The sequence below is a fragment of the Bradyrhizobium acaciae genome, assembly GCF_020889785.1.
Taxonomy (GTDB): Bacteria; Pseudomonadota; Alphaproteobacteria; order Rhizobiales; family Xanthobacteraceae; genus Bradyrhizobium; species Bradyrhizobium acaciae.
Genome location: NZ_JACMYK010000037.1, coordinates 1 through 54,059 on the forward strand (window position 1 = coordinate 1; position 54,059 = coordinate 54,059).

Annotated in this window: 51 protein-coding genes, 1 tRNA gene and 1 pseudogene; 29 read left to right on the forward strand and 24 right to left on the reverse strand. The window is 64.1% G+C overall.

Going from position 1 to position 54,059, the window contains the following annotated elements; genetic code table 11:
• The 5 genes and pseudogenes from H8A92_RS16875 to H8A92_RS16895 form a co-directional block, all read right to left on the reverse strand.
• A pseudogene (locus tag H8A92_RS16875) lies at positions 1-183 on the reverse strand (LPS export ABC transporter ATP-binding protein); the annotation flags it as partial.
• Positions 184-500: 317 nt separating this feature from the next.
• Positions 501-1,172, reverse strand: a complete 672-nt coding sequence (locus tag H8A92_RS16880) for an LptA/OstA family protein (protein ID WP_229196833.1) — start codon at positions 1,170-1,172, stop codon at positions 501-503.
• A 26-nt stretch (positions 1,173-1,198) separates the two neighbouring features.
• On the reverse strand, positions 1,199-1,936 hold the full coding sequence (locus tag H8A92_RS16885) for an LptA/OstA family protein (RefSeq protein WP_420831332.1): 738 nt from the start codon (positions 1,934-1,936) through the stop codon (positions 1,199-1,201).
• On the reverse strand, positions 1,933-2,670 hold the full coding sequence (gene lptC / locus H8A92_RS16890; RefSeq protein WP_229196835.1) for an LPS export ABC transporter periplasmic protein LptC: 738 nt from the start codon (positions 2,668-2,670) through the stop codon (positions 1,933-1,935). The genes H8A92_RS16885 and lptC overlap by 4 nt, the downstream gene beginning before the upstream one ends.
• Positions 2,671-2,852: 182 nt before the next feature.
• On the reverse strand, positions 2,853-3,467 hold the full coding sequence (locus H8A92_RS16895) for a ribonuclease H-like domain-containing protein (protein ID WP_229196836.1): 615 nt from the start codon (positions 3,465-3,467) through the stop codon (positions 2,853-2,855).
• A gap of 367 nt (positions 3,468-3,834) precedes the next feature.
• Here H8A92_RS16895 and H8A92_RS16900 point away from each other — a divergent pair, with 367 nt between their 5' ends.
• Complete coding sequence (locus H8A92_RS16900; protein WP_229196837.1) at positions 3,835-5,103, forward strand: MFS transporter; 1,269 nt, start codon at positions 3,835-3,837, stop codon at positions 5,101-5,103.
• A gap of 624 nt (positions 5,104-5,727) precedes the next feature.
• Here H8A92_RS16900 and H8A92_RS16905 read toward each other — a convergent pair.
• The 3 genes from H8A92_RS16905 to H8A92_RS16915 form a co-directional block, all read right to left on the reverse strand.
• The gene (locus H8A92_RS16905; protein ID WP_229196838.1) at positions 5,728-8,868 is read right to left on the reverse strand and encodes an efflux RND transporter permease subunit; all 3,141 of its coding nucleotides are present in this window, start codon (positions 8,866-8,868) and stop codon (positions 5,728-5,730) included.
• The gene (locus tag H8A92_RS16910) at positions 8,861-9,877 is read right to left on the reverse strand and encodes an efflux RND transporter periplasmic adaptor subunit (RefSeq protein WP_229196839.1); all 1,017 of its coding nucleotides are present in this window, start codon (positions 9,875-9,877) and stop codon (positions 8,861-8,863) included. The genes H8A92_RS16905 and H8A92_RS16910 overlap by 8 nt, the downstream gene beginning before the upstream one ends.
• A 455-nt stretch (positions 9,878-10,332) precedes the next feature.
• A tRNA-Leu gene (locus H8A92_RS16915) sits at positions 10,333-10,419 on the reverse strand.
• Between the two features lie 147 nt (positions 10,420-10,566).
• On the opposite strand from H8A92_RS16915, the gene H8A92_RS16920 reads away from it, so the two are divergent.
• Positions 10,567-11,535: a complex I NDUFA9 subunit family protein gene (locus H8A92_RS16920; protein WP_229196840.1), complete on the forward strand. Its 969-nt coding sequence runs from the start codon at positions 10,567-10,569 to the stop codon at positions 11,533-11,535.
• A gap of 51 nt (positions 11,536-11,586) precedes the next feature.
• On the opposite strand, the gene H8A92_RS16925 is transcribed toward H8A92_RS16920, so the two are convergent.
• Positions 11,587-12,393: an undecaprenyl-diphosphate phosphatase gene (locus H8A92_RS16925; protein WP_229196841.1), complete on the reverse strand. Its 807-nt coding sequence runs from the start codon at positions 12,391-12,393 to the stop codon at positions 11,587-11,589.
• A 263-nt stretch (positions 12,394-12,656) separates the two neighbouring features.
• Between H8A92_RS16925 and H8A92_RS16930 the strand changes: the two genes are divergently transcribed.
• Genes H8A92_RS16930 through H8A92_RS16940 form a run of 3 tightly spaced genes read left to right on the forward strand, consistent with a single transcriptional unit; the run spans position 12,657 to position 15,318 of the window.
• Entirely contained in the window at positions 12,657-13,349 is a 693-nt protein-coding gene (locus tag H8A92_RS16930; RefSeq protein ID WP_229185062.1) for a glutathione S-transferase family protein, read from the forward strand.
• On the forward strand, positions 13,298-14,485 hold the full coding sequence (queG, locus tag H8A92_RS16935; RefSeq protein ID WP_229196842.1) for a tRNA epoxyqueuosine(34) reductase QueG: 1,188 nt from the start codon (positions 13,298-13,300) through the stop codon (positions 14,483-14,485). The genes H8A92_RS16930 and queG overlap by 52 nt, the downstream gene beginning before the upstream one ends.
• Before the next feature lie 35 nt (positions 14,486-14,520).
• The gene (locus H8A92_RS16940; protein WP_229196843.1) at positions 14,521-15,318 is read left to right on the forward strand and encodes an acyl-CoA thioesterase domain-containing protein; all 798 of its coding nucleotides are present in this window, start codon (positions 14,521-14,523) and stop codon (positions 15,316-15,318) included.
• A 105-nt stretch (positions 15,319-15,423) separates the two neighbouring features.
• Here the strand turns inward: H8A92_RS16940 and H8A92_RS16945 are convergent, their stop codons facing one another.
• Both H8A92_RS16945 and H8A92_RS16950 read right to left on the reverse strand, forming a co-directional pair.
• Positions 15,424-15,894, reverse strand: coding sequence for a nuclear transport factor 2 family protein (locus tag H8A92_RS16945; RefSeq protein ID WP_229196844.1), 471 nt, complete (start codon positions 15,892-15,894; stop codon positions 15,424-15,426).
• A gap of 154 nt (positions 15,895-16,048) precedes the next feature.
• Positions 16,049-16,882 (reverse strand): alpha/beta hydrolase, encoded by an 834-nt coding sequence (locus H8A92_RS16950; RefSeq protein ID WP_229196845.1) that lies wholly within the window; start codon positions 16,880-16,882, stop codon positions 16,049-16,051.
• 228 nt (positions 16,883-17,110) lie between these two features.
• Between H8A92_RS16950 and infC the strand changes: the two genes are divergently transcribed.
• The 3 genes from infC (at position 17,111) to rplT (ending at position 18,588) form a co-directional block, all read left to right on the forward strand.
• Positions 17,111-17,650: a translation initiation factor IF-3 gene (infC, locus tag H8A92_RS16955; protein ID WP_175068496.1), complete on the forward strand. Its 540-nt coding sequence runs from the start codon at positions 17,111-17,113 to the stop codon at positions 17,648-17,650.
• A gap of 302 nt (positions 17,651-17,952) precedes the next feature.
• Positions 17,953-18,153: a 50S ribosomal protein L35 gene (gene rpmI, locus H8A92_RS16960; RefSeq protein WP_008539890.1), complete on the forward strand. Its 201-nt coding sequence runs from the start codon at positions 17,953-17,955 to the stop codon at positions 18,151-18,153.
• Between the two features lie 75 nt (positions 18,154-18,228).
• Complete coding sequence (gene rplT, locus H8A92_RS16965) at positions 18,229-18,588, forward strand: 50S ribosomal protein L20 (protein WP_139856954.1); 360 nt, start codon at positions 18,229-18,231, stop codon at positions 18,586-18,588.
• A 15-nt stretch (positions 18,589-18,603) separates the two neighbouring features.
• Here the strand turns inward: rplT and H8A92_RS16970 are convergent, their stop codons facing one another.
• Complete coding sequence (locus tag H8A92_RS16970; RefSeq protein WP_229196846.1) at positions 18,604-19,014, reverse strand: hypothetical protein; 411 nt, start codon at positions 19,012-19,014, stop codon at positions 18,604-18,606.
• Positions 19,015-19,235: 221 nt separating this feature from the next.
• Between H8A92_RS16970 and pheS the strand changes: the two genes are divergently transcribed.
• The 7 genes from pheS (at position 19,236) to holA (ending at position 29,375) form a co-directional block, all read left to right on the forward strand.
• Positions 19,236-20,318, forward strand: a complete 1,083-nt coding sequence (gene pheS, locus H8A92_RS16975) for a phenylalanine--tRNA ligase subunit alpha (RefSeq protein WP_229196847.1) — start codon at positions 19,236-19,238, stop codon at positions 20,316-20,318.
• 124 nt (positions 20,319-20,442) lie between these two features.
• Positions 20,443-22,851, forward strand: a complete 2,409-nt coding sequence (gene pheT / locus H8A92_RS16980) for a phenylalanine--tRNA ligase subunit beta (RefSeq protein WP_229196848.1) — start codon at positions 20,443-20,445, stop codon at positions 22,849-22,851.
• Between the two features lie 228 nt (positions 22,852-23,079).
• On the forward strand, positions 23,080-23,856 hold the full coding sequence (locus H8A92_RS16985; protein WP_229196849.1) for a sulfite exporter TauE/SafE family protein: 777 nt from the start codon (positions 23,080-23,082) through the stop codon (positions 23,854-23,856).
• 30 nt (positions 23,857-23,886) lie between these two features.
• A complete protein-coding gene (locus tag H8A92_RS16990; RefSeq protein WP_229196850.1) occupies positions 23,887-24,831 on the forward strand; it encodes an MBL fold metallo-hydrolase in 945 nt (314 codons plus the stop codon).
• Between the two features lie 329 nt (positions 24,832-25,160).
• Positions 25,161-27,791, forward strand: a complete 2,631-nt coding sequence (gene leuS / locus H8A92_RS16995) for a leucine--tRNA ligase (protein WP_229196851.1) — start codon at positions 25,161-25,163, stop codon at positions 27,789-27,791.
• Positions 27,778-28,335: an LPS assembly lipoprotein LptE gene (lptE, locus tag H8A92_RS17000; RefSeq protein ID WP_229196852.1), complete on the forward strand. Its 558-nt coding sequence runs from the start codon at positions 27,778-27,780 to the stop codon at positions 28,333-28,335. Before leuS ends, lptE begins: the two co-directional genes overlap by 14 nt.
• A gap of 8 nt (positions 28,336-28,343) precedes the next feature.
• Entirely contained in the window at positions 28,344-29,375 is a 1,032-nt protein-coding gene (gene holA, locus H8A92_RS17005; RefSeq protein WP_229196853.1) for a DNA polymerase III subunit delta, read from the forward strand.
• A 138-nt stretch (positions 29,376-29,513) separates the two neighbouring features.
• Here the strand turns inward: holA and H8A92_RS17010 are convergent, their stop codons facing one another.
• The 7 genes from H8A92_RS17010 to hemJ all read right to left on the reverse strand — a co-directional run bounded on the left by H8A92_RS17010 (position 29,514) and on the right by hemJ (position 37,925).
• Complete coding sequence (locus H8A92_RS17010) at positions 29,514-30,404, reverse strand: ParB/RepB/Spo0J family partition protein (protein ID WP_229196854.1); 891 nt, start codon at positions 30,402-30,404, stop codon at positions 29,514-29,516.
• Between the two features lie 141 nt (positions 30,405-30,545).
• Positions 30,546-31,397: a ParA family protein gene (locus H8A92_RS17015; protein WP_212019707.1), complete on the reverse strand. Its 852-nt coding sequence runs from the start codon at positions 31,395-31,397 to the stop codon at positions 30,546-30,548.
• Between the two features lie 12 nt (positions 31,398-31,409).
• Positions 31,410-32,093 carry a 16S rRNA (guanine(527)-N(7))-methyltransferase RsmG gene (gene rsmG / locus H8A92_RS17020; protein WP_229196855.1) on the reverse strand — a complete coding sequence of 228 codons (684 nt, stop codon included), beginning with the start codon at positions 32,091-32,093 and terminating at the stop codon, positions 31,410-31,412.
• A 126-nt stretch (positions 32,094-32,219) separates the two neighbouring features.
• Entirely contained in the window at positions 32,220-34,103 is a 1,884-nt protein-coding gene (gene mnmG / locus H8A92_RS17025) for a tRNA uridine-5-carboxymethylaminomethyl(34) synthesis enzyme MnmG (RefSeq protein WP_229196856.1), read from the reverse strand.
• Positions 34,104-34,353: 250 nt separating this feature from the next.
• On the reverse strand, positions 34,354-35,679 hold the full coding sequence (gene mnmE, locus H8A92_RS17030) for a tRNA uridine-5-carboxymethylaminomethyl(34) synthesis GTPase MnmE (protein WP_229196857.1): 1,326 nt from the start codon (positions 35,677-35,679) through the stop codon (positions 34,354-34,356).
• A gap of 303 nt (positions 35,680-35,982) precedes the next feature.
• Positions 35,983-37,248: a transcription termination factor Rho gene (rho, locus tag H8A92_RS17035; RefSeq protein WP_021078151.1), complete on the reverse strand. Its 1,266-nt coding sequence runs from the start codon at positions 37,246-37,248 to the stop codon at positions 35,983-35,985.
• Between the two features lie 254 nt (positions 37,249-37,502).
• Positions 37,503-37,925, reverse strand: coding sequence for a protoporphyrinogen oxidase HemJ (gene hemJ / locus H8A92_RS17040; RefSeq protein ID WP_229196870.1), 423 nt, complete (start codon positions 37,923-37,925; stop codon positions 37,503-37,505).
• Positions 37,926-38,390: 465 nt separating this feature from the next.
• Here hemJ and H8A92_RS17045 point away from each other — a divergent pair, with 465 nt between their 5' ends.
• The 4 genes from H8A92_RS17045 to dnaQ are packed head-to-tail and all read left to right on the forward strand — an operon-like array spanning position 38,391 to position 41,233.
• Complete coding sequence (locus tag H8A92_RS17045) at positions 38,391-39,227, forward strand: pyruvate, water dikinase regulatory protein (RefSeq protein ID WP_050627995.1); 837 nt, start codon at positions 38,391-38,393, stop codon at positions 39,225-39,227.
• 10 nt (positions 39,228-39,237) lie between these two features.
• Positions 39,238-39,846, forward strand: a complete 609-nt coding sequence (locus tag H8A92_RS17050) for a Maf family protein (RefSeq protein WP_229196858.1) — start codon at positions 39,238-39,240, stop codon at positions 39,844-39,846.
• A gap of 36 nt (positions 39,847-39,882) precedes the next feature.
• Complete coding sequence (gene coaE / locus H8A92_RS17055) at positions 39,883-40,482, forward strand: dephospho-CoA kinase (RefSeq protein ID WP_229196859.1); 600 nt, start codon at positions 39,883-39,885, stop codon at positions 40,480-40,482.
• Positions 40,483-40,510: 28 nt separating this feature from the next.
• Entirely contained in the window at positions 40,511-41,233 is a 723-nt protein-coding gene (gene dnaQ / locus H8A92_RS17060; RefSeq protein ID WP_163157273.1) for a DNA polymerase III subunit epsilon, read from the forward strand.
• 151 nt (positions 41,234-41,384) lie between these two features.
• Here the strand turns inward: dnaQ and secB are convergent, their stop codons facing one another.
• Positions 41,385-41,873: a protein-export chaperone SecB gene (gene secB, locus H8A92_RS17065; RefSeq protein WP_163157275.1), complete on the reverse strand. Its 489-nt coding sequence runs from the start codon at positions 41,871-41,873 to the stop codon at positions 41,385-41,387.
• A 422-nt stretch (positions 41,874-42,295) separates the two neighbouring features.
• Between secB and H8A92_RS17070 the strand changes: the two genes are divergently transcribed.
• From H8A92_RS17070 to H8A92_RS17080, 3 genes are read left to right on the forward strand one after another with little or no spacing between them, the layout of a single operon-like run.
• On the forward strand, positions 42,296-43,000 hold the full coding sequence (locus H8A92_RS17070; RefSeq protein ID WP_229196860.1) for a Tim44/TimA family putative adaptor protein: 705 nt from the start codon (positions 42,296-42,298) through the stop codon (positions 42,998-43,000).
• Positions 42,978-44,609 carry an MltA domain-containing protein gene (gene mltA, locus H8A92_RS17075; protein WP_233285493.1) on the forward strand — a complete coding sequence of 544 codons (1,632 nt, stop codon included), beginning with the start codon at positions 42,978-42,980 and terminating at the stop codon, positions 44,607-44,609. Before H8A92_RS17070 ends, mltA begins: the two co-directional genes overlap by 23 nt.
• Positions 44,606-45,196 carry a Smr/MutS family protein gene (locus H8A92_RS17080; protein WP_229196861.1) on the forward strand — a complete coding sequence of 197 codons (591 nt, stop codon included), beginning with the start codon at positions 44,606-44,608 and terminating at the stop codon, positions 45,194-45,196. The genes mltA and H8A92_RS17080 overlap by 4 nt, the downstream gene beginning before the upstream one ends.
• A gap of 15 nt (positions 45,197-45,211) precedes the next feature.
• On the opposite strand, the gene H8A92_RS17085 is transcribed toward H8A92_RS17080, so the two are convergent.
• From H8A92_RS17085 to hslV, 4 genes are all read right to left on the reverse strand, one after another.
• Complete coding sequence (locus H8A92_RS17085; RefSeq protein WP_229196862.1) at positions 45,212-46,336, reverse strand: hypothetical protein; 1,125 nt, start codon at positions 46,334-46,336, stop codon at positions 45,212-45,214.
• A gap of 156 nt (positions 46,337-46,492) precedes the next feature.
• Positions 46,493-47,797, reverse strand: a complete 1,305-nt coding sequence (gene hslU / locus H8A92_RS17090) for an ATP-dependent protease ATPase subunit HslU (RefSeq protein ID WP_229196863.1) — start codon at positions 47,795-47,797, stop codon at positions 46,493-46,495.
• A gap of 61 nt (positions 47,798-47,858) precedes the next feature.
• Positions 47,859-48,344: a GNAT family N-acetyltransferase gene (locus H8A92_RS17095; RefSeq protein WP_229196864.1), complete on the reverse strand. Its 486-nt coding sequence runs from the start codon at positions 48,342-48,344 to the stop codon at positions 47,859-47,861.
• A 2-nt stretch (positions 48,345-48,346) separates the two neighbouring features.
• On the reverse strand, positions 48,347-48,904 hold the full coding sequence (gene hslV, locus H8A92_RS17100) for an ATP-dependent protease subunit HslV (RefSeq protein ID WP_024583062.1): 558 nt from the start codon (positions 48,902-48,904) through the stop codon (positions 48,347-48,349).
• A gap of 184 nt (positions 48,905-49,088) precedes the next feature.
• Between hslV and hisB the strand changes: the two genes are divergently transcribed.
• From hisB to coaA, 7 genes are all read left to right on the forward strand, one after another.
• A complete protein-coding gene (hisB, locus tag H8A92_RS17105) occupies positions 49,089-49,682 on the forward strand; it encodes an imidazoleglycerol-phosphate dehydratase HisB (RefSeq protein ID WP_229196865.1) in 594 nt (197 codons plus the stop codon).
• 85 nt (positions 49,683-49,767) lie between these two features.
• Complete coding sequence (locus tag H8A92_RS17110; RefSeq protein WP_229196866.1) at positions 49,768-50,298, forward strand: DUF2628 domain-containing protein; 531 nt, start codon at positions 49,768-49,770, stop codon at positions 50,296-50,298.
• On the forward strand, positions 50,295-50,945 hold the full coding sequence (gene hisH / locus H8A92_RS17115) for an imidazole glycerol phosphate synthase subunit HisH (protein WP_050425351.1): 651 nt from the start codon (positions 50,295-50,297) through the stop codon (positions 50,943-50,945). The genes H8A92_RS17110 and hisH overlap by 4 nt, the downstream gene beginning before the upstream one ends.
• Positions 50,942-51,670: a 1-(5-phosphoribosyl)-5-[(5-phosphoribosylamino)methylideneamino]imidazole-4-carboxamide isomerase gene (hisA, locus tag H8A92_RS17120; protein WP_229196867.1), complete on the forward strand. Its 729-nt coding sequence runs from the start codon at positions 50,942-50,944 to the stop codon at positions 51,668-51,670. Before hisH ends, hisA begins: the two co-directional genes overlap by 4 nt.
• A gap of 70 nt (positions 51,671-51,740) precedes the next feature.
• Positions 51,741-52,517, forward strand: coding sequence for an imidazole glycerol phosphate synthase subunit HisF (gene hisF, locus H8A92_RS17125; RefSeq protein ID WP_038382736.1), 777 nt, complete (start codon positions 51,741-51,743; stop codon positions 52,515-52,517).
• Between the two features lie 107 nt (positions 52,518-52,624).
• Positions 52,625-52,948 (forward strand): phosphoribosyl-ATP diphosphatase, encoded by a 324-nt coding sequence (locus H8A92_RS17130; RefSeq protein ID WP_229196868.1) that lies wholly within the window; start codon positions 52,625-52,627, stop codon positions 52,946-52,948.
• 32 nt (positions 52,949-52,980) lie between these two features.
• The gene (gene coaA / locus H8A92_RS17135; RefSeq protein ID WP_229196869.1) at positions 52,981-53,937 is read left to right on the forward strand and encodes a type I pantothenate kinase; all 957 of its coding nucleotides are present in this window, start codon (positions 52,981-52,983) and stop codon (positions 53,935-53,937) included.
• The last annotated feature ends 122 nt before the right edge of the window (positions 53,938-54,059 follow it).

Genomic DNA, 54,059 nt, shown 5'->3' on the forward strand with positions numbered 1-54,059 from the left:
GGACCGCGGCAGCTCGACGCCGGGGACCGGGGCGGCGCGCGCCATCGGCGGCGCGTCACGCACCGGAGACGTCAGCATCTCGCCGAATTGGTCGCCGAGCGCCGTGATGTCGTCATGCGCGCGCGCAAATCCGGAACTGCGCTTCGCAGGACGCCGCCGGAACATGCCGAGAAAATCCACCATCCCCGCTTCGCTTCAGCCTTTCACGGTGATCCCGCGACTTTGCCTGCGGACCAATCGATTCGCATGCGAAGGCGCAAGCATGAGCCGGAAAACTGAACACCGGCCTTCCCTCGCAACAAAAGCGGACGCGTTTGCGCGGAGATCATGCTCAAACAACACGGCAAAGCACGATCCCTCGCGCCTTGAATGAATGGATGCCCCTCCGGCCACCATGACTCCCCTCGAGGCGCATCGTTCGGCCGGACCGCAGCAGTAGATACAGTCTCGTCCCGCGCGCTTCAACCTCGCGGCCGCAAAATATTATCTAATGCATTGATTTATCTTGATTTTGATGGCTTGGCCGAAGCTGACGGGGAGCTTACGGGGTTCGGCACGGCCGGCGCGCCACCACAGCCCTGTCCCTGAACCATCAACACCTGCACCTTTCCGCTGTCGGATTCGACCCGCGAGACGCCGGTCGTCATATCGACACGCAGACGATCGCCGCGCACCACGTTCTGGCATTGGGTCAGCACCACGCCGCCGAGCATGGTGATCAAATTGGTCCTGGTGTCGAAAATCGCGGTCTCGCCGGTGACGATCTGATCCTTCTGGATCACGACGACATTGCCCCTCGCCTCCAGCCGCTTGATCGATGAACTGCCGCCGGGGCCGGGTGTCGCCGATGGCATCGGCGTGCCCTTCGGTCCGTTCTCGGCCGCTGAGCGGGCCGTCGGCTGAGCGGATTTGTCCTCGTAGAATGCGACCAGCGTCTTCGACGTCATCGTGGTGTCGCCCTGCACCACTTTCACGCTGCCCGAAAAAGTCGCCTGCTTCTTCCGGTCACGCATTTCGAGCACGGCGGACTCGATCCGGACCGGCTGGTCGCGATTCTGCGCGAAGCCCTGCATGGCGTTGTTGGGCACTGACGCGCTACCCTGTCCATACGCATGGTCGAGCGTCGTCGCAGCGAGGATGGCGAGAACTGCGGTGCGCGACGGAAGCGTCATCATGGCCTTCCTCGCACGAGGGATCGTTATTTCGACTTGCTACCCGGAAGCAGTTGAAGCGGTGACGGGGCCGCTGGGGCTGCGCCCGGGGCGGCTGGCGTTCCGCAGCCACCCTTGCCGGTCTGTCCGCCCTGCGACTGGATGAACAGGCCCTGCACCTTGCCGTTGTCGGATTCGACCCGCGAGACGCCGGTGGTCATGTCGACCAGCAGGCGGTCGCCGCGCAGCACGTTCTGGCACTGGGTCAGCACCACCTGTCCGCCGCCGCCACCGATCATGGTGATCAAATTGGTCTTGGTGTCGAAGATCGCGGTCTCGCCGGTGACGACCTGGTCCTTCTGGGTCACGACGACGTTGCCCTTCGCCTCGAGCCGCTTGATCGACGACGCGCCGCCGGGGCCGGGCGTCGCCGATTGCATCGGCGCGCCCTTGGCGGCCGCGGCCTTGGTGCCGCTCGGGGCGGGCGCCGGCGTCTGGGTCGACTTGTCCTCGTAGAACACGACCAGTGTTTTCGACGTCATGGTGGTGTCGCCCTGCACGACCTTCACATTGCCGGCGAAGGTCGCCTCCTTCTTCTTGTCGCGCATTTCGAGCGAGGCGGCCTCGATCTGAATCGGCTGGTCGCGGTTCTGCGAAAAGCCCTGCATGGCGTTGGGAACGCCGCTCATCGAGCCCTGCGCGGACGCGGCACTCACCGCGAACAGCGCGAGCAGAAAGACCGCAATTGCCGTGCCGTGCGGAAAACGTCTCATCATCAAAATCATTTCGTGTTGGCGGACTTGCGCGCTTTCGGCGGCGCCGGAGGAGGAGGTGGCGGTGGTGCGGGCTCGGCCGGCGGGTTAGCATCGTTGTCGCCGAGCTTGTCGAGATTCATCACGACATTTCCTTCGAAGCGCACAAGCTCGCCACTGTTGTAGATCCTGAGCCTGTCTGATGTCAGCGTGCCCTGGAGCAGCTTGACGTCGACATGCTCGTCCGACGACACGTTGCCCTTGTTGATGTCGACGAGGGCCTGCGTCAGCTTCGCCTCATAGCCGGTCGACGACTGCAGGAAGATATCCTGGCGTAGATCGAGCAGCTGCTTCTTGTTGTCGAAGAAGCCGGTCCGTGCATCCATCGTCACTGTCGACTGATCCTGCTGCGCTACCTTGGCGCGGATCGTCTTCAGCTCGACATGGTCGGGATCGGTGATGTCCTGGATCGCGGCCTTGGCCCACATTTCATAGGGCCGCCCGTCGGCGGAGAAGCCGGCGATGTGCGGCGATTCCATCGTGATCTTGGTGCCTGACACCACGAGGTTGTCCATCTCGACCGGCAGCTTGGGGATCAATTCGCGGAATGGATTGTAGACCGAGACGAAGATGATCGAGGCCATCGCCAGCCCGACCATCGCGGGCACGGCGACGCGCAGGATCCGCACCATGCGGCTGTGCCGCGCGGCGGCGGCAAAGCGCGCCTCGAGGCCTGTGACATAGGCTGGATTCTGAACCGAATTCACCTGAGCTCCAGAGGCACGAAACTGCCCCTATTCTAGCCGGAGCCGCCCGAATATGCAGCCCGAACCTCCGTCGCGCCGCCCCAAGCCGACTTCAAGCCGGACCACGCGTGAACAGTTTGGCCGAAACGGGGCGAAACCGCCCCCGCCGCGACGAATTCGGCGCCCATCAAGAATGGACGAAATCATGAATGAGCGAAAATGTCCTCGGCCTCCCAGCCGTCGAGATCGAGCCTGGCGCGCGTCGGCAGGAAGTCAAAGCACGCTTGAGCGAGATCGGTCCGCCCTTCGCGCGCGAGCATCACATTCAGCTTGTCGCGCAGCGCATGCAGGTGCAGCACGTCGGACGCGGCGTAGGCGAGCTGGGCCTCGCTGAGGCCTTGCGCGCCCCAGTCGCTCGACTGCTGCTGCTTCGACAGCTCGACGTTCAGCACCTCGCGCACCAGGTCCTTCAGGCCGTGGCGGTCGGTGTAGGTGCGCGACAGGCGCGAGGCGATCTTGGTGCAATAGACCGGCGCCGGCATCACGCCGAAGGTGTTGTAGAGCACCGCGACGTCGAACCGTGCGAAGTGGAAGATCTTGGTGACCTTAGGGTTCGCGAGCAGCGCCTTCAGGTTCGGCGAGTCGGTGTGACCCTTCGGAATCTGGATCACGTCGGCGGTGCCGTCGCCGTTCGACATCTGCACCACGCAGAGCCGGTCACGATGCGGATGCAGACCCATGGTCTCGGTGTCGATCGCCACTGAATCGGTGTAGCGGGAGAGATCGGGCAGGTCGCCGCGATGCAGGCGGATGGTCATGAAATAAGGCCTCAGGTCTTGGATCGATTCGACAGGCGACACTAGCCCCCATCCGCCCGGGATGCGAGCGGATAGACGGGTCTCCGGGCCGCTCAGCCCGGGGTTTCGGCCCGCGCTCCGGCCACATACAGACACGATGGCCCGGCTTCGTACAACCTCTGTTGCATTTGGATCACGCTGCAATTCAACCGATCAGCGGTGGGATGTTCGGCGGCCGCACGGTGCCCATATGGAGAAGTGGACATCTCGGGGCCTTGATCACACTTCCGCGCTTTTTTTGCGCATCCGCGCCGATGAAATCCACGAACGGCGCCCCTATCTGTGCCCAGCCGCTCGCACGTTCTACTCATCGTCAGAAATGAGCCTCATGTCGGAACAGACCATCGCCGCGCCGATCGACGACGCCCAACAGGAACGCGGCTTTTCGCGCTATCAAACGTTCCTGATCGCGCTGCTGGCGTTCACGCAATTCACCCTGATCCTCGACTTCATCATCATGTCGCCGCTCGGCGCGATCCTGATGCCGTCGCTCGACATCACCGCCGGGCAGTTCGGCGTCGCGGTTTCGGCCTATGCGTTCGCGGCGGGCATTTCCGGCATCCTCGCCGCCGGCTTTGCCGATCGCTTCGACCGCAAGCGGATGCTGCTGTTCTTCTATGTCGGCTTCACGTTCGGCACCGTGCTGTGCGCACTGGCGCAGAATTTCCACGTGCTGCTGCTCGGTCGCATCGTCACCGGCCTGTTCGGCGGCGTGATCGGCTCCGTCGTGCTCGCGATCGTCACCGACCTGTTTCCGCTGCAGCTGCGCGGCCGGGTGATGGGCTTCATCCAGACCGCGTTCGCCGCAAGCCAGGTGCTCGGCGTGCCCGCCGGACTTTTCCTGGCCAATCACTGGAACTGGCACATCTGCTTCGTCGCCATCGTCGGCCTGTCGCTCGCGGCGATCGCCACCATCGCGCTCGTCATGGAGCCGGTCGACGGGCACCTCAAACTGCAGCACGACCGCAATCCGTTCCAGCATCTGATCGCAACCGTAGCGCAGCCCCGCTACACGCTCGCCTTCATGGTGACGACGCTGCTCGCGACCGGCGGCTTCATGCTGATGCCGTTCGGCAGCGCCTTCACCGTGCACAATCTCGGCATCGACATCGTCCATCTGCCGACAATCTATCTCGTCTCCGGCCTGTTCAGCATCCTGATGGGGCCGCTGGTCGGCCGCGCCAGCGATGCGTTCGGCAAATATCCGACCTTCATCTTCGGCTGCGTGGTGTCGGCCATCATGGTGCTGATCTACACCCATCTCGGCCACGTCTCGCTGCTGACCGCGATCGTCGTCAATGTGCTGATGTTCGTCGGCATCTTCTCGCGCATGATCCCGTCCCAGGCGCTGATGTCGGCGATCCCCGACGCCAGCCAGCGCGGCTCGTTCAGCGCAATCAGCGCGTCGGTGCAGCAGCTCTCGGGCGGGTTGGGCTCGGTGGTTGCAGCCGCGATCGTCGCGGAGAATCCGGACGGCTCGCTGCTGCATTTCGACCGCATCGGCTACGTCGTCGTGGCGAGCTCAATGATCTCGATGATCGCGATGTACTTCGTGCAGAAGCCGATCGCCCGCCGCGCCGGCCGGCGGGTCGTGTGAGGACGCAAGAAAGGACTAGATCGCCTCTTTGTAGCAAAGTCCCAACCTGGTCGGAGCGCTGATGTGACGGAGCAGAGCGACGCGAACTGCGCAGAAGCGAATAGCCCACGTCGGTTCGATGTCGAGCTGTTCGTTATCCACCCAATGTGGGACCCGACGGACATCAGTAGCGCGCTTGGGTTGGAACCGCACTTCGCGCACCGGGTGGGCGACCTCCGGAAGACTCCGACGGGCACCCCTCTCCCGGGAAACTACCCGGACACGCGTTGGAGACACTGCATCCGGTACGATGTCAGAAACCAATGGTTCGCCGCAGAGGTGACGAACTTTGTCGATTGACTTGAGCCGCATCGGGCTTTCTTGACCAAACTCCGATCGACCGGTGGGCGGGCGTGCCTAGTCATTCAATTTCTCGGAGACGGATACTTTGGAGACGAGCTGCCGGTAGCTACCCTGGCGAAGCTGGTCGATCTTGGGCTTGCTCTTGCGATTGAAAGTTTCGCTGACCCACAGTCATGATTCCGAACCGGAGCACGGTCTATCCTCCTCCGCCCAATGATCGCTGGAGGCCAGCCCGGCCGCCCGGATTTCCAGTCCTCAGCTTGCCCAATGCCGCGACGCTGGTCACAAGGCCGACCTATGTCCGCCATCGAACCGCGCGTATCTCAACGCAAGAGTCGGCAATACCAGCAGGTTCAGGGCCATCGAGGTCAAGAGCCCGCCGAGGATCACGACCGCCATGGGCCCCTCGATCTCCCGTCCGGGCTCGCCCGCGCCGAGCGCAAGCGGCAGCAAGCCGAGGCCGGTGACCAGCGACGTCATCAGGATCGGAACGAGGCGGTCGGCCGCGCCCGTTATCGCGGTTGCGGCGGTCCACGCCCTGCCCTCGGCGACGACGAGATGTTCATAATGCGAGATCATCAGGATGGAATTGCGCAGCGTGATCCCGAACAAGGTGACGAAGCCGACCACCGATCCCAGCGAAAGCAGGCCGCCGGTCAACGCCACGGCGAACACGCCTCCGACGAATGCGAACGGCAGGTTGATCAAGATGAGCAGAAGATTGCGCCAATGACCGGTCACCACTGCAAGCAGGAGGACAATGCCGATCCCCGCCATCGCCGAGTTCACCAGAAGATCACGTCGCGACTGGGCCTGCGCCTCGGCCGCCCCTGCAAACTCGAGGTGTGCACCGGGCGGCAGTTTCACTTCTCGCGCCAACTTCCGCTTCGCGGCGGCGACGAACGATTCGAGATCGCGGCCGCTCACATTCGCGGTGACGGTCTGCGCGCGCTGCGCGTCGCGACGGATCACCTGATACCGACCGGAGGTTTCGTAGACGTCGGCGACCTGCTTGAGGAAAATATAGGCCCCGCTCGGCGTGCGCAGGGGCAGATCACCGATCTGCGTGAGCCGTGCGCGGGCCTGGACGTCGAGGATGACGGTCACATTGAAGACCACGTTACCCTCATAGCCCTGACCGACCACGTCGCCCTGATAGGCGGTACGGATCAGCTCAAGAACCTCGACCGCATCGAGACCCCAGCGCTGCAGATCGGCGGGCCGCAGGGTCACATTGACCTGAGGCATTCCCGGCGGGGATTGTTGCTGCACATCGATCGCTCCGCGGACTTCCCCGAGCTCCCGGGCGACGTCGCGCGCCGCGTTGTCCAGCGAATCGAGATCCGTACCGTAGATGTTCACAGCGACCGCGGCGCTGAACCCGGATACCGTCTCCTCGATGCGCTCCGTCAGATAGGTTTTGCTCGAAAACGCGACGCCGGGAAACGTCTCGAGGGCCGCTCGCATCAGCTTCTCGGTCTTCTCCTGCTCGGAACCCGAGAGCCCGGGGGCCAGATCGACTTCGAACTCGCTGTAGTGCGGCCCGAGCGCGTCGATGCCGGCCTCGGCACGGCCCGCGTGCTGTGCGACGGTGCGCACACCGGGGACCGCTTTGAGCGCCTCGGTCATGAGCTTGCCGATCCGCAGCGACTCGTCGAGCGCCGTGCCGGGAACCATGGTGACGTGCAGAATCAGGTGACCTTCCCTCAACTCGGGCAGGAAAGTTCCGCCGAAGAACGGCACCAATGCAGCTCCAGCAAGCGTCAGAGCCACCGCGGTCGTCATCACCAGCTTCGGATACTGTTCGATGCAGCCGAGCATCGCCTCATAGTGACGGCGAGACCAGCGCACCAGAGGCGGTTCACGCTGCTCCTTGCGACTGGCACGCTCACCCAGCAACAGCATCGCGAGAGCAGGCGTCACGGTGAGCGCGACCACGAGCGATGCGAACACGGCGAAGATATACGCGACGGCCAGGGGCCCGAACAGACGACCGGCGACCCCGGATAATCCGAGGATCGGGAAAAACACCAGCAGCACCGCAAATGTTGCGTACACAACGGCGGTCCGAACTTCCAGAATTGCGTCAAGCACCACGCGGGCTGTGGGCTGCGGATCCCCGAGCCGCGCATTCTCCCGCAATCGACGCACGACATTCTCAACCCCGATCACGGCATCATCGACCACCTCCCCGATCGCGATCGCAAGTCCGCCCAAGGTCATTGTGTTGAGCGACTCGCCTGCCCACTGAAGCGCCAGCACCGCCGCAATCAGCGAAAGCGGAATGGCGGTGCAGCTGATCACCGACGTTCGCCAGTCGAACAGAAAAAGGAACAGGATGACGATCACCAGCGCGCCGCCGATGAACAGCGCGTTCAGGACGCTCGCGGTGGCCGTATCGATGAAGTTGGCGGGCCGAAACAGGTCGTCGTGAAGCGCAACCTGTTCGGCCTCAAGCGCGGGGCGGAGTTCATTCAGCGCGGCTTCGACACGCCGCGTCACCTCGCGGGTGTTCGCACCGTATTGCTGGCTGATCATGAGCATCACGCCCGGGTCGCCGTTGATGAGGGCCGCGCCGATCGGCGGTTCCGGCGCAGTCGCAACGGTCGCCACATCGCCAAGCACGACGCTGGCGCCGCCTTCGTGCAGCAGCACCGTACGCGCCAGCTGTTCGGGTGTGAGAGACTGGCCTTGAGTCTGCAACGTGATGCGCTGGTTGGCCGTGTCGATGAAGCCTGCACCGCGGACGCCGGTGGCCTTTCGCGCGGCGGCCAGGACGTCGTTCATGCCAACCCTGAACCGGATCAGATCGTCGGGACGGACCTGCACTTGCAGCGATCTCACATCCCTGCCGTAGGTCGAGACCTGCGCGACACCGGGTACCGCGAGCAGGCGCCTGCTCAGGGTCCAATCCGCAATGGTGCGCAAGTCCATCAATGAGCGCGCCCTGGACGTCAGGCCGATCACCAGCACCGTACCGGCCGTTGGAGTCAGTGGCGTCATGGACGGCGCCTGCACGCCCTGCGGAAGACGACCAGCGACCACCGCCAACCGCTCCGTGACCAACTGACGCGCACGGTAAATGTCGCTGCCAGGGCGGAACACCACGGTGATGACCGAGAGGCCTTGAATCGAAGTGGATCTCATACTGTCCACGCCGGCCAATCCATTGATCGATGTCTCGACCGGCTGCGTGACCAGAATCTCGACTTGCTCCGGACTGAGGCCGGGCGCTTCGGTCTGAATTGTGACCTGCGGTGACGCGAATTCGGGAAAGACGCCGTACTTGGCGTTGCCCAGCGCCAATACGCCATAGCCAAGCAGCACACAGGCAAGCGCAAGGACAATTCCCCGGAAGCGAATCGCAAAGGAGACCAGAGCGGCCTGCGGCCCGACCGCGCCCGAACGCGACGCGTCAGTCATTGTCACCGCTGCCCTGAAGCACGCTCTTGGCCTCTTCGGACAACAGCACTTGCGCGCCGCGGATCACGACCTCAGACCGGGGAGGCAGCCCACGCACGACATAGTCATCGTCCGAGACCGGCTGGTCCGTATTGATCGGATACCGCTTGAAAGTATCGGGCCCGGTGCGAAGGTAAACCCAGGAGCGGCCTTGCCAGCGCACAATGGCGGTGTCTTCAACGAAGACACCTTCGTATGTCTTCCCGGATGGCACGTAAGCAATCGCGTTCATTCCCGGAAGCAGGCCGCTGTCGCCAGGCGCCGTAAAGAAGTAGCTCAGTCCCTGAATGCGCGGCTCGGTTCGCGTCGCCGGCGACAGATATTGCAGTTCGATATTTGCGTTGCCTGTCGGCGCCTGCGCGAGCGCCGTGCGCGGCAGCTGCGCCAGGATCTCGCCCGGCGGCAACGTGACCTGGACCAGAAAGTTGTCGCGCTCGATCAACTTCACCACTGCCGGCGAGCGCTCGACGATGCCCTTGCCGATCACCGAGCCCCACTCCTGCTGCGCCGTCGCGGCAAGTGTCTTGACCTGCGATTCCGCCGCAGCAATCGAGGCCTGGTCGGTCCGGAACGCACCTTCGGCAGCCTCTGCTTCCTTCTTGGGGAGCGCGGCCGATTGGACCAGATTCTTCGTGCGCTCATAAGCGCTCTTGGCGACGTCGAATTTGGCCTGCGCCGTCTGAAGCTGCGCCTGCGCGTTGGCGTAGCCGTTGGTCAGCTCGGTGATGCGGGCGATATCGAGGACCGCACCATACGCTCTGATCTGCTCGGAATGTAAGGCGGCCTCCAGAACCGCCGTTTCCAGTCCGATCTGCCTTTGCTGGTCGGCCGAGAGCTTGACGACGGCGAGCTGATTTTCATCCGCGTCGGTGGTCGGGCGGGCGCCGGACTGCAGCTGCGGTGATTCCTTGCGCTCCGACTCCCCCATGACCCGTCCGGGCACCAGGACAGGCCCGATCAGGCAGGCCATCACGGCCGCATGTCCGAGCAATCGTATCGCCGAAGTGTTGCCCATCTGGAGTTCAGGTCCCCATCCTTCGCCGCAGCCGCTTGTCGCTTGCCTCAACCCTGGTCAGCGAAGTCCACCGATCGGTTGGAGGCACGATACTCCTCCAGGGAACTCCGACTGTAGCCGGGAAATCTATTCCGATCTCTCGACCAAGTGCACGCGCCGCGCGCGGTCGTACCTGCCCGGCTCTCGAATTGTCGCTGCGATGGTGAATCGCGAGCTAGACGACGGCCGGAAGCTGTCCGAGGACGCGGGTTCATGCCACCGCGCCTGGATTATCGGCCGGTGTCGTCAGTCATCGATGGGAATGAGGAGAATCAGGCTGGGCAGCGGCCTCACCGCATGCTCGGTCTTGCGCACAAGCGAGCCACGCAAGTTCCCCGTAACCTAGCGATTTCAATCGCTTGGAAAGGGGATGGTGCCCAGGAAAGGACTCGAACCTTCACGGCCGTTAAGCCACTGGCACCTGAAGCCAGCGCGTCTACCAATTCCGCCACCTGGGCATGTGGAGCGGCTTAGTAAGGATCGGTTACGCGCTTGTCAAATTCGCGAGTGGAAATTCAAATAGCCTGTACAGGATTGGGCTGATGGCGTATCGCCAAACCACTAACTCCCCCGAATAGTTCTCGAATCCGGCAGGAATGGACCTCATGGCATCGAACCTCGAAACGCTCGTCACGGTATTCGGCGGATCGGGTTTTCTGGGACGGAATGTGGTCCGGGCGCTCTGCAAGCGCGATTACCGTGTGCGAGTCGCGGTGCGGCGGCCTGAACTGGCCGGCCATCTGCAGCCGCTCGGCCGCGTCGGCCAGATTCATGCCGTCCAGGCCAATGTTCGCTACCCGGCCTCGGTCGAGGCGGCGATGCGTGATTCGCATATCGCCATCAATCTGGTCGGCATTCTGGCCGAAGGCGGCGGGCAGACGTTTGATGCGGTGCAGGTGAAGGGTGCCGAGACCATCGCCAGGGCGGCGGCCGCCAACGGCGCCCGCATGGTCCATGTCTCGGCGATCGGCGCCGACGAGAATTCGCTGTCGGGCTATTTCCGCGCCAAGGCCGAAGGTGAGAAGGCAGTACGGGCGGCCTTGCCGTCGGCCACCATCATGCGGCCGTCGCTGCTGTTCGGGCCCGAGGATCAGTTCACCAACCGCTTTGCGGCGCTGGCGCGGATGTCGCCGGTGCTGCCGCTGGTCGGCGGCGGGGTCAACACGGTGCAGCCGGCCTATGTCGCTGACGTCGCCGACGCCGTGGCGGATGCCGTCGACGGCAAGGCGAAGGGCGGCGCAACCTACGAGCTCGGCGGCCCGGAAGTGCTGACCATGCGCGAGATCATGGAGATCATCCTTCGGATCACCCAGCGCGATCGCATGCTGGCGCCGCTGCCGTTCAGCCTCGCCAAGCTCCAGTCGTATGTCCTGCAATTCGCCCCGGGTCCCTTCACACTGACCCCGGACCAGGTCGCGATGCTGCGCACGGACAACGTGGTGTCCGACGCCGCCAAGGCTGCCGGCCTGACCTTCGCGGGCCTCGGCATTGCGCCCGATTCGATGGAAGCAATCGCCCCGCAATATCTCTGGCGCTTCCGCGCGACCGGGCAGTTCCAGAAGAAGAGCGCGTGAGTCGATCCACTCGTCGTCTCTGCGAAGCAGGGACGACAGCGGAGAATGCCTTTACCTTCCCATCGCCAGCGCGATCAGGCCGAGGGTGCCGACGATCACGCGCCACCAGGCAAAGAACGTGAAGCCGTGGCGGGTGACGTAGTTGAGGAAGGTCTTCACCACGATCATCGCGACGATGAAGGAGACCACGAAGCCGACCGCGATGACGCTGAGACCGTCGGACGTGAAGTCGGCGCGGTTCTTGTAGAAATCATAGGCGAACGCGCCGACCATGGTCGGGATCGCAAGGAAGAACGAGAACTCCGCCGCCGAGCGCTTGTCGGCGCCGAGCAGCATCGCCGCCACGATGCTGGCGCCGGAGCGCGACACGCCGGGGATCATCGCCAGGCACTGCGCGACGCCGATCCAGAAATACATCAGCAGCGGGAACCGGGTCGCATCGTCCTCGTAGACTTTGAGATCGAGCTGATCGACCCAGAGCAGGACGGCGCCGCCGACGATCAGCGTGAAGCAGACTACCCACGGATTGAACAGGAATTCCTTGATGTATTTGCCGGCGATCAGGCCGATCACGACCGCGGGCAGGAACGCGACAAGCACGCCGATCACAAAACGGCGGTCGTCGGGATTGGAGAACATGCCGAGCGCGACGCGCCACAATTTGAAGAAGTAGAGCGCGAGGATCGCGAGGATCGCACCGAGCTGAATCAGGATCGCGAAGCTCTTCCAGAAATTGCCCTCACCGAGATTGAAGAAGCGCTCCGCGAGCAGCAGGTGGCCTGTCGAAGAGACCGGCAGGAACTCGGTGACGCCCTCGACGATGCCGAGAATCACCGCCCGCAGCATATCCGTCATCATGATCTGATCTGCCCTGTGTGGAAAACCGAATTCTTCTCGCTTATTCGCACATAGGCCGCAATCGCAAAGAATCGTCAAACAATGGGTTACCCGGCCGATTTGCTGGGCTATAGCGTTTTTGTGACCCGCACCGTCTGCGGGGGGTGGCTACCGGTTTGTGTGCCGACGCGACATAGAGACGAGCGGAACTGTCCTGGCCAAATTGCAGGTCAGGTCACACAGGTTGATGGTTTCTTAAGCGCCACGAAATTACCAAGGGCTTCATGTACACGCTGTATCACCATCCGTTCTGTCCGCATTCGCGCTTCATTCGCCTCGTGCTCGGCGAGTATGGCCTTGATTTGCGCCTTGTTGAGGAACGGGTCTGGGAACGGCGCGAGGCGTTTTTGGCGCTCAATCCGGCGGCAACCACGCCGGTGCTTATCGCCGAGGGCTTTCCGCCGATCCCGGCGGCCCCGATCATCGCCGAATATGTCGACGAGGCGCACGGCCTCGAGGCCGGCGAGCGGCGGCTGTTGCCGACGTCGATGGCCGAGCGCGTCGAGGTGCGCCGGCTGATGGCATGGTTCAACGAGAAGTTCTTCGAGGAAGCCTCCAACCCGCTGGTGACCGAGCGGATCTACAAGCGCTTCATGAGCGAGGACAATGGCGGCGGTCCGCCGGCGCCCGACATCATGCGCGCCGCCAAGGTCAATGTGCGCTATCATCTGAGCTACATCGGCTGGCTGGCGAAGACGCGGAACTATCTCGCCGGCGACCGCCTCACCTACGCGGATCTCGCCGCCGCGGCGCATCTCTCGGCGATCGACTATCTGGGCGACGTGCCATGGAGCGAGGACGACGCGGCAAAGGCGTGGTATGCGCGGGTGAAATCCCGCCCGTCGTTCCGCCCGCTGCTCAGCGAATGGCTGGCGGGGGTGCCGGCGTCGCGGACCTACGTGGACCTCGACTTCTGAACCAGGCGGCCAGGCTCTCTCCGTCCGATCTCAAGGCAGCGCTCGGGCGCGAGGCGCGCGCGCTCGGCTTCGATGCCATCGGCTTCACCACGCCTGATGCGACCAGCGAGGCCGGAAGATATTTCCTCGAGTTCCTCGGCTCCGGCGCCTATGGCGACATGGACTGGCTCGCAGCCAATCCGGAGCGACGCGCCGATCCGCGCGTACTGTGGGGTGGCGTGCGCTCGATCATCATGCTCGGCGTCAATTACGGGCCCGATGACAATCCGCTGAATATTCTCGCGCGTCGATCGCATGGCACGATCTCGGTCTATGCGCAGGGCGACGACTATCACGACGTGATCAAGAAGCGGCTGAAGATTCTGGCGCGCTGGCTCGCTGCTGCGACCGGCGACGAAGTGAAGGTGTTCGTCGACACCGCCGCTGTGATGGAGAAGCCGCTCGCGCAGGCTGCCGGCATCGGCTGGCAGGGCAAGCACACCAATCTGGTGTCGCGAGAGTTCGGCTCGTGGCTGTTTCTCGGCGCGATCTATTCCGCCACCGAGCTGCCATGCGACGATGGCGAAGCCGATCACTGCGGCAGCTGCAACGCCTGCCAGGACATCTGCCCGACCGCGGCATTTCCCGCGCCCTACAAGCTCGATGCGCGGCGCTGCATCTCGTATCTGACGATCGAGAACAAGGGCCCGATCCCGCACGAATTCCGCAAGGCCATCGGCAACCGCATCTATGGCTGCGACGACTGCCTCGCGGTGTGCCCGTGGAACAAGTTCGCCGAGGCGGGCCGCGAGCAGAAGCTCGCGGCGCGCGATGCGTTGCGCGCGCCTGCGCTCGCCGAGCTCGTGCGGCTCGACGATCCGGCCTTTCGCGCGCTGTTCACGAAATCGCCGGTCAAGCGCATCGGCCGCGATCGCTTCATCCGCAATGTGCTGATCGCAATCGGCAACTCCGGCGATGCGAACCTTGCCGGCGAAGCACAACGTCTGCTCGACGACGCGAGCCCGCTGGTGCGCGGCGCGGCAGTGTGGGCGCTGTCGCAACTGATGCCACGCGATGCGTTCGCGACGCTGGCATCGCGGTCCGGCGGCGAGCCCGACCTCAGCGTGCAACAGGAGTGGCGCGCGGCCGCCTCTTGATTTCATCGCGCCATTCCCGTCATGGTCGATGGGCCATGACAAACCAGCCATTTTTCACCAGACACGGCGACGGCTTCATGCCGACGGCCGTTGCGAACGGACCGTGGAGTCCGGAATCCCTGCACGGCCGCGTCGTGATCGGCCTGCTCGCCTTCGTGATCGAGGAGCGCCACGGCTCCGACGATTTCGTGCCCGCGCGGCTGACGGTCGACATGTTCCGGCTGCCCAACATCACGACGCCGATCGAGGTGACGACCAAGCTGCTGCGCGACGGCATGCGCATCAGGATGATCGAGGCCGAGTTTGTCTCCGGCGGCACCAGCATGGCGCGCGCCTCCTGCCAGTTGTTGCGCAGGACGGAAAATGCGCCGGGCAATGTGTGGTCGCCGCCGAACTGGCAGGTGCCGGCGCCGGCAGACATTCCAAAGCCGGCCGATCCGAGGCTTGGCATGAACGGCAAATGGGAAACGCGGCCGATCACAGGACACATGGGCTCGCTCGGCGAGCGAAGGCTCTGGATGAGCGAAGTCCGCGAGCTCGTCGCCGGCGTGAAGATGACGCCGTTCGTTCATGTCGCGACCGGCGCGGATTTCGCCAGCCCCTTCGCCAATGCCGGCGACCAGGGCCTCGGCTACATCAACAGCGACGTCACGATCTATCTGCACCGTCTGCCGGTGACCAACTGGATCGGCTTCGAGGTCGTCAACCATCACGCCACCGACGGCATCGCGATCGGCGAATGCTGGCTCTATGACGAGAAGGGCCCGATCGGCACCTCCACCGTGGCGGCGCTCGCCCAGCGCAAACCGATGAGCAGTCCGCCGCCGCCGTAGCTCCTCACACAGCCGTCATTGCGAGCGAAGCGAAGCAATCCATTCGTCCGCACACGCGGCGGTATGGATTGCTTCGTCGCTTACGCTCCTCGCAATGACGGCTGGTTAGTCGGCCAAATGCCGCTGCATCTCCGGCCGCGCCCTGAGCGCTGTGCCCTGCTTGCCGACGATCTTGGCGATCCGCTCCGGCGCGAAGTTCAGATCGACGAAGGCGGGCGCAGTGTTGGCGACCTCGTGATACTCCGTTATCTTGCCGTCGCGCAGCCGCATGATCGCGACGCCCTCGAACATCGCGCGGGCCCCCTTGGCTTCCGGCAAGGTCGAGCGGTAGCTGAACGTGTAGCGCGCGTAGAGCGTCGCGCCGTCGCTGACGGGATCGTGCATGACCCAGCGGAAATCGGTCGCGGTGCGGTAGAACCAGTCGTCGATCATCTCGGCGATCTTCGCATGGCCCTCAAAGGCGCCGTAGAACACGTCGTGATAGACGCCGTCCTCGACGAAGAGATCGGCAAAAGCCTTGCCGTTGCGCTGTTCGACCGCGTCGCAGAACGCGCGCAGCATCGTTGTGGTGTCCATGGCGTTTCTCCCTCGCGTGTGGCCATCCTTCGAGGCTCGCTTCGCTCGCACGTCCAGCGACAAAGGCAAAGCCTTTGCGCGAGGATGACGTCTTTATCCATAGCCGTCACCCTGAGGTGCGCGCCCTTGCGCGCCTCGAAGGGCGGCGGCGTGGTCAGATCTCCGCCACCGCGGCGATGATGCGCGCGATGTCCTGTGGCCGTGACAGCCGGTGGTCGCCGTCCTGGATCATGGTCAGCACCACGTCCTCGGCCGGCAGCCGGTGCACCAGCGCAAACGCATGCTTCCACGGCACGTCGGGATCCTGCGCGCCCTGCAGGATGCGCACCGGACAGCCGACGTCGATTTGGCTTCCGAGCAGCAGATGGTTGCGGCCTTCCTCGATCAGATTGCGGGTGATCGGATAGGGCGTGCCGTCACCGTACTCCGAAGGCCTGAGCCACATGCCATTGGTCTCGATCTCGGCGCGTATCTCCGGCGAGAAGCCCTTCCACATCAGCTCCTCGGTGAAGTCGGGCGCCGGCGCGATCAGCACGAGGCCGGCGAGCTTGCCGTTCCCGCCAGCCTTGCCGCGTTTGACGATCTCGCGCGCCAGCAGCAGCGCCATCCAGCCGCCCATCGAGGAGCCGATCACGACCTGCGGCCCGCTGCAGAACTGCGAGAACACCGCAACGCTCTCCTCGAGCCAGCGGCCGATCGTGCCGTCGGCGAATTCGCCGCCGGATTCGCCATGGCCGGAATAGTCGAACCGGACGCAGCTGCGGCCGTGCTCGGCGGCCCACGCATCGAGCGCGATCGCCTTGGTGCCGGTCATGTCGGACTTGAAGCCGCCGAGCCAGAACAGCCCCGGCGCGCCACTGCCGGGCGCACCACTCGTGCTGCCTGCGGCGCTGCCGGCCCGGGCGCGTACCGCGATCCGGCGTGCCTCACTGCCCTCGCCGACCTCGATGAAGGCGGGTTCCTGTCCGGATGCGGCGGTCTGGCTCATGGTTCGGTCACTCGTGTGTCAGATATCTGCATTTCAATCGTCGTACGGCACCGGTCAACGGCAGCCAGCCCGCCTTGCAGAGCAGGCGCACCCGCTATATGTGCCGGGCGTGGCTAAAATGCCTCGCAATTGACGGTTTTGCCGCTTAAGGGAGCGAGTTCGCTTGCCCGCCGCAGCGTCTTGCTTCAAAATATCCGCCTTCCCTTTCACAACTTTGGAGAGTTACCCATTCGCCGTCCCAATAGAGCCCCGCCCACAGTCGCAAAAGACGGGCCGCGCACCAATGATGAGATTCGCAACGCGCAGATCCAGCTGATCGATGCCGATGGTGTCAACCAGGGCACCGTCGAAACCATGGTGGCCATCAAGATGGCCATGGAAGCCGGCATGGACCTCGTCGAGATTTCGCCGAACGTCAGTCCTCCCGTCTGCAAGATCATGGACTACGGCAAATACAAATATTCCGCGCAGAAGAAGGCCGCCGAAGCTCGCAAGAAGCAGAAGGTCGTCGAGATCAAGGAGATCAAGCTCCGCCCGATGATCGACGATCACGACTATGACGTGAAGATGCGCGCGATGCAGCGCTTCTTCGAGGAAGGCGACAAGGTCAAGATCACCTTGCGCTACCGCGGTCGTGAGATGGCGCACCAGGAGATCGGCACCAAGCTGTTGGACAAGGTGAAGGCCGACGTTGCCGAGTTCGCCAAGGTCGAGCAGGACGCGAAGTTCGAAGGCCGCCAGGTCGTAATGGTGCTGGCGCCGCGCTAATTCGAATTAATTTATAGACTCGTGAACCGGCCCGTCAGATCGTCTGGCGGGCCGTTTCTTATTTGACGGCTGGGGTAGCCCGGTTCCAGCCCGGATTCCCGGCTTCGAACGTTGCAAAACCGCCGATCCTCTGTCATAAGCCGGGCCTTCGCCGCCCGGCTGATCAAGGGCTGCCGTGGCGACGTTCAGTGCAGGTTCTTTCAATTCGGAAAAAACCATAGCACTTTCAACGCTCTAACGAGCATTTTAGCCGGCCGGACGCCTCTCGGGGCGATTTTCGTGCTGTGCGACAGGAGAGCCAAATGCCCAAGTTGAAGACCAAGTCGGGCGCTAAAAAGCGCTTCAAGGTGACCGCCACTGGCAAAGTCATGCACGCTCAGCGCGGCAAGCGCCACGGCATGATCAAGCGGACGAAGAAGCAGATCCGTCAGCTCCGCGGCACCCGCGTGCTGTTCAAGACCGACGGCGACAACGTCAAGAAGTACTTCTTGCCGAACGCCTGATCGCTCCGATCCGCTTGAACCCTCGCCGCGACTGCGCGGCGCCCCGTCACCTCTTCCAGATCAAGGATTTCCGTCATGTCTCGCGTCAAACGCGGTGTGACCGCTCACGCCAAGCACAAGAAAGTCTACAAGGCCGCCAAGGGCTATTACGGCCGCCGCAAGAACACCATTCGCGTCGCCAAGCAGGCCGTCGAAAAGGCCGGCCAGTACGCCTTCCGCGACCGCAAGCGCAAGAAGCGCACCTTCCGCGCGCTCTGGATCCAGCGCATCAACGCCGCCGTCCGTCCGTTCGGCATGACCTACAGCGTGTTTATCAACGGCCTGTCCAAGTCGGGCATCGTCGTCGACCGCAAGGTGCTGTCGGATCTCGCCATCGCCGAGCCGGCTGCGTTCCAGGCGATCGCCGAGAAGGCCAAGGCTGCCCTCGCAGCCTGATCCTGGCGGGAGCTTCTAGCGGGCTTTCGGGCCCGCTTTCAGCGCCTTCTGCGAATAGCGCTGGGCGACGATCGCCCGGCAGAATGCCGTGAACGAGCGGTACATGGTGCCGGATTCATTCTGGTACTTGCGGTCGCAGGCCTGCATCTCGTGCTGGTACGCCCGCTTCGGTGCGCCCTTGAGGCCGGACAGGAAGTCCGCCTCGCATTTCTTCTCGACCACTTCGCCGAACTGGACGTCTCCGCTGGCGCCGTATTCGCACGCCTCGAAGACCTTCATCGCGCGGTTGCAGCTCGGCGCCTTCTCGAGCTCTGCGATGATGTCGTCCATCTGGGTCGATTTGGCGGGACATTCCTCGGTCGCGGCATGCGCCGTTCCGAGCATCAGCAGGACCGCCGGCACGGCCAGGCAAGATCGCAGCAACATCGCGTGGGTCTCCTTGAACTCCCCCTTGGTCCCACGCCCGCGTCACCGGGTTCAATGCCGCCGGCCGCTGGCCCCGAAATGACCGGGTTTTTGCTTGACGTTACGGCCTTCGGGCGGCGACAACCCAGCCGAATTTTCGTGCATGGTCGGCAGGGTCAGGTCCGGTTCGCTTCCCGGTTCTTCCCATCAGATCATGCGCCGCTCAAGCGCAGGAATTGACCGTGTCCGACCTCGCAACGCTCGAAAAATCCATCCTCGACCAGATCACCTCAGCCGGTGACGAAGCCGCCCTCGAGGCGGTGCGCGTCGCGGCCCTCGGCAAGAAGGGCTCGATCTCGGCCCTGCTTGCCACCCTCGGCAAGATGTCGCCGGAGGAGCGCAAGACCGAAGGCGCCAGGATCAACCTTGCCAAGGACGCGGTGACGCAGGCGCTCGCGGCCAGGCGCGACGTGCTGAAGGCGGCCGCGCTCGATGCACGCCTCGCCGCCGAGACCATCGACGTCACGCTGCCGCTACGCGAGGCGTCGGCGGAGACCGGCCGCATCCATCCGCTGAGCCAGGTGTGGGACGAGCTCACCACGATCTTCGCCGACATGGGCTTCGCGGTCGCCGAAGGTCCCGACATCGAGACCGACGACTACAATTTCACCAAGCTGAACTTCCCCGAAGGCCATCCGGCCCGCGAGATGCACGACACCTTCTTCTTCAACCCGAAGACGGACGGCTCGCGCATGCTGCTGCGGACCCACACCTCGCCGGTGCAGGTGCGGACGATGCTGAGCCAGAAGCCGCCGATCCGCGTGATCTGCCCAGGCCGCACCTATCGCATCGACTCCGATGCGACGCACACGCCGCAATTCCACCAGGTCGAGGGCCTCGTGATCGACAAGGGCTCGCATCTCGGCCACCTCAAATGGATCCTGCACGAGTTCTGCAAGGCGTTCTTCGAGGTCGACCACATCAACATGCGGTTTCGGCCGTCGTTCTTCCCGTTCACCGAGCCGTCGCTCGAGGTCGACATCCAGTGCCGCCGCGACAAGGGCGAGATTCGCTTCGGCGAGGGCGAGGACTGGATGGAGATCCTCGGCTGCGGCATGGTGCACCCAAACGTGCTGCGCGCCTGCGGCATCGATCCCGACGTCTATCAGGGTTTCGCCTGGGGCATGGGCATCGACCGCATCGCGATGCTGAAATACGGCATCGCCGATCTCCGCCAGCTGTTCGAGAACGACATCCGCTGGCTCAACCACTACGGCTTCAAGCCGCTCGACATCCCGACCATCGCGGGCGGGTTGAGCACGTGATGTCGCTGCGCGCAAACGTCATTGCGAACGCTCTCTCCATTCCCTCCCCCCCTTGCGGGGGAGGGAGCCCTGGCACCGGCGCAAGTATCACAGTAACCACCAACAAGAACCGAGGCATGCAGCCGTGAAGTTCACCCTCTCCTGGCTGAAGGAACATCTCGAGACCGACGAGCCGCTCGAGAAGCTCGCCGACAAGCTCACCATGATCGGGCTCGAGGTCGAGAACATCGAGGACAAGGCGAAGGCACTGGCGCCGTTCACTATCGCGCGCGTGATCTCGGCCGAGCAGCATCCGAATGCGGATCGTTTGCGCGTGTGCATGGTCGACACCGGCGACGGTGGCGCGCCGGTTCAGGTGGTGTGCGGCGCGCCGAATGCGCGGGCCGGGCTGATCAGCGTGTTCTCGCCGCCCGGCACCTATATTCCGGGCAAGAACATCACGCTCGGCGTCGGCACCATTCGCGGCGTCGAGAGCCGCGGCATGCTGTGCTCGGCGGCCGAGTTGCAGATCTCGGAGGACCACGACGGCATCATGGAGCTGCCGGCGGACGCGCCGCTCGGCAAGGGCTATGCCGACTGGGCCGGGCTCGGCGATCCCACCATCGAGATCAATTTGACGCCGAACCGGCAGGACTGCACCGGCGTGCACGGCATCGCGCGCGACCTGTCCGCTGCCGACATGGGCAAGTTCAAGGACCCCGGCATCAAGCCGATCAAGGGTGAATTCCCTTGCCCGGTCCAGGTGAAGGTGGAAGATGCTTCGCTGTGCCCGGGCTTCGCGCTGCGGCTGGTGCGCGGCGTGAAGAACGGCCCGTCGCCGGAATGGCTGCAGAAGCGGCTGACCTCGATCGGCCTGCGCCCGATCAACGCGCTGGTCGACATCACCAACTTCATGACCTACGACCGCGCCCGTCCGCTGCACGTGTTCGACGCCAAGAAGGTGCAGGGCAACCTCACCGTCCGCCGCGCGAAAGATGGCGAGACGCTGCTCGCGCTTGACGGCCGCACCTACACGCTCGACGGCAATGTCTGCGTGATCGCGGATGAGCACGGCGTCGAGTCGCTCGCCGGCATCATGGGCGGCGAGGCCTCGGGCTGCGACGACAACACGACCGACGTGCTGATCGAATCGGCGCTGTGGAACGAGATCAACATCGCGCAGACCGGCCGCAAGCTCGGCATCAATTCGGATGCGCGTTATCGTTTCGAGCGCGGCGTTGATCCGGCGTTCATGGTACCCGGGCTCGAGCTCGCCACCAAGCTGGTGCTGGATCTCTGCGGCGGCACCCCGTCCGAGAACGTCGTGGTCGGCAAGCAGTTCGGCGAGGATCGCGTCATCGACTTCCCGCTCACTGAGGTCAAGCGCCTTGCCGGCATCGAGGTGCCGCTGGTCGAGGTGAAGCTGATCCTGACCCGGCTCGGCTTCATGCTGGCCGGCAACGGCCCCGTCGTGAAGATCGCGATCCCGTCCTGGCGCACCGACGTGCAGGGCAAGGCCGACATCGTCGAGGAAATCGTGCGCATCGTCGGCGTCGACAAGGTGCCGATGACGCCGTTCGAGCGTGGCGAAGAGCCGCGCAAGCCGGTGCTGACGCCGATACAGCTGCGCACCCGCCGCGCCAAGCGCGCGCTCGGCACCCGCGGCATGGTGGAGGCCGTGACCTGGTCGTTCATCACCAATGACGCGGCCAAACTGTTCGGCGGCGGCCAGAGCGAGCTCGTGCTCGCCAACCCGATCGCGGCCGATCTCTCCGACATGCGGCCGAGCCTGCTGCCCGGCCTCGTCGCAGCCACCCAGGCCAACATCAACCGCGGCTATCCCGATGTCGCGCTGTTCGAGGTCGGCCAGGTGTTCCGCGGCGACAAGCCCGAGGACCAGCTCGTCGCCGCCTCCGGCGTGCGCCATGGCTACGCCTCGTCGAAGGGAATCGGACGCCATTGGACCGGTTCGGCTGTTGCAGGCGCAATGGATGCCAAGGCCGACGCCTTCGCCGTGCTGGCGGCTGCCGGCGCGCCGATGCAGGCGCTGCAGATCGTCCCCGGCGGCCCGGCCTGGCTGCATCCGGGGCGTTCCGGCACCATCCAGATCGGCCCGCAGAACGTGCTAGGCACTTTCGGCGAGCTGCATCCGCGTGCGGCCGAAGCGCTCGGTGCCGACGGCCCGATGATCGTGTTCGAGGTGATCCTCGAACGCATCCCGCAAGGCAAGCAGCGGGCGACGCGTGCCAAGCCGGTGCTGGATCTCTCCGCATTCCAGCCGGTGTCGCGCGACTTCGCCTTCATCGTCGATCGCAGCGTCAAGGCCGGCGACATCGTCCGCGCCGCGCAGAATGTCGACAAGAAGCTGATCACGGATGTGACCGTGTTCGACGTCTACGAAGGCAAGGGCATCGATCCCGACAAGAAGTCGATCGCGATCGCGGTGACGATCCAGCCGCGTGAGAAGACGATGACCGATCAGGAAATCGACGCGGTTGCGGCCAAGGTCGTCGCCGAGGTGACGAAGAAGACCGGCGGCACGCTGCGGGCGTGATGCGGGCCGCGTGTGCCGTTGCTGCGTTCCCTCTCGCTTCGGGAACGCGGGTCGGGAATGTACGCGGACCTATCACCGTCACCCTGAGGAGGCCGCGTAGCGGCCGTCTCGAAGGGTCGACGGCCGCCGGCGGGGCCGCGCATCCTTCGAGGCTCGCTCCGCTCGCACCTCAGGATGACGGGTCTGAGTTCATTTGCCTGCCAGCTAGCTGGATCACGCTATCCTCCCATGACCTCCCTCAGCCTGATCCCATCCGACATCTCGACCAGCATCGCGCTCGCGATCTGTGCGATTGCCTTCGTGTCGGGCACGGCGCGCGGCTTCTCCGGCTTCGGCTCGGCGTTGATCTTCATGCCGCTCGCGAGCAGCGTCGCCGCGCCGCGGCTGGTGGCGGCGCTGCTGCTCGTCATCGACTTCGTCGCAGCCACACCGCTGCTGCCGAACGCCTGGACTCACGCTGACCGCAAGGCCACCGCAGTGATGGTCGCCGGCGCGCTGGTCGGCGTTCCCATCGGCACCTATTTTCTGACGGTGCTCGAGCCGGTGACCACGCGCTGGATCATCTCCTGCTTCGTCGCGGCGCTGCTCGTGCTGTTGCTGTCGGGCTGGCGCTACCACGGCAAGGATCACGCCGCGCTCTCGATCGGCGTCGGCGGCCTCTCCGGGTTTTGCAGCGGTCTCGCGCAGACCGGCGGCCCGCCGATCGTCGCCTACTGGCTGGGACGCCCGATCTCGTCGGTGATCTCACGCGCCAACATCGTGCTGTTCTTCGGTGCCTCGGATTTCTTCTCTCTGGTCAGTTACTGGTTCACCGGATTGATCACGATCGAGTCGGTCAAGTTCTCGCTGATCGTCGGTCCGATTTACGGCATCGGCGTCTGGTTCGGCGCCTCGCTGTTCGGCAAGGCAAGCGAACAGGTATTTCGTGCGATCTGCTACGCGCTGATCGCCGCGGCCGTCATCGTCGGCCTACCCGCGCTTGATGGCATCTTGCGCGGCGGCTAGGGTCGCCTCAAAGAGTTCAGGGAGGAACCGATGATCGATCGCCGCAATGCTCTGAAACTGGCGCTCGGCAGCGCCGCTCTGCTCGCGGCGCCGACGGTGCGCGCGCAAGACGCAAAGCCGCGCACCCGCATCGTGTTCCTCGGCACCAAGGGCGGCCCGCGCGTCGGCATCGGCGCCTCGAACCCCGCCAATCTCCTCGTCGTCAACGACACGCCGTTCGTGATCGATTGCGGCATGGGCGTCAGCCGGCAGCTGGTCAATGCCGGTGTGCCGATCCCGTCGGTGAAGTACATCTTCATCAGCCACCACCATTCCGATCACAATCTGGAATACGGCAATCTGTTCTACAACGCCTGGGCGGCGGGTCTCTCGACGCCGATCCATTCGTTCGGCCCCAAGGGCATCGAGGCGATGACCAAGGAATATTGGGAGCTGAACAAGTTCGACGTCGAGACCCGGATCGAGGACGAAGGCCGCCCCGACCCGCGCAAATTGCTGATCGCGAAAGACATCACCGACGACGGCGTGGTGCTGAAGACGCCTGACGTCACCGTCACCGCGTTCCGCACGCCGCATCCGCCGATCGTCGACAACTTCGCCTACAAGTTCGAGACGCCGGACGGCGTGATCGTGTTCTCCAGCGACACCGCCTACAACCCGAAGCTTGCCGAGTTCGCCAAGGGCGCCGACGTGCTGGTGCATGAATGCCTCTACATTCCCGCGGTCGATCGCCTGGTCGCAAAGACCAGGAACGGCGCGACGCTGAAGAAGCATCTGCTCGACAGCCACACCTCGACCGAGGACGTCGGCCGCATCGCAGCCGCCGCCGGCGTCAAGACGCTGGTGCTGAGCCACTTCGTCCCCGGCGACGATCCGCAGGTGACCGATGACGACTGGACGCGGGACGTGAAGACGAATTTCAAGGGCCGGATCGTGGTGGCGAAGGATCTGATGGAGCTGAAGCTGCCGGTGTGACGAGGCGCCCCCGACTCGTCATTCCGGGCCTGTGCAGCGCGTCCTGGTGAAGGCCCGGACCCACTTACCCCCGCCGCTCATTGTTGCGCAGAGCTGGGACCCCGGTCCCTCTCCCGAAGCCCTGTTGTGATGGGTAGTCGCTTTTCGCCAGGACGACGGGGAGGCAACAGGCGCCGCCCCCCCTGCGACAGCGGCAGGGCGGGTGCGCGACGGGATGGGGCGTTTGGAGGCCCCAAGCCGTTGACCCCGCAGGCGCTTTTGTGGCCTAGTCCGCCGTCCCCGGATGGGACCCGAAAATCACCAAAACCACCCAGAATCCCTGCGATTTCATGACCGCTGAACGCTACAACGCCCGAGAATCCGAAATCCACTGGCAGCGCGAGTGGGACGAAAAGGCGATCTTCGCCTCCAAGAACGACGATCCGCGGCCGAAATACTACGTGCTCGAGATGTTCCCCTATCCGTCGGGGCGCATCCATATGGGGCACGTTCGAAACTATACGATGGGCGACGTGCTGGCCCGCTTCAAGCGCGCCAAGGGCTATAATGTGCTGCACCCGATGGGCTGGGACGCGTTCGGCCTGCCGGCGGAGAATGCCGCGATCGAGCGCAAGGTGGCGCCGAAGGCCTGGACCTACGACAACATCGCCGCGATGAAGAAGCAGCTCAAGTCGATCGGGCTGTCGCTCGACTGGGCACGCGAGTTCGCCACCTGCGACCCCAGCTACTACAAGCATCAGCAGAAGATGTTCCTGGACATGCTGGCCGCCGGCCTCGCCGAGCGCGAGAAGCGCAAGCTGAACTGGGATCCGGTCGACATGACCGTGCTCGCCAACGAGCAGGTGATCGACGGCCGCGGCTGGCGCTCGGGCGCCGTCGTCGAGCAGCGTGAGATGAGCCAGTGGGTCTTCAAGATCACGAAGTACTCGCAGGAGCTCTTGGAGGCGCTGGACGGTCTGGACCGCTGGCCCGACAAGGTGCGGCTGATGCAGCGCAACTGGATCGGCCGCTCCGAGGGCCTGCTGATCCGGTTCGCACTGGATCCGGCGACGACGCCGGCCGGCGAGAGCGAGCTGAAGATATTCACCACGCGGCCGGACACGCTGTTCGGCGCCAAGTTCATGGCGATCTCGGCAGACCATCCGCTGGCGCAGGCCGCCGCCGCGAAGAACCCGAAGCTTGCCGAGTTCATCGCCGACATCAAGAAGATCGGCACCGCGCAGTCGATCATCGATACCGCCGAGAAACAGGGCTTCGACACCGGCATCAAGGCGGTGCATCCGTTCGACCCGAGCTGGAAGCTGCCGGTCTATGTCGCGAACTTTGTGCTGATGGAATACGGCACCGGCGCGATCTTCGGCTGCCCGGCGCACGACCAGCGCGACCTCGACTTCGTCAACAAGTACAATCTCGGCAACACGCCGGTGGTCTGCCCCGAGGGCCAGGACCCGAAGACGTTCGTGATCACCGATGTCGCCTATGACGGTGACGGCCGCATGATCAATTCGCGCTTCCTCGACGGCATGACGATCGAAGCAGCAAAGGAAGAGATCGCAAAGCGGCTGGAAAGCGAGCTGCACGGCAACGCGCCGGTCGGCGAGCGGCAGGTGAATTTCCGCCTGCGCGACTGGGGCATTTCGCGGCAGCGCTATTGGGGCTGCCCGATCCCGGTGATCCACTGCCCGACCTGCGACGTGGTGCCGGTGCCCGACGACCAGCTGCCGGTGACGCTGCCGGAGGATGTCTCTTTCGACAGACCGGGCAATGCGCTCGACCATCATCCGACCTGGAAGCACGTCACTTGCCCGAAGTGCGGCGGCAAGGCCGTGCGCGAGACCGACACGATGGACACCTTCGTGGACTCGTCCTGGTACTTCGCGCGCTTCACCGATCCCTGGAACAAGGATGCGCCGACCACGCCTGATGTCGCCAACCGGATGATGCCGGTCGACCAGTATATCGGCGGCGTCGAGCACGCGATCCTGCATCTGCTGTACAGCCGCTTCTTCACCCGCGCGATGAAGGCGACCGGCCACATCGACATGTCGGAGCCGTTCGCCGGCATGTTCACCCAGGGCATGGTGGTGCACGAGACCTACCAGAAGGCCGACGGGGCCTGGGTCACGCCGGCCGAGGTGAGGATCGAGGTTGATGGCAACGGCCGCCGCGCGGTGCTGCTGGCGACCGGCGAGGACGTCGCGATCGGCTCGATCGAGAAGATGTCGAAGTCGAAGAAGAACACCGTCGACCCCGACGACATTATCGCAAGCTACGGCGCCGACGTGGCGCGCTGGTTCATGCTCTCGGATTCGCCCCCGGATCGCGACGTGATCTGGAGCGAGGAGGGTGTTCGAGGGGCAAAGCGCTTCGTTGAGCGCGTCTGGCGGATTGTTCAGACTTTCGTTCAAACGAGAGGGCAGCCTATCTATACCGAGAAATCGGGCTTGACCGATTCCGAGCAGGCTCTCGCGCTTCGGCGAATTACACACAAGCGGCTCGCGCGGATTACCGAAGACATTGAACGGCTGAGTTTCAACACAGCAGTTGCACAAATCTATGATTTTGTTGGCGTACTTCGGACCGTGGTTGACCCGGAGAAGGTCGCCGGACCACTGTCGTTTGCTGCGGTGAATGAGGCGGTCATTGTTCTGGTCAAGATTATCTCACCGATGATGCCGCACTTGGCCGAGGAGTGCTGGAACGCGCTTGGACAACCGGGGCTGGTTTCCGAGGCCGATTGGCCGCAAATCGAACGCGATTTGCTGGTCGAAGACAGCGTGACCCTGGTCGTCCAGGTCAACGGTAAAAAACGAGGTGATGTTACCGTGCCACGGGCGGCGCAAAATGCGGATATAGAGGCTGCCGTTTTGGCGCTCGATGCGGTAAAAGCCGCCTTGGGCGGCAAACCCGTCCGCAAGGTGATCGTGGTGCCCATGAGGATCGTCAATGTTGTCGGCTAGGATCAGGATCGCCGCCCGGCTCGTCGCCGTGGCCGCCTTGGCCGCGCTGACGGCCGGCTGCTTCCAGCCGATGTACGCCGAGCGCACCCTCGACGGTCAGTCGTCTGCCCTGCGCGAAAAGCTGATGGGCGTCGAGGTTCCGCCGGTCGACAAGCCGAACGCCTCCCGCGAGGCCCGGGTCGGCGTCGAGGTCCGCAACGCCCTCGCCTTCAAGCTCTACGGCACCGCCACCGGCGTGGCGCCGACGCACCGGCTGGTGCTGCGCTTCACCACCAGTCGCTCCTCGTTGATGATCGACCCGACCACGGCGCTGCCGACCAGTGAGAATTACGGCATCGACGCCCAGTTCAACCTGGTCGAGATCGCCACGAACAAGTCGGTCATGACCGGCACGACGTTCTCGCGCGTGTCCTATGACATGCCCGGCTCCTACCAGCGCTTCGCCCGTGCCCGCGCCTTCCGTGACGCCGAGGACCGCGCCGCGCAGGAGATCGCCGACAACATCCAGACCCGGCTCGCCTCCTTCTTCTCCGCCGGAACCTGATCGCCACATTGGTCGCGCTTCGCGGAAAAGAGATCGACAGCTTCCTCGCCCGACCTGACGCCGGCCGCCCGATCATCCTGCTTTACGGCCCGGACTTAGGGCTCGTGCGCGAGCGCGCCGACGCGCTGATGGCGTCCGCGGTCGACGATCCCAACGATCCGTTTTCACTGGTGCGGCTCGATGGCGACGAGCTCGCCGCCGAGCCGTCACGGCTGGTCGACGAAGCCATGACGGTGCCGCTGTTCGGCGGCCGCCGCGCCATCCGCGTCCGCGCCGGCTCGCGCAACTTCTCGAGCGGCGTCGAGACGCTGACCGAGACCACCGCGCTCAGGGATTGCCGCATCGTGATCGAGGCCGGCGAGCTGCGGCCGGAATCGCCGCTGCGCAAGATCTGCGAGCGGGCCAAGAACGCGGTCGCGATCGGCTGCTATCCCGACACCGAACGCGATCTGACCAAGCTGATCGAGGACGAGCTGCGGGTGTCCAACCTGCGGCTCGCCGGCGACGCGCGTGCGGTGCTGATGTCGCTGCTCGGCGGCGACCGCATGGCCTCGCGCAACGAGCTGCGCAAGCTTGCGCTGTTCGCGCACGGCAAGGGCGAGATCACGCTCGACGACGTGATGACCGTGGTCTCCGACGCTTCCGAGCTGAAGCTCGATCCGATCGTCGACGGCGCCTTCGCCGGCAACGCCGCACTGGTCGAGAGCGAGTTCACCAAAGCAATGGTCGCCGGTACCTATCCCGGCGTGATCATCTCTGCGGCACAGCGCCAGGCGGCGTGGCTGCACAAATCGGCGCTCGCGATCGCGGACGGCGCGCCGGCATCGGCGGTGCTCGAAGGCGGATTCCCGCGGCTGCATTTCTCGCGCAAGCCCGCAGTCGAGATCGCGCTACGCAATTTCACGCCGCCGCGACTGGTGAACGTGATCGATCAGCTCGCCACCGCAGCGCTCGACATGCGCAAGCAGGCCTCGCTTGCCGCCGTGATCGCGCAGCGCGCGCTGCTCTCGATCGCTGCGAACGCGAAGCGGCGGGGGTAATCGAGGCGCCGTCATAGCAAGCGAAGCAATCCATTGCTCCGCACGCGGCGAAATTTGGATTGCTTCGTCGCTTCAGCGCAAAATTGCTTTGCAATTTTATCGTGAGGTCCTCGCAATGACGGAAAGTGCGCTACGCGGCTAACCGCCCTCGAGCCGCCGCACCACCTCGTCGAGCTGCTCGAGATTGCGGTAGTTGATCTGGACGGTGCCACCGGGATCGCGATGGCTGACGGTGACGGCGAGGCCGAGCGCGTCGCTGACGCGCTTCTCCAGCGCCAGCGTATCGGCGTCCTTGTCGATCTTTGGCGCGCTGCCACCGCGCGCCTTTTGCGGCTTGCGCTCCGGCACGCCCTCCTCATGCGCCAGCGCCTCGGCCTGGCGGACGTTGAGGCCCTCGGCGACGATGCGCTTTGCAGCGGCGAGCGGATCCGGCACGCCGATCAGCGCGCGGGCGTGGCCGGCGGAGAGATCGCCTTTCGAGATCAGCGCCTGCACCTCGGCGGGCAGCTTGGTCAGCCGCATCATGTTGGCGACATGGCTGCGGCTCTTGCCGACGATCTTGGCGATGTCTTCCTGGCTGCGTTTGAACTCGTCGGCGAGCGAATGATAGCCCAGCGACTCTTCCATCGCGTTGAGGTCTTCGCGCTGGACGTTCTCGATGATCATGATCTCGAGCGCGTCGGAATCAGAGACCTCGACCGGCACGATCGGCACTTCGTGCAGGCCGGCGAGTTGCGAGGCGCGCCAGCGCCGCTCGCCGGCGATGATCTCGTAGCGGTCCTGTGCGCCCTTGATTGCGCGCACCACGATCGGCTGGATCACGCCGCGCGCCTTGATCGAATCGGCGAGCTCGCCGAGCTCGCCATCGGCGAAGCTGCGCCGCGGATTGCGCGGGTTGGGCTTGAGGAACTCGATCGGCACCTTGCGCTGGTTACGCGGCCGCTCGACATGCGCGGCCGCCTCGCCGCCGACATCTCCGATCAGGCTTGCCAGCCCGCGCCCCAGTCGCGAACGCGCTTCATCGGCCATTGTTGCGAGCTCCCTTGGATTCACGCGCAGTACTCCAGAAATCGTATCTTGAATTGTCGGGTGGGCAACGCGAGGCGGACCCACCGGGTGGCGCGAAGGGTGGTGGATTCGGCGCAGCTGCCATCGTCCACCCCATCCTCGTCAATGCGCGCGCAGCTCGCGCTCGCGCTGGATCACTTCGGTGGCGAGCTTGAGATACGCATCGCTGCCGGCGCATTTGAGATCGTAGACCAGCACGGGCTTGCCGTAGGACGGCGCTTCCGAGATGCGCACGTTGCGCGGGATCATGGTGTCGTAGACCTTGTTGCCCATGAACTGGCGCACGTCGGCAACCACCTGGTTGGAGAGGTTGTTGCGCGAGTCGAACATCGTCAGCACGATGCCGTGGATCGACAGCGTCGGATTGAGCGTGGAGCGCACCTGCTCCACGGTCTGTAGCAATTGCGACAGACCTTCGAGCGCGAAGAACTCGCATTGCAGCGGCACCAGGATCGCATCCGACGCGGCCATCGCATTCACGGTGAGCAAATTGAGCGAGGGCGGGCAGTCGATCAGCACATAGGTGTAGTCGGCTTCCGGCGAGACGTTGTTGTTCAATCCGGCGATCGCATCGCGCAGCCGGAAGGCGCGGCCCGGCGTGGTGCCGAGCTCGAGCTCGAGGCCGGAGAGGTCCATGGTGGAGGCGGCGATATGCAGCCGCGGCACCGCGGTCGCGACCACGGCATCGCGCAACGGCGCTTCGCCGATCAGCACGTCGTAGGTCGAGCAGCTGCGGTTGCGGCGATCAATGCCGAGGCCGGTCGAGGCGTTGCCCTGCGGATCGAGATCGACGATCAGGACACGCTCGCCAATCGCAGCGAGCGCGGTACCCAGATTGATCGCTGTGGTTGTCTTGCCGACGCCGCCCTTCTGGTTGGCGAGCGACAGGATGCGCGGCTGCCCGGGCGGCTGCGACGTCCTATCTTCTTGATAAACCTCGTCCATCACGGTCATACCAAAATACCATTACTCTCGCGGACTCCCCTGGCGCCGCTCGATTGACCCGAGTTCGACGATCCAGCCCTGTCCGCCGGTCCTGCTGGAGTGCAGCTTTGGCTCAATATTCCAATATTTAGTGGCCTCGGTCAATTCGGCCTCTACATCTTGCCCCTTCAAAAACAGCGCCTTGGCGCCCTTTTTGACCCACGGCTCCGCAAAGCCGATCAGTTGATGTAACGGAGCCAGCGCTCGCGCGGTGACGCAATCGATGGGACCCGCGATTCTATCCACAGTATCCCCGATATCAGCCAGATGCACCGTCCCCGGAGACGCCGTCACGCGAATCGCCTCACGCAGGAATGCGGCCTTCTTGGCTATTCGCTCAACCAGATGGACCCGTGCGTCGGGTGTTTCGGTCAAGACACAGGCGAGCACGACGCCGGGAAAGCCGCCACCGCTGCCGAGATCGACCCAGGACTTTGCCGTCGGTGCGAGGCTCAGGAGCTGCAACGAATCGGAGACGTGACGAGTCCAGAGATTCGGCAGCGTGGAGGGCGCGACGAGATTGGTCTTGGCCTGCCATTCCAGGAGGAGGTCGATATAGCGATCGAGCCGCGCCTCTGTTTCACGTGAAACAGGCGTCAGCGCGAGCGCCGCCGCCTTGTCCTTGGCGGAGACGCTGAGTTCGGCGGATTGCGGAGCTGGAGCCATTCTGGGAGCAGGGCCGTGTCTGACGATGGGAAATCGATCGTAGCTGAGTCTGGCAGACGATGGCGTCGCCGATCGCTTCCGCCTCACGAAAGATAGGCGCTCAGCCCGCCCGTTTCACGTGAAACGTTAGGCGGTCGCCTTGACCGACTTCCTTCGCGCCTCACGCCGAAGATAGGCGGCCAGGATGCCCAGCGCCGCCGGCGTCATGCCATCGATCCGGCCCGCCTGCCCGACCGTCCGCGGCTGCGCCTTCTGCAACTTGGCGCGCGCTTCGTTGGAGAGACCAGGCACGTCGGCATAGTCGACATCGGTCAGGACCAGCCCCTCGTCGCGCCGGAAGGCGTCGACGTCGGCGGTCTGGCGCTTCAGATAGACGTCGTATTTGGCATCGATCTCGAGATGCACCGCGATTGCCGGGTCAATGGCCGACAGCTCCGGCCAGATTGCCTGGACTGCAGGCCACTCGATCTCCGGGTAAGCCAGCAGCTCGAAGGCGGATCGGCGATGACCGTCGCGATTGAGCGCTAGCCCATGCTTGGCGGCCTCATTCGGCGTGATCGCGAGCGACTTCGCGAGCCGCTTGGCGGCCGCCAGCGCAGCCATCTTGGTGCGGTGACGCTCCGCGCGCGCTGTTCCGACGCATCCGAGCGCGATGCCCTTGTCGGTCAGCCGCTGGTCGGCGTTGTCGGCGCGCAGCGTCAGCCGGTATTCGGCCCGGGAAGTGAACATGCGATAGGGTTCGGTTATTCCGCGGGTCACGAGGTCATCGATCATCACCCCGAGGTAGCCGTCAGCGCGGTCGAACACGATCGGGTCTGCACCACCGGCAGCCAAAGCGGCATTGAGCCCGGCGACAATGCCCTGCCCCGCGGCCTCTTCATAGCCCGTGGTGCCGTTGATCTGACCGGCCAGGAAAAGCCCGGGCAGACGCTTGGTCTCCAGGGTCGGAGCGAGCTCCCGCGGATCGACATGGTCGTATTCGATCGCGTAGCCCGGGCGGACCATCTTCACGCGCTCCAGGCCAGGGATGCTGGCGAGGATTGCGAGCTGGACCTCCTCAGGCAACGAGGTCGAGATACCGTTCGGATAGACCGTGGTGTCGTCGAGCCCTTCCGGCTCCAGGAAGATCTGGTGGCCGTCGCGATCACCAAAGCGGACGATCTTGTCCTCGATCGAGGGGCAATACCGCGGTCCGGAGCTCTTGATCTGGCCGGAATACATCGGCGAGCGATGCACATTGGCCCGGATCACCTCATGGGTCGCCGGCGTGGTCCGGGTGATGCCGCATTGGATCTGTGCGGTCGTGATCCGGTCCGTCATGACCGAAAACGGCTCCGGTGGATCGTCCCCGGGCTGCATCTCGACCGCGGACCAGTCGATCGTGGTGCCGTCGAGGCGTGGCGGCGTCCCGGTTTTGAGCCGGCCGAGCACAAAATCGGCCCGCTCGAACGAGGCAGACAGGCCCATCGCCGGCGCCTCGCCGGCCCGGCCCGCCGGCCAGTTCTTCTCTCCGAGATGGATCAGACCGCGCAGGAAGGTGCCAGTCGTGATGACAACCGCACCCGCTGAAAGCTCTCGGCCATCGCCCAGGCGAATGCCGGTGACGCGGCCGTCGACGACGATCAGTTCGTCCGCCTCGTGCTCGATGACGCTGAGATTTGCGGTCTCGGTGATCGCCGCCTGCATCGCTGCGGCATAGAGCTTGCGGTCGGCCTGGGCCCGGGGTCCGCGGACTGCCGGACCTTTCCGGCGGTTGAGCATGCGGAACTGGATGCCGCCGGCATCGGCGACCCGGCCCATCAGACCATCGAGAGCGTCGACTTCGCGAACCAGATGACCCTTGCCGAGCCCGCCGATCGCGGGATTGCAGGACATCGCTCCGATGGTTGCGAAGCGATGGGTCACCAGGGCGGTCTTTGCGCCCATCCGGGCAGCGGCGCTCGCGGCCTCGCAGCCGGCATGGCCGCCGCCAATGACGATGACGTCAAACGAGTCTGCCCTGAAAGTCATGCGGGACTTCTATCGTGGAGTAGTGAAAGCCGGAAGAACGAAATTGGGATCGCCGGTCTGAGACCCGAGATATGGATGACTTTGGCCTTCGCCTAGGCTTAGGCGGGCAAGGTCCTGGATCGCAATGATGAGACGAAGGCGTTTCACGTGAAACAGGTCGGCCGCGCCGCGCCAATTGTTTCACGTGAAACGGGAGGGCCGCCCTTAACCAGATCGAAACCATGTTTCACGTGAAACAGCCGGCTACTTTCTACTTCCCGACACAGAATTCGCGGAAAATGACGTCGAGAATGTCCTCGACATCCACCCGACCAAGCAGTCGACCCAGCGAAGTGGCCGCGCTGCGAAGTTCCTCCGCCGCGAGCTCCTCGCCCTGCCCGACCACATCGATGCTGCGCTGGAGAGATCCGACGGTCTCCTCGAGCAGCCCACGCTGCCGGGCCCGGCTGATCAAACCGCCTTCGCTCGTCGCAAAATAGTCGTGAGCGAAGCCGACCAATGCAGCGATGAGTTCTGAGAGGCCATCGCCGCGGGCGGCTGAGATCCGGAATTCGGGATGACGCCCGCCCTCGCCCCGCGGCGCCCTGACGAGATCGATCTTGTTACGCACCAGCCAGGTCGGCGTCGGGCCGCCATGGCCCGCCTTCGCATCGCCGTTATCGGCCAGCCAAAGCACGAGATCGGCTTCGGCGGCGCGGGCGCGGGCACGGCGGACACCCTCTTGCTCCACCGGGTCGCTGGTCTCGCGGATCCCGGCGGTGTCGATGACCGTGACGGGATAGCCGTCGAGATCGAGCTGGACCTCGATCACGTCACGGGTCGTGCCGGCATGCGGCGAGACGATCGCAACCTCGCGCTTCGCAAGCTGATTGATCAGGGTTGATTTACCGACATTCGGCGGACCCGCGATCGCGACCACCAGGCCGTCGCGCAGCCGTTCACTTTGCCCCTGCCCCGCCAGCACTTGCTTGATCTCGTTATGCAGCGCCCGGATCCGTTCCAGCGCCGGCGCGATCAGCTCCGCCGGCACATCGCCCTCGTCGGAAAAATCGATGCCCGCCTCGATCAGCGCCGACGCCGCGATGATCCGCTCGCGCCAGTCGCGCGCCCGATCGCCGAGCAATCCTTTCAGCTGGCGCAGCGCCTGGCGCCGCTGGCGATCGGTATCGGCGTGGATCAGATCGTCGAGGCCCTCGGCCTCGGTCAGGTCGAGCTTGCCGTTCTCGAATGCCCGCCGCGTGAACTCGCCGGGCTCGGCCGGCCGCACATTCTCGAACTTGGCGATGGCATCGAACATCGCCGACAGCACCGCGCGCCCGCCATGGACGTGAAATTCGGCGACGTCCTCGCCCGTCGCGCTCGCCGGGCCCGGGAACCACAGCACGACCGCATCGTCGATCGGTTGACGGTTCGAATCCTGGAGCAGCGTCCGGGTCGCCATCCGCGGAGCCGGCGTCTTGCCTGTCAGGCCCGCAATGACCGACTCGGCCATTGGGCCAGACAGCCTGACAATGGCGATCGCGCTCGGTGGTCGGCCCGAGGACAATGCGAAGATGGTCTGCTCGCGCGGATGCATCGCCTATTTCTTCCCAAGCAAATTGGCAAAGGCAATGCCGCTTCCATCTCGTATGCAATACTGTGGTATGTTGCATCGCAACATACTCGAATTTAGTTGCGTCAACCGTGCAGCAATTTGCGCGGTTTCGCCAGCCTGCGGCATAAGTCTAAGGCACAAGTATAAATTATATCAGCCGGTTAAATGAATATGGCGGAGGCCCATCCATGCTGCACTTTGCTGCAGCAAATCCGCAGCATGAAAAAAGGCGCCCCGTTTGTGCGGAGCGCCCTATCCTTTTCGGCCTCACTATTCCCCGCGGCCTCAGGTGTTCATGGAATCGAAGAATTCCGAATTGCTCTTCGTGTTCCGGAGCTTGTCGAGCAGGAAGTCGATCGCGTCCATGGTGCCCATCGGATTGAGGATGCGGCGCAGGACGTACATCTTCTTGAGCACCTGCGGATCGGTGATGAGCTCCTCCTTGCGGGTGCCGGAGCGGGCAATGTCGATCGCCGGGAAGGTCCGCTTGTCCGAGACCTTGCGGTCGAGAATCAGTTCGGAGTTGCCGGTGCCCTTGAACTCTTCGAAAATGACTTCGTCCATGCGGCTGCCGGTATCGACCAGCGCTGTCGCGATGATGGTCAGCGAACCGCCCTCCTCGATATTGCGCGCGGCGCCGAAGAAGCGCTTCGGACGCTGCAATGCGTTGGCGTCGACACCGCCGGTCAGCACCTTGCCGGATGACGGCACGACGGTGTTGTAGGCGCGGCCGAGGCGGGTGATCGAATCGAGCAGGATCACGACGTCGCGGCCGTGCTCGACAAGGCGCTTGGCCTTCTCGATCACCATCTCGGCGACCTGGACGTGACGCACCGCGGGTTCGTCGAAGGTCGAAGACACCACCTCGCCCTTCACCGAACGCTGCATGTCGGTGACTTCTTCCGGACGCTCGTCGATCAGAAGCACGATCAGATAGCAGTCAGGATGATTGGCGGTGATCGAATGCGCAATGTTCTGCATCAGCACCGTCTTGCCGGTGCGCGGCGGCGCCACGATCAGCGCGCGCTGGCCCTTGCCGATCGGCGCGACGATGTCGATCACGCGGGCAGAGAGGTCTTTCTTGGTGGAATCCTCAAGCTCCATGCGGAAACGCTGATTCGGAAACAGCGGCGTGAGGTTGTCGAAATTGACCTTGTGCTTCGACTTTTCCGGGTCTTCGAAATTGAGCGTGTTGACCTTCAGCAGCGCGAAATAGCGTTCGCCTTCCTTCGGGCTGCGGATGTGGCCTTCAATTGTGTCGCCGGTACGCAGGCCGAAGCGGCGGATCTGCGACGGTGAAACGTAGATGTCATCGGGGCCGGGCAGGTAGTTCGCATCGGGCGAACGAAGGAAGCCGAAGCCGTCGGACAGCACCTCGACAACGCCTTCACCGATAATGTCGGTCTCGGCGATCGCGAGCTGCTTGAGAATTGCGAACATCAGCTCCTGCTTGCGCATGGTGCTGGCATTCTCGACCCCATTCTCTTCCGCAAACGAGACGAGCTCGGCCGGCGTTTTCGATTTGAGGTCCTGGAGTTTGATTTCCCGCATTGGGGTAGTCCTGTGAGGAAGTAAGTAGGGAAGAGGGGTGCGAGGTGGCTTTGGAAAAAGCGGACGCCAAAGGAAGGTCCGCAGGTCTCAGCCAGGAAAGTGCCGTTTGGGCTTTCAAACCTGATGCGGCGCCGGTCCGAAAAGAACCGGAACGCGACCACATCCGCCTGCGTGGGGTGGGATAAAACCTATATAGAAAATCGATCCGTCCTTCGCAAGAAGGACTGAAGCATGCTTTCTGGGCATCGCGATGTCTAGAACGGCTTCACGACGACCATGATCACGATCAGGATCATCAATAGCGTCGGCATCTCGTTGATAATACGGTAGAATTTTTTGGTTCTCTGATTCCGGTCAGCGGCGAAATCCTTCACGCAGCTGGACAAAAATCCGTGGATACCCGACATGATGAGCACCAACGTAAATTTGACGTGAAACCAGCCGGAAAGGTACCAGTGCCCGGCCCAGGCCAAATAAAGTCCGGCGAGCCAGGTCACGATCATCGCGGGGTTGATGATCGCCTTCAAAAGCCGCCGTTCCATGACCTTGAAGGTCTCGGACTGCTTCGAGCCGGCTTCCGCCTCGCAGTGATAGACGAACAATCGCGGCAGGTAGAGCATACCCGCCATCCAGGAGATGACGGCAACGACGTGCAGCGCCTTGATCCAGTCATACAACATCGCAGCGATGCCTTTCAGGGAATAGCTCGGCAGGGAACAGCCCGGACGGCCTCAGCGTTGCGAGCGAAAGCTTCGCAAGCGAGGGACGGATACATATCCGCACACACGGCTCTCCTAAACCTAATTAATTTTAGAATCTAAGGTTTGAGTCTTAGTGGCGGTGAATTTGACTCATGCAATGCGATCCAACGGTTCGCACGGTCTTGTTCACATCCCTCAACATGCCGGCGGGCGAGGGGGGTGATCCGGAATCTGCCGCTCGGGTCAATTGGTTGCACGGCTCTGTGGTCAGCTTATGAAGAGACAAATCCACACCGCTTCACTATCATCCTGCCTATGCCGTCGACTTATCCTTTCGCGGGGTGCTGTGAAGAAAGGGATGGGTTATTCACGGGCCGGGCGGCGGACCCGGATTCTCCTCCCCGACCTCCACAGGGATTCACAGGATAGACAGGGGTTCTGGTGCCGACGACTTCCAATTATTTCCACCTGCATCTGGTGTCGGACTCGACCGGCGAGACGCTGATCACCGTGGCGCGCGCGGTCGCCGCGCAATACGCCAACGTGACCGCGGTTGAGCATGTCTATCCCCTGGTGCGCAGCCAGAAGCAGCTCGATCGCGTGCTCGACGAGATCGAGGAATCGCCCGGCATTGTGCTGTTCACGCTGCTTGAGAAGGATCTGGTCGGCCGGCTCGAAGGCAAGTGCAAGGAAATCAACGTTCCGAGCCTGTCGATCATCGGCCCGGTGATGCAATTGTTCGAGGCGTATCTGGGTGCCGCGACCACCGGCCGCGTCGGCGCGCAGCACGTGCTGAACGCAGAATATTTCAGCCGGATCGACGCGCTCAATTACACGATGATCCATGACGACGGTCAGCATGTCGAAGGCCTCGAGGAGGCCGATGTCGTTCTGGTGGGCGTGTCGCGCACCTCGAAGACGCCGACCTCGATCTATCTCGCCAACCGCGGTATCCGTACCGCGAACGTACCGCTGGTGCCGGGCATTCCCTTGCCGCACCAGCTCGAGACCTTGAAGAAGCCGCTGGTGGTCAGCCTGCATGCGACGCCGGAGCGGTTGATCCAGGTCCGGCAGAATCGCCTGCTCACCATGGGCGACCGCGACAACGACACCTACATCGACAAGCAGGCGGTGGCAGACGAGGTCGCGTTTGCCCGGCGCCTGAGCGCGAAATTCAACTGGGCCTTGCTCGACGTGACGCGGCGCTCGATCGAGGAGACGGCGGCTGCGATCATGAAGCTCTACAATGACCGCCAGCGTGCCCGGCCGTCGGAATGATCGTCTCGTCATGAGCATCTGGCGCGGCCCACAGAAGTTGATCCTCGCGTCGCAAAGCCGCGCGCGAAAGATGCTGCTCGAAAACGCGGGCCTCGATTTCGAGGCGCTGCCGGCCGATATCGACGAACGCGCAGTGCAGAAAAAATCCGGCCTTTCCGCGCCCGGCGAGATCGCCTCGCTGCTGGCGCGCGAAAAGGCGCTGTTCATCTCCAGGCAGAAGCCGGGTCAGTATGTCGTCGGCGCCGATCAAACGCTGGCGCTGGGCCAGCGGATGTTCAGCAAGCCTGCCGGCCGTGCGCAGGCTGCCGAGCAACTCGGTCTGCTTGCCGGGCAGACCCACGAACTGCATTCCGCCGTCTCGGTTGCGTACGACGGAAAGGTGCGGTTCGACGATGTCTGCGTCGCCCGGATGACGATGCGGCAACTCGCCGCCGGCGAGATCGAGGCCTATCTGGACCAGGCCGGGGCGGCGGTGACGACCAGCGTCGGCGCTTACCAGCTCGAGGGCCTCGGCGTGCATCTGTTCGAGCGGATCGAAGGCGACCATTTCACCATCCTCGGCCTGCCGCTATTGTCGCTGCTCGCGTTCCTGCGCCGTGAGAAGCTGCTCGCGGTGTAAGATGTTGAGGCGTGGCGACGAAGAGATGCTGAACCGATGTTGATTGTTGGACTAACCGGCTCGATCGGGATGGGGAAATCCACCACGTCCAAGCTATTCATGGAGGCCGGCGTGCCGGTGTACGACGCCGATGCGGCCGTGCATCAGCTCTACGAAGGCGAAGCCGCGCCGGCGATCGAGGCCGCCTTTCCCGGCACCACCGCCGACGGCAAGGTCGATCGTACGAAGCTGTCGGCACGCGTGGTGCACGACCCTGCCGCGATGAAGCAACTCGAGCAGATCGTGCATCCGATGCTCGGCGCGTCGCGCCAGAAATTCTTCGCCGATGCGGAAGCCGCCGGCGCGCCGATCGTCGTCGTCGACGTGCCGCTGCTCTACGAGACCGGCGGCGAGACGCGCGTCGATGCCGTCGTCGTCGTCACCACCTCGACCGAACTGCAGCGCGAGCGCGTGCTGGCGCGGGGCACCATGGATGCCGCCAAGCTCGACGCCATCATCGCCAAGCAGATGCCGGACGCCGAGAAGCGCAAACGCGCGGATTTCATCGTGGATACCTCGCACGGACTTGATCCGGTGCGGGCGCGCATCCGCGACATTCTGGCCGAGGTTGTTAAGATGCCGAAGCGGCGCACCTGATTCGCCGCTTTTCGGATTCCTTCACGTCATGCGCGAAATCGTTCTCGATACCGAAACCACTGGCCTCGATCCGCTGCGCGGCGACCGGCTGGTCGAGATCGGCTGCGTCGAGATATTCAACCGGATGCCGACCGGGCAGACCTACCACGTCTACATCAATCCCGAACGCGACATGCCGGCGGAAGCGTTCAACGTGCACGGGCTGTCGACCGAGTTCCTGGCCTCCAAGCCGCTGTTCGCGGAGGTGGTCGATGAGTTCCTGGCCTTCATCGGCGATACGCCGCTGGTGATCCACAACGCGTCCTTCGACATCAGCTTCATCAACGCCGAGCTCGACCGGACCAAGCGGAAGGCGATCCCGAAGGACCGGCTGGTCGATACGCTGCTGCTCGCTCGGCGCAAGCATCCGGGCGTGTCGAACCGGCTCGACGATCTCTGCTCGCGCTACCAGATCGACAATTCCCGCCGCACCAAGCACGGCGCCCTGCTCGACGCCGAACTGCTGGCCGAGGTCTACATCGATCTGATCGGGGCACGGCAGTCGCAGCTGATTCTGGCATCGGACACGTCGGATGCGCGTGCCGGCGGCCACGGCGATATGCCACGGCGGCAGCGCGAGACCCCGCTGCTGGCGCGGGTCACCGACGCGGATCGGGAAGCCCACAGGGCCTTCGTCGCGACGCTCGGCGACAAGCCGCTCTGGAACGATTACTTGCCGCCGCCAGCACCTGCTGAAGCACCGGCGGCTTGATCTGTATCCTCGTCATCCTGAGGAGCGCGAAGCGCGTCTCGAAGGATGAACGGCCCGGCCGGTGGCCCGTCGATCCTTCGAGGGCCGCTGAAGAAGCGGCCACCTCAGGATGACGGGTTTAGCCCTGCTATTTTCTCTGACTCGACTCCGATCAGCTCGGCTTGACGCCGGAGGCGGCCTGGGCGGCCGCCTGCCGCTCCATGTTCTGGCGGTAGAGACCGACGAAATCGACGGGGTCGAGCAGCAGCGGCGGGAAGCCGCCGTCGCGCACCGAGGTCGCGACGATCTCGCGCGCGAACGGGAACAGCAGCCGCGGGCATTCGATCATGACTAGCGGGTGCAGGTTCTCCTTCGGCACATTCACGATCCGGAAGACGCCGGCATAGGCGAGATCGAAGCTGAACATCACCTTGCCTGCCGTCTCGGCCTTGCCCTCGACCGAGAGGACCACCTCGTACTCGTTCTCCGACAGGTTGTTGGCGGAGACATTGATCTGGATGTTGATCGCCGGCTGCTGCTGCTGCTGGCCGAGCGAGGCCGGTGCGTTCGGGTTCTCGAACGACAGGTCCTTGGTGTACTGCGCCAGGACGTTGAGTTGGGGAGCGGCCTGTTCGACGGGCGCGCCGTTGCCATTGGTCATGAAATGTCTCCTGGAGCGTCGCTCGATGGACAGAATGTCCGACGGTACGCGTTAAGGTGTTGGGAATGCCGATGCCGGGCGAGTGGCTATCATAGGCCCGGCTCGGTCCACAAGGACGACGAGTGGGCGTGTCCCGGCGGGCCTGCGGCCAAATCTCCGGCGACGGGCGCGTGAACGGAAGTCCGCCCAATCTCTTAACAGCTTCCTAAATTATTGAAGATGCGCGATTTCCGGGCAGGAACGGGTTTCCCCCCGGGGTCAAAACGCGCTACACTTGCCCGTGCCAAAAAGCGCCATTGGCCGGGCATAGTTTCGTGCCTACATGCTGCGGACTCACTCGGTGATGTCATCTCTGCCGTTCCCGACCGGGAACGCTTTGATGCCCGGCCTGTTGCCGGCAGAGACCAGAAAGCGAACTCGACGTGGATATCTACACCATCATCTTCCTGGCGCTGGCCGTGTTTATCTTCCTGCGGTTGCGCAGCGTCCTCGGACAGCGCACGGGAAGCGAGCGGCCGCCGTATGATCGTGCCGCACCCAACGTCGTGCAGCGTGGCCAGGATAACAACGTCGTCCCGATCCCCGGATCGGTGATCGACCAGCCGGCAACGGCCGCGCCCGCCGAGCCGGTCGAACCCACCGAACGCTGGAAGGGCATCGCCGAGCCCGGCACGCCGCTGGCGCAGGGTCTCGACGCGGTCGCCGTCCAGGATTCCTCGTTCGATCCGCGCCATTTCCTCTCAGGCGCCCGCTCGGCCTATGAAATGATCGTGCTGGCCTTCGCCAACGGCGATCGCCGCGCGCTGCGGGACCTGCTGTCGACCGAGGTCTATGAGAGCTTTGAGGCCGCGATCAAGGATCGCGAGAAGCATGAGCAGAAGACCGAGACGCGGTTCGTCTCGATCGACAAGGCCGAGATCGTCAGCGCGGAAACGCGCGATCGTTCGACCCAGCTGACCGTCCGCTTCGTGTCGCAGATGATCTCGGTGACGCGTGACAAGGCGGGCACCATCATCGACGGCAGCCCGGACAAGGTCGCCGACATCACCGACATCTGGACATTTGCCCGCGACTCGACCTCCCGCGATCCGAACTGGAAGCTGGTTGGCACTGGAAGCGCTCACTAAACATCTCAGCTACGGGCGCCTCGCGGTCGCGTGCTGCGCGCTCGCTGTTCTGTGCTCCACCGCGGCGATCGCCGCGCGCTACCGGGCGAGCCGGCACACAGCGCCACGACACGAACATACCCACCCGATCCCCTATCCCAATCTGGAACTGCCGCTGCAGGTCAGCGGCAGTCAGTATGAGCCGCTCGCCTGGGCCAATGTGTCCGGCTGGAGCGATGACGACCATCTCGCCGCCTACAAGGCATTTCGCGCCAGCTGCAAGCCGATCGCGGCCCAGCAGGGTGCGCCCGCGGATTCGAAGGCGCTCGGAAGCTCACTGCGCGATCCCTGCCGCATCGCCAAGGGGCTCGATCTGGGCGATGGAACCAAGGCGAAGGAATTCTTCGAGCAGAATTTCGTGCCGCTGCGCATCTCGCGGCTCGGCGAGAATGCCGGCTTCGTCACCGGCTATTACGAGCCGGTGCTCGAGGGATCGCGGACCCAGACCGACGTCTACAACGTTCCGGTCTATCGCCGTCCGTCCAACCTGTTCGTGCGCGGCAAGACGCAAGCCTCGGTAGGCCTACCCAACAGCGGTCCCGTGTATCGCAAGATCGGCCGGCGCAAGCTCGTGCCCTATTACGATCGCGGCCAGATCGAGGACGGCGCGATCGCCGGCCGCGGGCTCGAGATCTGCTGGCTGAAGAGCCAGACCGATCTGTTGTTCGCCCAGATCCAGGGCTCGGCGCGGATCAAGCTCGAGGACGGCACCACGCTGCGCATCAATTACGACGCGCATAATGGCTATCCCTATACGCCGGTCGGACGCGTCCTGATCGACCGCGGCATCATCCCCAAGGATCAGATGTCGATGCAGAAGATCAGGGAGTGGATGGAGCAGAACCTCGACGGCGCCAACGAGGTGCGGCGGCAGAACCGTGCCTACGTGTTCTTCCGCGAGGTCCCGCTGTCCGACAAGGACGAAGCCGTCGGTGCGCAGGGCGTGCCGCTGACGCCGGGCCGCTCGATCGCGGTCGACAAGGCGCTGCATGTCTACGGCACGCCGTTCTTCATTGCAGGCGAGCTGCCGATCGACTCCGAACAGTCGAAGACGCCGTTTCACCGGCTGATGATCGCGCAGGACACTGGCTCTGCGATCGTCGGCCCGGCGCGCGCCGATCTCTATTTCGGCGCCGGCGCGGATGCCGGAAAGGTCTCGGGGCGGTTACGGCACAACATGCAGTTCGTGATGCTGGTGCCGAAGGGGCTCGACCCGGTCGCGCGCGGTCACAAGCTGCCCATCCCGGATGAGCGGCCGTCGGCGAAGATCGCAAAGCTGTTTCCGCAGACCGACAAGCCGGAGGCGAAGCCCGCGGATCTGCCGACGGCGACTGTCGCCAAGGCCGGGGCAAAGGCCGGGACAAAAGACGCCGGCAACAGCGCCGCCAAGAGCCCGGCCGTGAGCCCGCCTGCGAAGGATGCTCCGCCCGCTGCGCCTGCTCCAACGACCCCTGTTGCGCAGGCCGCGCCTGTGGCAGAACCGGTGCCGTTGCCGGCAGCCCGGCCCGACATTCCGCAACGCCAGGAGAAGCGTCGCACTCGGCGCTATCGCCATCACCGCGATCAATGAAACGACCCGCGCCGATCCCCGATTTGTCCGCTCCGTCGCGGCGCAAGCGTGCGCTGAGCGAGGAGGAGCGTGTGCTCTGGGAAAGCGTGGCCAAACAAGTCAAGCCGCTGCGCAAGCGGCCCGCCGCCGCGAAAGCCCAGGCCGTCTCTTCTGATCCGGCCGCCCATCACGCTTCGGCCAAGCCCATCCCTGTCAGGCCGGTCACGCCCGTCAAGGCCGCGTCGGCACCACGCCCGCAGGCGCCACCGCTGGCACCGATCGGCCGCCGCGAGCGCGCAAAGCTGTCGCGCGGCAGGCAGGAGATCGACGCGCGGCTCGATCTGCATGGCATGACGCAGCTGCGCGCACATCGCGTGCTGCACGCCTTCTTGCAACGCGCGCACTCTGACGGGCTCACCTTCGTGCTCGTCATCACCGGCAAGGGCAAGGTCGGGGGCCTCGAGTCCGAACGCGGTGTTTTGCGCCGCCAGGTGCCGGAATGGCTCAGCCTGCCGGAATTCCGCTCGCTGGTCGTCGGCTTCGAGGAAGCGCATATCGGCCATGGCGGCGAGGGTGCGCTTTATGTGCGCGTCCGGCGCGCGCGTTGAGCACGATCTGGAAGATCAGAACGGGCGGACGATCCCGACGCGCGGGATCAGCGTGACGATCCAGCCAAGGATCGTCGTCTTGCGCTCGTCCGACGGGATCACCGGCACATCCTTCGACGTCGGCAACATCTTGGTGGCGTGCAGCATCAGGAACATGCAGACCGCCCAGTTCGAGATCCAGCGTGAATAGTCGAACACCGTCACGAACATCACGAGATAGCCGGCGCTGATCATGATGAGCGCGGCGAGCACGATCCGCCGATGCAGTTCATTCGCGAGTGCCTCGATCAGTCGTGAGAAATAGCGCCACAGCGGCGCGTGCAGCCAGATCAGCAACGCGAAGACCGGGACGCCCAGGATGTTCGAAGGCATCCGCGCCCAGGTATCGGCGAACTCCTTCGACAGCGGCTGGTACCAGATGTAGCCGAAGGCAAGCAGATCGGTCCGTGACGGGTCGGCCATCCGGCTCTGCAGATGGCGGATGAACTCGTCATAGGGCACGTCGACCGTGCCGGCGAATTGCGCGACCAGGAACAGGATGCCGACTGCGGCAAGCGTCACCAGTCCAATGGCGATGTTTCGCGGCGTCGCGCCCTGCACCAGATAGAAGCGCAGCACCGTGATCGCCGCGATGGTCGGCACATACATCAAGACGAAGATGTGATGGACCAGGATCAACAAAATCGAGAACAGTGCGGCAATCAGCACATACAAGACAGAGCGCGCCGGGATCAGCAGCAGCACGATCGCCAGCGCACAGCCATAGATGTCGAAATGGCCGAGCGTGTGCATGAAGTTCTTCAGGAAGAACGGCGATCCCGCGATGAAGACGAACAGCGGCCAATGCGCATCGTCGAAGCCGAATGTGCGCTGGAACAGTCTGACGAACAGCCCGAGCGTCACCAGCCAGATCGCGCCGGCGACCGCGAACACCAGCCACACCGGCACCTTGTCGGTGAACAGCGAGACGATCGCGCCGATCAGCGCGCGCTTGGTGAAGCCGTAGTGATAGTCGACCAGCAGGTGGACGTAGGGGACGAAGGGCGGCAGCGCGATCTTGTGCAGGAACACCCCGACCAGCACGGCCGCGTTGACGGCCAGCATCAAGCGCCAGGGGTTTTGCCACATTCGCAGATTCATCGATCGCCCAGTCTCGTCGTCCCGGGCAAGCGAAGCGCGACCCGGGACCATAACCACCGACTGTAGTTCTAGAGGGAACGGCGGCCCGAGTCTTTGTCACCACGGACTGTGGGGGTTATGGGCCCCGGCTTTCGCCGGGGCGACGGAATTGGCCGCCTACAAAATAAACCGGCTCAGATCGGTATTCTTGGCGAGGTCGCCGACATGCTTGGTGACGTAATCGGCATCGACCCGGATGGTCTCGCCGTGACGATCGGGGGCGGTGAAGGAGATGTCGTCCAGCACCCGCTCCATCACGGTCTGCAGCCGCCGCGCGCCGATATTCTCGACCGTGGAATTGACCGCAACCGCAACGTCGGCCAGCGCGTCGATCGCGTCGTCGGCAATGTCGAGCGTGACGCCCTCGGTCTTCATCAGCGCGACATATTGTTTGATCAGCGACGCTTCCGGCTCGGTCAGGATCCGGCGCATGTCGTCGCGGGTCAGCGCCTGCAGCTCGACGCGGATCGGCAGGCGGCCCTGCAACTCCGGCAGCAGGTCGGACGGCTTGGCGATGTGGAAAGCGCCGGAGGCGATGAACAGGATGTGGTCGGTCTTGACTGCGCCGTGCTTGGTCGAGACCGTGGTGCCCTCGATCAGCGGCAGCAGGTCGCGCTGCACGCCCTCGCGGGAGACGTCGCCGCCGGCGCGGTTCTCACGCACGCAGATCTTGTCGATCTCGTCGAGGAAGACGATGCCGTTGTTCTCGACCGCGCTGATCGCCTCCTGCACCACCTGGTCGGTGTCGAGAAGCTTGTCGGATTCCTCGTTGACGAGGATCTCGTGCGAGCCTTCCACGGTCAGGCGGCGGGTCTTGCTGCGTCCGCCCATCTTGCCGAAGATGTCGCCGAGCGAGATCGCCCCCATCTGGGCGCCGGGCATGCCGGGGATTTCGAACATCGGCATGCCGCTGCCGGACGACTGTGTCTCGACTTCGATTTCCTTGTCGTTGAGTTCGCCGGCGCGCAGCTTCTTGCGGAACGATTCGCGCGTCGCCGGGCTTGATCCCGGGCCGACCAGCGCATCCAGCACGCGCTCTTCGGCGGCGAGCTGAGCGCGGGCCTGGACGTCCTTGCGCTTGCGCTCGCGGGTCTGCGCGATCGCGACCTCGACGAGGTCGCGGACGATCTGCTCGACGTCGCGGCCGACATAGCCGACCTCAGTGAATTTCGTGGCCTCGACCTTGAGGAACGGCGCGCCCGCAAGCTTGGCCAGTCGCCGTGCGATCTCGGTCTTGCCGACGCCGGTCGGCCCGATCATCAGGATGTTCTTGGGCAGAACCTCCTCGCGCAGGGAACCGGCAAGCTGCAGCCGTCGCCAGCGGTTGCGCAGCGCGATCGACACTGCGCGCTTGGCGTCGGCCTGGCCGACGATGAAACGGTCAAGTTCAGAAACGATTTCGCGGGGGGAGAAGTCGGTCATTGGCTCTAGCTAGGTTGAAAGCGTTGTCTCGGCAAGCGCCGTTCCGCGCCTGCATTTTGGTTCATTTGTCGCGGACCATCAGCAGTGCCGGGCCATCAGGGGTATCCACCAGCCCTGCCTCCCGAAAGCCCGCTTTCGCATAGGCGCGCACGGCGCGCGCGTTGGCGGGATCGGGGTCGGTGACGATGCGCGTCGCGCCTTGCGCCAACCGGTCCTCGACGAAGGCATCGATCAGCGCCGAGCCGTGGCCACCTGCCACCATGTCGGGCTCACCGATGAAGAGATCGATGCCGCGGGTGCCGTCCGGCTGCTTGCCGAAGCCGGAATTCCACGCCGTCAGGTCGTAGCACTGGATGTAGCCGAGATCGCTGCCCTCGGTGGCGACGATGAATTGGTCCATCGCCGGTTCGTCGAGGTCGCCGCTCACGAGCGCATATTGCTCGGCCGGATCGCCCCACCACTCCCGGACATGCGGCAGCGCCAGCCAGCGCCTGATCTGCGGCAGGTCGGCCGTCGTCATCGGGCGGAAATGGTAGGGGCCGGCCATGCTCAGCCGCCGATCGTCTCGATCGTCACGTTCCGGTTGGTGTAGACGCAGATATCGGCGGCGATATCCAGCGCGCGGCGGACAATGGTCTCGGCGTCCTTGTCGGTGTCGACCAGCGCGCGGGCCGCAGCGAGCGCATAATTGCCGCCGGAACCGATCGCCATGACGCCGGATTCGGGCTCCAGCACGTCGCCGGTGCCGGTCAGCACCAGGGAGACGTCCTTGTCGGCCACGATCATCATGGCCTCCAGCCGGCGCAGATAGCGGTCGGTCCGCCAGTCCTTGGCGAGCTCGACCGCCGCCCGGGTCAGCTGCCCCGGATATTGCTCCAGCTTGCTTTCCAGCCGCTCGAACAGGGTGAAGGCGTCGGCGGTGGCGCCGGCAAAGCCGCCGATCACGTCGCCCTTGCCGATCCGGCGGACCTTCTTGGCATTGGCCTTGATCACGGTCTGGCCGATCGAGACCTGCCCGTCGCCGCCGATCACCACCTTGCCGCCCTTGCGGACCGTGCAGATCGTGGTGCCATGCCAGACCGGCAGCTCATTTTGGGATGCTTGCATAGGTTACCTCTCTCCGGGGCAGATTTAGGCGGTCGGGCAGGGGGTTACAATCGGGACCGATTTAGCAATGATTTCCGGTCACCATGGCCCGAAGTTGGGTCATTTCGAGGTCATCCCGCAGTAGCGAAGGTGACATCGGCCTGTTAAAAGACCGGCGTTTTCGGCACGGGAAAGCTTAATCTTCATGCGCACGGCAACCATCAAGCGCAAGACCAAGGAGACCGACATCGAGGTGACGGTCAACCTCGACGGAGCGGGCGTATCCACGGTTTCGACCGGGATCGGCTTCTTCGACCATATGCTCGACCTCCTGGCCCGGCATTCGCGCATCGACATCACGGTGAAGGCGGACGGCGACCTCCATGTCGATTACCACCACACCACCGAAGACGTCGGAATCGCGCTCGGGCAGGCCGTGAAGCAGGCGCTCGGCAACATGGCCGGCATCACGCGCTACGCCTCGATCCACATGCCGATGGACGAGACGCTGTCGCGAATCGTGATCGATATCTCCGGCCGCCCGGTACTGGTGTTCAAGGTCGACTTCCCGCGCGACAAGATCGGCGAGTTCGACACCGAGCTGGTCCGCGAATGGTTCAACGCCTTCGCGATGAACGCCGGCGTGACTCTCCACGTCGAGACCCTATATGGCGAGAACAGCCATCATATCTCCGAATCCTGTTTCAAGGGTTTGGCGAGGGCGCTGCGGACGGCGGTTGCGATCGATCCGCGTGCCCAAGGCGAAGTGCCCTCGACCAAGGGTCAGCTCGGCGGCTGATCTCGGAAGCATGATCCGGAAAGGCGCGTGCCGATTTCCGGAGATCATGGTCCAAATGAGAGTCCATCCTCGGCGGAGCCGTTCGATGCCGGTCTATACAGTGCATGCCCCCGTGGCCAACGGCGCCGATCTTGCGGCGACCGACAAGTTCGTCTTCGTGCGCGACGGCTTCCGTTTCTGGGCCGCGGTTGCGGGCGTGGTCTGGCTTGCATGGAACAGGCTCTGGCTGGCGCTGATCGGCTGGTTCGTCGTCACCTTCGTCATCGATTATGTGCTGGCCAAGCTCGGCATCGCCCGCGGCGCGATCTTCCTCGTCGACCTGGTGCTGATGGTGCTGCTCGGGCTGGAGGCTGCGAGCCTGCAACGCTGGACGCTGTCGCGGCGCAAATGGCGCCAGCTCGACATCGTCGTGGCCGACAATGCGGATGCCGCCGAGCGCCGGTTCTTCGAGCGTTGGACCGCGCGACATCGCGGCGTCGTCAATGATCAACGCTCGGTCGATCGCGGCGGACCACCGCCGACCCGGGACGTTCCCGGTCAATCATTCTCAAAACCCCCACCGATGCCGCAGGGCGGCATCATCGGATTGTTTCCAGAGCCAGGAGGATCGCGATGACCGTTGCAATCATCGATTATGGCTCCGGCAATCTGCACTCTGCTGCAAAGGCCTTTGAGCGCGCCGCGCGCAGCATGGAGGATCCGCAAGCGATCAAGGTGACGCGCGATCCCGATGCGGTGTATCGCGCCGATCGGATCGTGCTGCCCGGTGTCGGCGCGTTTGCCGATTGCCGCCGCGGCGTCGATGCGGTCGACGGCATGCTGGAGGCGCTCACCGAGGCGGTGCGGGTCAAGGCGCGGCCGTTCTTCGGCATCTGCGTCGGCATGCAGTTGATGGCGACGCGCGGCAAGGAGCACGTGATCACCGAAGGCTTCAACTGGATCGGCGGCGATGTCGTGAAGATCGAGCCGCGCGACGAGAGCCTGAAGGTCCCGCACATGGGCTGGAATACGCTCGACATGGTGCGCGAGCACCCGGTGCTGGAGCGGCTGCCGCTCGGGCCGAAGGGACGTCACGCCTATTTCGTGCACTCCTATCACCTCAACGCCGCCAACGAGGCGGACGTGCTGGCGCGCGCCGACTATGGCGGGCCGGTGACCGCGATCGTCGGCAAGGACACCGCGATCGGCACCCAGTTTCACCCCGAGAAGAGCCAGCGCTTCGGCCTCGCTCTGATCTCCAATTTCTTGAAGTGGAAGCCGTGATCCTTTTTCCAGCGATTGATCTGAAGAACGGCCAGTGCGTGCGCCTCGAGCAGGGCGACATGGCGCGCGCCACCGTGTTCAATCTCGATCCGGCGGCGCAGGCGGCAAGCTTCGCCGCGCAGGGTTTCGAATATCTCCACGTCGTCGATCTCGACGGCGCCTTCGCCGGCAAGCCGATGAATGCGCATGCGGTGGAGGCGATGCTGAAAGCCGTCAAAATGCCGGTGCAACTCGGCGGCGGCATCCGCGACCTCAAGACCATCGAGGCCTGGCTCGACAAGGGCATCACGCGCGTCATCATCGGCACCGCGGCGGTGCGCGATCCTGAACTGGTGAAGGGCGCGGCGAAGCAATTCCCCGGCCGTGTGGCCGTCGGCCTCGATGCGCGCGACGGCAAGGTCGCGGTCGAGGGCTGGGCCGAGACATCGCATGTGACCGCGCTCGACATCGCTGAGCGATTCGAGGATGCCGGTGTCGCTGCGATCATCTTCACCGACATCGCCCGCGACGGCCTGCTCAAAGGCCTCAACCTCGATGCGACCATCGCGCTCGCCGACCGGATCTCGATTCCGGTGGTCGCCTCCGGCGGCTTCGCCTCGATCGACGACGTCAAGGCGTTGCTGGAGCCGCGCGCCAAAAAGCTTGCCGGCGCGATCGTCGGCCGTGCGCTGTATGACGGACGGCTCGATCCGGCCGCCGCGCTCAAGCTGATCCGCGGCGCGTAGCTTATGTTTGACGCGTTTTCTTCACGCGAACCGTGCCCACTTCGCTGGAAAACGCTATCGGGAGAGACACATGTTCAAGGTTCGCGTGATCCCCTGTCTCGACGTCAAGGATGGGCGCGTGGTCAAGGGCGTCAACTTCGTCGATCTGCGCGACGCCGGCGACCCGGTCGAGGCCGCGATCGCCTATGACGCCGCCGGCGCCGACGAGCTCACCTTCCTCGACATCACCGCCACCCATGAAAACCGCGGCATCATGCTGGACGTGGTGCGGCGGACCGCCGAAGCCTGCTTCATGCCGCTGACCGTGGGCGGCGGCGTCCGCACCGTCGACGACATCAAGACCCTGCTGCGCTCGGGCGCCGACAAGGTCTCGATCAATTCGGCGGCAGTCAGCCGGCGCGAATTCGTCAAGGAAGCGGCCGAGAAGTACGGCGAGCAATGCATCGTGGTCGCGATCGACGCCAAGCGGGTGAAGCGCGCCGGCGGCTCGGACCGCTGGGAGATCTTCACCCATGGTGGGCGTAATGCCACCGGGATCGATGCCATCGAATATGCCCAGGAGGTCGTCTCGCTGGGCGCTGGCGAAATCCTGCTGACCTCAATGGACCGCGACGGCACCCGACAGGGCTTTGACCTGCCGCTGACCCGCGCGATTGCGGACAGTGTCCCCGTACCGGTCATCGCGTCGGGTGGCGTCGGCAATCTCGACCATCTGGTCGACGGCGTCCGCGAGGGTCACGCTACCGGCGTGCTGGCCGCGTCGATCTTCCACTTCGGGGAATTTACCATCCGCCAGGCCAAGGATCACATGGTGCGCGCCGGCCTGCCGATGCGGCTCGATCCGTAGCGCGGTTCGGAAACACAGTGATCCGGGACTCCTTGTCACAAAAATGCTAAGTCCCAATTTAGGGATGGCACCCTGGCGGTGCCGGTGCGCATGCTTGAGTTGAGTTGATGTCGCGTTTCACGGTCCACGATTTGGCCGCCACCATCGACGCCCGCGCTGCATCGGGCGGCGAGGCGTCCTATACCCGCAAGCTGCTCGACAAGGGCGCGGAGCACTGTGCCAAGAAATTGGGCGAGGAAGCGGTCGAGACCGTGATCGCCGCAGTCGAGAATGACCGCGATCATCTCATCGCGGAAAGTGCCGATCTCGTGTTTCACCTGCTGGTTCTGTTGAAATCACGCGGCGTGAGACTGGAGGATGTCGAGGCCGCGCTGGAGAAGCGCACCGCGATGTCGGGACTGGAAGAGAAGGCGTCGCGCAAGCGCGACTAGCGCAAATGATCGAGCGCATGGAGAGGGGCGTCATGGACATCCGGGCACCAGATCAGCAGTACAACCCCTACCGCACCTTCACGCGTCAGCAATGGTCGCATCTGCGCGACGATACGCCGATGACGCTGGAGCCGGGCGAGTTCGATCGCCTGCGTTCAATGCACGATCGCCTCGACCTTCAGGAGGTCGAGGACATCTACCTGCCGCTGTCGCGGCTGCTCTCGATCTATGTCGATGCCACCCAGCGGCTGTATTATTCGCAGCGCCAGTTCCTCAACATCCGCGACCGCAAGATGCCCTACATCGTCGGCGTCGCCGGTTCGGTCGCGGTCGGCAAGTCGACCACGGCCCGCGTGCTCCAGGCGCTGCTGGCGCGTTGGTCGCCGCGGCCGAAGGTCGATTTGATCACGACCGACGGTTTCCTGTTTCCCAATGCCGTGCTCGAGCGGCAGGGCATCATGCAGAAGAAGGGCTTTCCCGAGAGCTACGACCTGCCGACGCTGCTGTCGTTCCTCAGCGATATCAAGGCCGGACGGCGTCGCGTGCGCGCGCCGGTCTATTCGCATCTGACCTATGACATCGTGCCCAACAAATGGGTCGAGATCGACCAGCCCGACATCCTGATCGTCGAGGGCGTCAACGTGCTGCAAACCGGACGGCTGCCGCGCGACGGCAAGGCGGTGCCGTTCGTCTCCGACTTCTTCGACTTCTCGGTCTATATCGACGCCGACGAGTCCGCGCTGCGGCAGTGGTATATCAAGCGCTTCCTGGCGCTGCGCGACACCGCGTTCACTGATCCCCGATCCTACTTCCACCGTTACGCGCCGCTGTCGGACGAGGAAGCAACCGCGACTGCGATCGCGATCTGGGAGCGCACCAACCTCGCCAATCTCGAGGACAACATCCTGCCGACCCGCCCCCGCGCGACGCTGATCCTGAAGAAGGGTGCCGATCACGTGGTGCAGACGGTCGCATTGCGGCGGCTGTAAGCTCACCGCATCTCGGCGAACGAGCTACATAACGGCTGTCGTCCCTGCGAAAGCAGGGACCCATAGCCACAGCTGTCTGTGATTTGCAGGGCTGTGGCCACGGCGGGCGCAAAACTAGCTTC

What these genes read in the sequence shown, in the direction of transcription:
- H8A92_RS16940 (WP_229196843.1), top strand. Translation starts at nt 14,521, where the DNA reads ATGACAAACCAGCCATTTTTCACCAGACACGGCGACGGCTTCATGCCG.
- rplT (WP_139856954.1), top strand. Translation starts at nt 18,229, where the DNA reads ATGTCTCGCGTCAAACGCGGTGTGACCGCTCACGCCAAGCACAAGAAA.
- leuS (WP_229196851.1), top strand. Translation starts at nt 25,161, where the DNA reads ATGACCGCTGAACGCTACAACGCCCGAGAATCCGAAATCCACTGGCAG.
- mnmG (WP_229196856.1), bottom strand. Translation starts at nt 34,103, where the DNA reads ATGACTTTCAGGGCAGACTCGTTTGACGTCATCGTCATTGGCGGCGGC.
- queG (WP_229196842.1), top strand. Translation starts at nt 13,298, where the DNA reads ATGGCTGGCGGGGGTGCCGGCGTCGCGGACCTACGTGGACCTCGACTT.
- H8A92_RS17015 (WP_212019707.1), bottom strand. Translation starts at nt 31,397, where the DNA reads ATGACCGTGATGGACGAGGTTTATCAAGAAGATAGGACGTCGCAGCCG.
- dnaQ (WP_163157273.1), top strand. Translation starts at nt 40,511, where the DNA reads ATGCGCGAAATCGTTCTCGATACCGAAACCACTGGCCTCGATCCGCTG.
- lptE (WP_229196852.1), top strand. Translation starts at nt 27,778, where the DNA reads ATGTTGTCGGCTAGGATCAGGATCGCCGCCCGGCTCGTCGCCGTGGCC.
- H8A92_RS16950 (WP_229196845.1), bottom strand. Translation starts at nt 16,882, where the DNA reads ATGAGCCAGACCGCCGCATCCGGACAGGAACCCGCCTTCATCGAGGTC.
- H8A92_RS16900 (WP_229196837.1), top strand. Translation starts at nt 3,835, where the DNA reads ATGTCGGAACAGACCATCGCCGCGCCGATCGACGACGCCCAACAGGAA.
- H8A92_RS17050 (WP_229196858.1), top strand. Translation starts at nt 39,238, where the DNA reads ATGAGCATCTGGCGCGGCCCACAGAAGTTGATCCTCGCGTCGCAAAGC.
- H8A92_RS16910 (WP_229196839.1), bottom strand. Translation starts at nt 9,877, where the DNA reads ATGGCCTGCCTGATCGGGCCTGTCCTGGTGCCCGGACGGGTCATGGGG.
- rpmI (WP_008539890.1), top strand. Translation starts at nt 17,953, where the DNA reads ATGCCCAAGTTGAAGACCAAGTCGGGCGCTAAAAAGCGCTTCAAGGTG.
- rsmG (WP_229196855.1), bottom strand. Translation starts at nt 32,093, where the DNA reads ATGGCTCCAGCTCCGCAATCCGCCGAACTCAGCGTCTCCGCCAAGGAC.
- mnmE (WP_229196857.1), bottom strand. Translation starts at nt 35,679, where the DNA reads ATGCATCCGCGCGAGCAGACCATCTTCGCATTGTCCTCGGGCCGACCA.
- hslV (WP_024583062.1), bottom strand. Translation starts at nt 48,904, where the DNA reads ATGCAAGCATCCCAAAATGAGCTGCCGGTCTGGCATGGCACCACGATC.
- H8A92_RS16945 (WP_229196844.1), bottom strand. Translation starts at nt 15,894, where the DNA reads ATGGACACCACAACGATGCTGCGCGCGTTCTGCGACGCGGTCGAACAG.
- hisF (WP_038382736.1), top strand. Translation starts at nt 51,741, where the DNA reads ATGTTCAAGGTTCGCGTGATCCCCTGTCTCGACGTCAAGGATGGGCGC.
- secB (WP_163157275.1), bottom strand. Translation starts at nt 41,873, where the DNA reads ATGACCAATGGCAACGGCGCGCCCGTCGAACAGGCCGCTCCCCAACTC.
- hisB (WP_229196865.1), top strand. Translation starts at nt 49,089, where the DNA reads ATGCGCACGGCAACCATCAAGCGCAAGACCAAGGAGACCGACATCGAG.
- H8A92_RS16895 (WP_229196836.1), bottom strand. Translation starts at nt 3,467, where the DNA reads ATGACCATCCGCCTGCATCGCGGCGACCTGCCCGATCTCTCCCGCTAC.
- H8A92_RS16920 (WP_229196840.1), top strand. Translation starts at nt 10,567, where the DNA reads ATGGCATCGAACCTCGAAACGCTCGTCACGGTATTCGGCGGATCGGGT.
- H8A92_RS16930 (WP_229185062.1), top strand. Translation starts at nt 12,657, where the DNA reads ATGTACACGCTGTATCACCATCCGTTCTGTCCGCATTCGCGCTTCATT.
- H8A92_RS16970 (WP_229196846.1), bottom strand. Translation starts at nt 19,014, where the DNA reads ATGTTGCTGCGATCTTGCCTGGCCGTGCCGGCGGTCCTGCTGATGCTC.
- coaA (WP_229196869.1), top strand. Translation starts at nt 52,981, where the DNA reads ATGGACATCCGGGCACCAGATCAGCAGTACAACCCCTACCGCACCTTC.
- H8A92_RS17085 (WP_229196862.1), bottom strand. Translation starts at nt 46,336, where the DNA reads ATGAATCTGCGAATGTGGCAAAACCCCTGGCGCTTGATGCTGGCCGTC.
- H8A92_RS17080 (WP_229196861.1), top strand. Translation starts at nt 44,606, where the DNA reads ATGAAACGACCCGCGCCGATCCCCGATTTGTCCGCTCCGTCGCGGCGC.
- coaE (WP_229196859.1), top strand. Translation starts at nt 39,883, where the DNA reads ATGTTGATTGTTGGACTAACCGGCTCGATCGGGATGGGGAAATCCACC.
- rho (WP_021078151.1), bottom strand. Translation starts at nt 37,248, where the DNA reads ATGCGGGAAATCAAACTCCAGGACCTCAAATCGAAAACGCCGGCCGAG.
- H8A92_RS16985 (WP_229196849.1), top strand. Translation starts at nt 23,080, where the DNA reads ATGACCTCCCTCAGCCTGATCCCATCCGACATCTCGACCAGCATCGCG.
- H8A92_RS17110 (WP_229196866.1), top strand. Translation starts at nt 49,768, where the DNA reads ATGCCGGTCTATACAGTGCATGCCCCCGTGGCCAACGGCGCCGATCTT.
- H8A92_RS17095 (WP_229196864.1), bottom strand. Translation starts at nt 48,344, where the DNA reads ATGGCCGGCCCCTACCATTTCCGCCCGATGACGACGGCCGACCTGCCG.
- H8A92_RS16925 (WP_229196841.1), bottom strand. Translation starts at nt 12,393, where the DNA reads ATGATGACGGATATGCTGCGGGCGGTGATTCTCGGCATCGTCGAGGGC.
- hslU (WP_229196863.1), bottom strand. Translation starts at nt 47,797, where the DNA reads ATGACCGACTTCTCCCCCCGCGAAATCGTTTCTGAACTTGACCGTTTC.
- H8A92_RS17130 (WP_229196868.1), top strand. Translation starts at nt 52,625, where the DNA reads ATGTCGCGTTTCACGGTCCACGATTTGGCCGCCACCATCGACGCCCGC.
- H8A92_RS16990 (WP_229196850.1), top strand. Translation starts at nt 23,887, where the DNA reads ATGATCGATCGCCGCAATGCTCTGAAACTGGCGCTCGGCAGCGCCGCT.
- H8A92_RS16905 (WP_229196838.1), bottom strand. Translation starts at nt 8,868, where the DNA reads ATGACTGACGCGTCGCGTTCGGGCGCGGTCGGGCCGCAGGCCGCTCTG.
- H8A92_RS17010 (WP_229196854.1), bottom strand. Translation starts at nt 30,404, where the DNA reads ATGGCCGATGAAGCGCGTTCGCGACTGGGGCGCGGGCTGGCAAGCCTG.
- H8A92_RS16880 (WP_229196833.1), bottom strand. Translation starts at nt 1,172, where the DNA reads ATGACGCTTCCGTCGCGCACCGCAGTTCTCGCCATCCTCGCTGCGACG.
- H8A92_RS16885 (WP_420831332.1), bottom strand. Translation starts at nt 1,936, where the DNA reads ATGATTTTGATGATGAGACGTTTTCCGCACGGCACGGCAATTGCGGTC.
- hisH (WP_050425351.1), top strand. Translation starts at nt 50,295, where the DNA reads ATGACCGTTGCAATCATCGATTATGGCTCCGGCAATCTGCACTCTGCT.